The 46,114-nt window shown below is 72.7% G+C and carries 48 protein-coding genes and 1 pseudogene (1 of these 49 running past the window's edge); 32 read left to right on the forward strand and 17 right to left on the reverse strand.

Annotated features, from left to right (window positions below; translation table 11 throughout):
* From AC067A_RS00680 to AC067A_RS00725, 10 genes are all read left to right on the forward strand, one after another.
* Positions 1–205, forward strand: the 3' portion of a protein-coding gene (locus AC067A_RS00680; protein ID WP_478613465.1) for an ABC transporter permease. It extends 728 nt beyond the left edge of the window; only the last 205 of its 933 coding nucleotides appear in the window; its start codon lies off the left edge, out of view; it ends in the stop codon at positions 203–205.
* Positions 198–1,151, forward strand: coding sequence for an ABC transporter permease (locus tag AC067A_RS00685; RefSeq protein ID WP_478612564.1), 954 nt, complete (start codon positions 198–200; stop codon positions 1,149–1,151). Before AC067A_RS00680 ends, AC067A_RS00685 begins: the two co-directional genes overlap by 8 nt.
* A gap of 14 nt (positions 1,152–1,165) precedes the next feature.
* Complete coding sequence (locus tag AC067A_RS00690) at positions 1,166–2,221, forward strand: ABC transporter ATP-binding protein (protein ID WP_033201321.1); 1,056 nt, start codon at positions 1,166–1,168, stop codon at positions 2,219–2,221.
* Positions 2,214–3,302: an ABC transporter ATP-binding protein gene (locus AC067A_RS00695; protein ID WP_478612567.1), complete on the forward strand. Its 1,089-nt coding sequence runs from the start codon at positions 2,214–2,216 to the stop codon at positions 3,300–3,302. Before AC067A_RS00690 ends, AC067A_RS00695 begins: the two co-directional genes overlap by 8 nt.
* 169 nt (positions 3,303–3,471) lie before the next feature.
* Positions 3,472–5,100: a peptide ABC transporter substrate-binding protein gene (locus tag AC067A_RS00700; RefSeq protein ID WP_478612570.1), complete on the forward strand. Its 1,629-nt coding sequence runs from the start codon at positions 3,472–3,474 to the stop codon at positions 5,098–5,100.
* A gap of 105 nt (positions 5,101–5,205) precedes the next feature.
* A complete protein-coding gene (locus tag AC067A_RS00705; protein WP_478612573.1) occupies positions 5,206–6,129 on the forward strand; it encodes an ABC transporter permease in 924 nt (307 codons plus the stop codon).
* Entirely contained in the window at positions 6,122–7,117 is a 996-nt protein-coding gene (locus tag AC067A_RS00710; RefSeq protein ID WP_478612576.1) for an ABC transporter permease, read from the forward strand. The genes AC067A_RS00705 and AC067A_RS00710 overlap by 8 nt, the downstream gene beginning before the upstream one ends.
* 6 nt (positions 7,118–7,123) lie before the next feature.
* Positions 7,124–8,107: an ABC transporter ATP-binding protein gene (locus tag AC067A_RS00715; protein WP_478612579.1), complete on the forward strand. Its 984-nt coding sequence runs from the start codon at positions 7,124–7,126 to the stop codon at positions 8,105–8,107.
* Positions 8,100–9,200 (forward strand): ABC transporter ATP-binding protein, encoded by a 1,101-nt coding sequence (locus tag AC067A_RS00720; RefSeq protein ID WP_478612582.1) that lies wholly within the window; start codon positions 8,100–8,102, stop codon positions 9,198–9,200. The genes AC067A_RS00715 and AC067A_RS00720 overlap by 8 nt, the downstream gene beginning before the upstream one ends.
* A 214-nt stretch (positions 9,201–9,414) precedes the next feature.
* Entirely contained in the window at positions 9,415–10,407 is a 993-nt protein-coding gene (locus AC067A_RS00725) for a hypothetical protein (RefSeq protein ID WP_478612585.1), read from the forward strand.
* 25 nt (positions 10,408–10,432) lie between these two features.
* Here AC067A_RS00725 and AC067A_RS00730 read toward each other — a convergent pair whose 3' ends face one another.
* A complete protein-coding gene (locus tag AC067A_RS00730; protein WP_478612588.1) occupies positions 10,433–12,595 on the reverse strand; it encodes a S9 family peptidase in 2,163 nt (720 codons plus the stop codon).
* 169 nt (positions 12,596–12,764) lie between these two features.
* Here AC067A_RS00730 and AC067A_RS00735 point away from each other — a divergent pair, with 169 nt between their 5' ends.
* The 4 genes from AC067A_RS00735 to AC067A_RS00750 all read left to right on the forward strand — a co-directional run bounded on the left by AC067A_RS00735 (position 12,765) and on the right by AC067A_RS00750 (position 16,698).
* A complete protein-coding gene (locus tag AC067A_RS00735; protein WP_478612591.1) occupies positions 12,765–12,959 on the forward strand; it encodes a hypothetical protein in 195 nt (64 codons plus the stop codon).
* A 73-nt stretch (positions 12,960–13,032) separates the two neighbouring features.
* Complete coding sequence (mshB, locus tag AC067A_RS00740; RefSeq protein WP_478612594.1) at positions 13,033–13,923, forward strand: N-acetyl-1-D-myo-inositol-2-amino-2-deoxy-alpha-D-glucopyranoside deacetylase; 891 nt, start codon at positions 13,033–13,035, stop codon at positions 13,921–13,923.
* Positions 13,924–13,931: 8 nt separating this feature from the next.
* Positions 13,932–14,285 (forward strand): DUF6113 family protein, encoded by a 354-nt coding sequence (locus AC067A_RS00745; protein WP_478613468.1) that lies wholly within the window; start codon positions 13,932–13,934, stop codon positions 14,283–14,285.
* Positions 14,286–14,460: 175 nt separating this feature from the next.
* A complete protein-coding gene (locus AC067A_RS00750; protein WP_478612597.1) occupies positions 14,461–16,698 on the forward strand; it encodes a peptidoglycan binding domain-containing protein in 2,238 nt (745 codons plus the stop codon).
* 114 nt (positions 16,699–16,812) lie between these two features.
* On the opposite strand, the gene AC067A_RS00755 is transcribed toward AC067A_RS00750, so the two are convergent.
* The 3 genes from AC067A_RS00755 to AC067A_RS00765 all read right to left on the reverse strand — a co-directional run bounded on the left by AC067A_RS00755 (position 16,813) and on the right by AC067A_RS00765 (position 19,122).
* A complete protein-coding gene (locus AC067A_RS00755; RefSeq protein ID WP_478612600.1) occupies positions 16,813–17,175 on the reverse strand; it encodes a DUF1304 domain-containing protein in 363 nt (120 codons plus the stop codon).
* 103 nt (positions 17,176–17,278) lie between these two features.
* A complete protein-coding gene (locus tag AC067A_RS00760; RefSeq protein ID WP_478612602.1) occupies positions 17,279–18,136 on the reverse strand; it encodes a transglutaminase family protein in 858 nt (285 codons plus the stop codon).
* Entirely contained in the window at positions 18,121–19,122 is a 1,002-nt protein-coding gene (locus tag AC067A_RS00765) for a GNAT family N-acetyltransferase (protein WP_478612605.1), read from the reverse strand. The genes AC067A_RS00760 and AC067A_RS00765 overlap by 16 nt, the downstream gene beginning before the upstream one ends.
* 112 nt (positions 19,123–19,234) lie before the next feature.
* Here AC067A_RS00765 and fdxA point away from each other — a divergent pair, with 112 nt between their 5' ends.
* Positions 19,235–19,555, forward strand: a complete 321-nt coding sequence (gene fdxA / locus AC067A_RS00770; protein WP_030207635.1) for a ferredoxin — start codon at positions 19,235–19,237, stop codon at positions 19,553–19,555.
* An 86-nt stretch (positions 19,556–19,641) separates the two neighbouring features.
* Entirely contained in the window at positions 19,642–20,736 is a 1,095-nt protein-coding gene (locus AC067A_RS00775; protein ID WP_478612608.1) for a bifunctional succinyldiaminopimelate transaminase/glutamate-prephenate aminotransferase, read from the forward strand.
* A 65-nt stretch (positions 20,737–20,801) separates the two neighbouring features.
* Here AC067A_RS00775 and AC067A_RS00780 read toward each other — a convergent pair whose 3' ends face one another.
* Both AC067A_RS00780 and AC067A_RS00785 read right to left on the reverse strand, forming a co-directional pair.
* Positions 20,802–21,275 (reverse strand): ATP-binding protein, encoded by a 474-nt coding sequence (locus AC067A_RS00780; RefSeq protein WP_478612611.1) that lies wholly within the window; start codon positions 21,273–21,275, stop codon positions 20,802–20,804.
* A gap of 301 nt (positions 21,276–21,576) precedes the next feature.
* Positions 21,577–22,536, reverse strand: coding sequence for a VldE C-terminal domain-containing protein (locus AC067A_RS00785; protein WP_478612614.1), 960 nt, complete (start codon positions 22,534–22,536; stop codon positions 21,577–21,579).
* A gap of 37 nt (positions 22,537–22,573) precedes the next feature.
* Here AC067A_RS00785 and dapE point away from each other — a divergent pair, with 37 nt between their 5' ends.
* Positions 22,574–23,668 carry a succinyl-diaminopimelate desuccinylase gene (gene dapE / locus AC067A_RS00790; protein WP_478612617.1) on the forward strand — a complete coding sequence of 365 codons (1,095 nt, stop codon included), beginning with the start codon at positions 22,574–22,576 and terminating at the stop codon, positions 23,666–23,668.
* A 109-nt stretch (positions 23,669–23,777) separates the two neighbouring features.
* Positions 23,778–24,527 (forward strand): LOG family protein, encoded by a 750-nt coding sequence (locus AC067A_RS00795; protein WP_478612620.1) that lies wholly within the window; start codon positions 23,778–23,780, stop codon positions 24,525–24,527.
* 100 nt (positions 24,528–24,627) lie between these two features.
* On the opposite strand, the gene folP is transcribed toward AC067A_RS00795, so the two are convergent.
* Entirely contained in the window at positions 24,628–25,488 is an 861-nt protein-coding gene (gene folP, locus AC067A_RS00800; protein WP_478612623.1) for a dihydropteroate synthase, read from the reverse strand.
* A gap of 103 nt (positions 25,489–25,591) precedes the next feature.
* On the opposite strand from folP, the gene AC067A_RS00805 reads away from it, so the two are divergent.
* A complete protein-coding gene (locus tag AC067A_RS00805; RefSeq protein WP_478612626.1) occupies positions 25,592–25,918 on the forward strand; it encodes a hypothetical protein in 327 nt (108 codons plus the stop codon).
* Positions 25,915–26,502 carry a DNA-3-methyladenine glycosylase I gene (locus AC067A_RS00810; protein ID WP_478612629.1) on the forward strand — a complete coding sequence of 196 codons (588 nt, stop codon included), beginning with the start codon at positions 25,915–25,917 and terminating at the stop codon, positions 26,500–26,502. The genes AC067A_RS00805 and AC067A_RS00810 overlap by 4 nt, the downstream gene beginning before the upstream one ends.
* 22 nt (positions 26,503–26,524) lie before the next feature.
* Here AC067A_RS00810 and chcB read toward each other — a convergent pair whose 3' ends face one another.
* On the reverse strand, positions 26,525–27,328 hold the full coding sequence (gene chcB, locus AC067A_RS00815; protein WP_478612631.1) for a 2-cyclohexenylcarbonyl CoA isomerase: 804 nt from the start codon (positions 27,326–27,328) through the stop codon (positions 26,525–26,527).
* Between the two features lie 312 nt (positions 27,329–27,640).
* On the opposite strand from chcB, the gene AC067A_RS00820 reads away from it, so the two are divergent.
* Positions 27,641–27,808 (forward strand): DUF3117 domain-containing protein, encoded by a 168-nt coding sequence (locus AC067A_RS00820; RefSeq protein ID WP_017239934.1) that lies wholly within the window; start codon positions 27,641–27,643, stop codon positions 27,806–27,808.
* Between the two features lie 261 nt (positions 27,809–28,069).
* On the opposite strand, the gene AC067A_RS00825 is transcribed toward AC067A_RS00820, so the two are convergent.
* The gene (locus AC067A_RS00825; RefSeq protein ID WP_478612634.1) at positions 28,070–28,735 is read right to left on the reverse strand and encodes an O-methyltransferase; all 666 of its coding nucleotides are present in this window, start codon (positions 28,733–28,735) and stop codon (positions 28,070–28,072) included.
* A 142-nt stretch (positions 28,736–28,877) separates the two neighbouring features.
* Between AC067A_RS00825 and sigE the strand changes: the two genes are divergently transcribed.
* The 5 genes from sigE to AC067A_RS00850 all read left to right on the forward strand — a co-directional run bounded on the left by sigE (position 28,878) and on the right by AC067A_RS00850 (position 33,652).
* Positions 28,878–29,636 carry an RNA polymerase sigma factor SigE gene (gene sigE / locus AC067A_RS00830; protein ID WP_073809068.1) on the forward strand — a complete coding sequence of 253 codons (759 nt, stop codon included), beginning with the start codon at positions 28,878–28,880 and terminating at the stop codon, positions 29,634–29,636.
* Positions 29,633–30,559, forward strand: a complete 927-nt coding sequence (locus tag AC067A_RS00835; RefSeq protein ID WP_478612639.1) for an anti-sigma factor family protein — start codon at positions 29,633–29,635, stop codon at positions 30,557–30,559. Before sigE ends, AC067A_RS00835 begins: the two co-directional genes overlap by 4 nt.
* A gap of 78 nt (positions 30,560–30,637) precedes the next feature.
* Entirely contained in the window at positions 30,638–32,416 is a 1,779-nt protein-coding gene (locus tag AC067A_RS00840; protein ID WP_478612642.1) for a S1C family serine protease, read from the forward strand.
* A gap of 91 nt (positions 32,417–32,507) precedes the next feature.
* Positions 32,508–32,951, forward strand: a complete 444-nt coding sequence (locus tag AC067A_RS00845; protein WP_478612645.1) for a sec-independent translocase — start codon at positions 32,508–32,510, stop codon at positions 32,949–32,951.
* 74 nt (positions 32,952–33,025) lie between these two features.
* A complete protein-coding gene (locus tag AC067A_RS00850) occupies positions 33,026–33,652 on the forward strand; it encodes a hypothetical protein (RefSeq protein WP_478612647.1) in 627 nt (208 codons plus the stop codon).
* A gap of 57 nt (positions 33,653–33,709) precedes the next feature.
* Here AC067A_RS00850 and AC067A_RS00855 read toward each other — a convergent pair whose 3' ends face one another.
* From AC067A_RS00855 to AC067A_RS00865, 3 genes are read right to left on the reverse strand one after another with little or no spacing between them, the layout of a single operon-like run.
* Positions 33,710–34,843 carry an Mrp/NBP35 family ATP-binding protein gene (locus AC067A_RS00855; protein ID WP_453896637.1) on the reverse strand — a complete coding sequence of 378 codons (1,134 nt, stop codon included), beginning with the start codon at positions 34,841–34,843 and terminating at the stop codon, positions 33,710–33,712.
* A gap of 44 nt (positions 34,844–34,887) precedes the next feature.
* On the reverse strand, positions 34,888–35,445 hold the full coding sequence (locus tag AC067A_RS00860; protein ID WP_478612652.1) for a DUF1003 domain-containing protein: 558 nt from the start codon (positions 35,443–35,445) through the stop codon (positions 34,888–34,890).
* Positions 35,435–36,718: a magnesium transporter MgtE N-terminal domain-containing protein gene (locus AC067A_RS00865; RefSeq protein ID WP_478612655.1), complete on the reverse strand. Its 1,284-nt coding sequence runs from the start codon at positions 36,716–36,718 to the stop codon at positions 35,435–35,437. Before AC067A_RS00865 ends, AC067A_RS00860 begins: the two co-directional genes overlap by 11 nt.
* 291 nt (positions 36,719–37,009) lie before the next feature.
* Here AC067A_RS00865 and AC067A_RS00870 point away from each other — a divergent pair, with 291 nt between their 5' ends.
* Complete coding sequence (locus AC067A_RS00870) at positions 37,010–37,768, forward strand: hypothetical protein (protein ID WP_478613471.1); 759 nt, start codon at positions 37,010–37,012, stop codon at positions 37,766–37,768.
* Between the two features lie 16 nt (positions 37,769–37,784).
* Here the strand turns inward: AC067A_RS00870 and AC067A_RS00875 are convergent, their stop codons facing one another.
* A complete protein-coding gene (locus tag AC067A_RS00875) occupies positions 37,785–38,294 on the reverse strand; it encodes a hypothetical protein (protein ID WP_478612657.1) in 510 nt (169 codons plus the stop codon).
* Positions 38,295–38,329: 35 nt separating this feature from the next.
* A complete protein-coding gene (locus AC067A_RS00880; RefSeq protein ID WP_478612660.1) occupies positions 38,330–39,457 on the reverse strand; it encodes a magnesium and cobalt transport protein CorA in 1,128 nt (375 codons plus the stop codon).
* Positions 39,458–39,874: 417 nt separating this feature from the next.
* On the opposite strand from AC067A_RS00880, the gene AC067A_RS00885 reads away from it, so the two are divergent.
* The 4 genes from AC067A_RS00885 to AC067A_RS00900 all read left to right on the forward strand — a co-directional run bounded on the left by AC067A_RS00885 (position 39,875) and on the right by AC067A_RS00900 (position 43,126).
* On the forward strand, positions 39,875–40,459 hold the full coding sequence (locus AC067A_RS00885; protein WP_478612662.1) for a suppressor of fused domain protein: 585 nt from the start codon (positions 39,875–39,877) through the stop codon (positions 40,457–40,459).
* Between the two features lie 143 nt (positions 40,460–40,602).
* Positions 40,603–41,241, forward strand: coding sequence for a DUF6758 family protein (locus AC067A_RS00890; protein WP_478612665.1), 639 nt, complete (start codon positions 40,603–40,605; stop codon positions 41,239–41,241).
* A gap of 181 nt (positions 41,242–41,422) precedes the next feature.
* Entirely contained in the window at positions 41,423–42,283 is an 861-nt protein-coding gene (locus AC067A_RS00895) for a PHP domain-containing protein (RefSeq protein WP_478613473.1), read from the forward strand.
* A 237-nt stretch (positions 42,284–42,520) separates the two neighbouring features.
* Positions 42,521–43,126 (forward strand): MarC family protein, encoded by a 606-nt coding sequence (locus AC067A_RS00900; protein ID WP_386256166.1) that lies wholly within the window; start codon positions 42,521–42,523, stop codon positions 43,124–43,126.
* Positions 43,127–43,226: 100 nt separating this feature from the next.
* On the opposite strand, the gene AC067A_RS00905 is transcribed toward AC067A_RS00900, so the two are convergent.
* A complete protein-coding gene (locus tag AC067A_RS00905; RefSeq protein WP_017239951.1) occupies positions 43,227–43,379 on the reverse strand; it encodes a hypothetical protein in 153 nt (50 codons plus the stop codon).
* 176 nt (positions 43,380–43,555) lie between these two features.
* On the opposite strand from AC067A_RS00905, the gene AC067A_RS00910 reads away from it, so the two are divergent.
* Positions 43,556–44,485, forward strand: coding sequence for an NYN domain-containing protein (locus AC067A_RS00910; RefSeq protein ID WP_478612671.1), 930 nt, complete (start codon positions 43,556–43,558; stop codon positions 44,483–44,485).
* Here AC067A_RS00910 and AC067A_RS00915 read toward each other — a convergent pair.
* Positions 44,469–45,374 (reverse strand): alpha/beta fold hydrolase, encoded by a 906-nt coding sequence (locus tag AC067A_RS00915; RefSeq protein WP_478612674.1) that lies wholly within the window; start codon positions 45,372–45,374, stop codon positions 44,469–44,471. The genes AC067A_RS00910 and AC067A_RS00915 overlap by 17 nt on opposite strands.
* A gap of 388 nt (positions 45,375–45,762) precedes the next feature.
* Positions 45,763–46,114 (reverse strand): annotated as a pseudogene (locus AC067A_RS00920) (DEAD/DEAH box helicase); the annotation flags it as partial.

Below are 46,114 nucleotides of genomic sequence, written 5' to 3' on the forward strand. Positions count from 1 at the left end.
CGGCGCCCTCATGGGCGGCGCGATCGTCACCGAGTCGATCTTCAACATCAAGGGTGTCGGCGGTGTCATCGCCGAGTCGATCTCCCGTCGTGAAGGCGCCACCCTGGTCGGCCTGGTCACCATCCTGGTGATCGTCTACCTCGTCACCAGCCTGCTCATCGACCTGCTGTACGCGGTCCTGGACCCGAGGATCCGGTATGCCTGACGTGACCAAGACCGCCACCGCAGCCCAGGGCGCCGTCGCCACCCCCTCGGTGGACGCGTCCGTGCCGGTGGAGAAGCCGGAGAAGGCCCGCAGCCTCTGGGGCGACGCCTGGGCCGACCTCCGCCGCAACCCGTACTTCATCGTCTCGTCGGTGCTGATCGCGCTGCTGCTGCTGATCTCGGCGTGGCCGACCCTCTTCACCAGCGCGTCCCCGACCGCCGGTGACCTGGTCCACCACTTCCTGAGCAAGCCCGAGCTGACCAAGGTCGGTTCGCCGGACTGGCTCGGCTACGACCAGCAGGGCCGTTCCGTCTACGCCCGACTGATCCACGGCACCAGCGCCTCCGTCACGGTCGGCATAGCGGTCACCGCGATCGTCACCGTCGTCGGCGGCATCATGGGCATGATCTCGGGCTACTTCGGCGGCATGATCGACGCCGTCCTGTCCCGGCTCACCGACGTCTTCTTCGGCATCCCGTTCCTGCTCGGCGCCATGGTCGTCCTGCAGGCCTTCGTCGAGCGGACCGTCTGGGTCGTCGTCTTCGCCCTCGCGTTCCTCGGCTGGACCCAGATCACCCGCGTCATGCGCGGTGCCGTGATCACCGTCAAGCAGGCCGACTACGTCCACGCGGCGAAGGCCCTCGGCGCCGGCACGACCCGGATCCTCTTCCGGCACATCCTGCCGAACGCCATGGCCCCCGTCATCGTCGTCGCGACCATCGCGCTCGGCGGTTACATCTCGGCCGAGGCGACCCTGTCCTACCTGGGTCTCGGCCTCGCCGCCCCCACCGTCTCGTGGGGTGTCGACATCTCCGCCGGTGTCGCCCAGATCCGAGTGGCCCCGCACGTCCTGCTCTGGCCCTCGATCATGCTGAGCATCACCGTTCTGGCGTTCATCATGCTCGGCGAAGCCGTCCGCAACGCCCTCGACCCCAAGCTGCGCTGAGGAGGGCGTAAAAGATGAGCATCATCGACAAGACCGCGGCCGTCCCGGCGCCGCGCGGCGGCGACCACACCGGTCCGCTGCTCGAAGTCCGCGACCTGCACGTCGAGTTCCACACCCGTGACGGTGTGGCCAAGGCGGTCAACGGTGTCAACTACTCGGTGAACGCCGGCGAGACCCTCGCCGTCCTCGGCGAGTCCGGCTCCGGCAAGTCCGTCACCGCCCAGGCCATCATGGGCATCCTCGACATGCCGCCGGGCAAGATCCCGCAGGGCGAGATCCTGTTCCGCGGCGAGGACATGCTCAAGATGTCCGAGGAGGAGCGCCGGAAGATCCGCGGCCGGAAGATCGCGATGATCTTCCAGGACGCGCTGTCCTCCCTCAACCCGGTCCTCACCGTCGGCTACCAGCTCGGCGAGATGTTCCGGGTGCACCACGGCATGTCCAAGAAGGACGCCAAGGTCAAGGCCATCGAGCTGATGGACAAGGTCAAGATCCCCGCCGCCAAGGCGCGGGTCTCCGACTACCCCCACCAGTTCTCCGGTGGTATGCGCCAGCGCATCATGATCGCCATGGCGCTCGCCCTGGAGCCGGACCTGATCATCGCCGACGAGCCCACCACGGCTCTCGACGTGACCGTCCAGGCCCAGGTCATGGACCTCCTCGCGGAGCTCCAGCAGGAATACAACATGGGCCTGATCCTGATCACCCACGACCTCGGCGTCGTCGCCGACGTCGCGGACAAGATCGCCGTGATGTACGCCGGCCGGATCGTCGAGCAGGCGCCGGTGCACGAGCTGTACAAGCGTCCCGCGCACCCGTACACCCGCGGTCTGCTGGACTCGATCCCGCGCCTGGACCAGAAGGGCCAGGAGCTCTACGCGATCAAGGGCCTGCCGCCCAACCTGCTCAAGGTGCCCACCGGCTGCGCCTTCAACCCGCGCTGCCCCAAGGCCGACGACCTCTGCCGCACGGAGATCCCGGCCCTGGTGCCGGTCACCGAGCAGAACGGCGCGGACCTCCCGGGCCGCAAGAGCGCCTGCCACTTCTGGAAGGAGACGATCCATGGCTGACCTCAGCACGAACGACGAGGCCGTGGCCGCCGCTCTCGACGCCCCTGTGGGCCGCGGCGAGCCGATCCTCCAGGTGCGCAACCTGCAGAAGCACTTCCCGCTGACGCAGGGCATCCTGTTCAAGAAGCAGGTCGGTGCGGTCAAGGCCGTGGACGGGGTCTCCTTCGACCTCTACCAGGGCGAGACCCTCGGCATCGTGGGCGAGTCCGGCTGTGGCAAGTCCACGGTCGCCAAGCTCCTGATGAACCTGGAGCGGGCCACCGCCGGCGAGGTCTTCTACAAGGGCCAGGACATCACCAGGCTGTCCGGGCGCGCGCTGAAGGCCGTCCGCCGCAACATCCAGATGGTCTTCCAGGACCCGTACACCTCGCTGAACCCGCGCATGACGGTCGGCGACATCATCGGCGAGCCCTTCGACATCCACCCCGAGGTGGCCCCCAAGGGCGACCGGCGCCGCAAGGTGCAGGAGCTGCTCGACGTCGTCGGTCTGAACCCGGAGTACATCAACCGCTATCCGCACCAGTTCTCCGGCGGTCAGCGCCAGCGCATCGGCATCGCCCGCGGTCTCGCGCTCAACCCCGAGATCATCATCTGCGACGAGCCGGTCTCGGCCCTGGACGTCTCCGTCCAGGCGCAGGTCATCAACCTGATGGGGAAGCTCCAGGACGAGTTCAACCTCTCCTACATCTTCATCGCGCACGACCTGTCGATCGTCCGGCACATCTCGGACCGCGTCGGCGTCATGTACCTCGGCAAGATGGCCGAGATCGGTACGGACGAGCAGATCTACGAGCACCCGACGCACCCGTACACCCAGGCGCTGCTCTCCGCGGTGCCGGTGCCGGACCCGGATGCCCGCGCGCACCGCGAGCGGATCATCCTGACCGGTGACGTCCCCTCGCCGGCGAACCCGCCGTCGGGCTGCAGCTTCCGCACCCGTTGCTGGAAGGCGCAGGAGAAGTGCTCCCAGGAGGCGCCGGTCCTCGCGATCCCGGCGCGCTTCAAGGGGCACGACGGCCCGGCCGCGCACTTCTCCGCGTGCCACTTCGCCGAGGAGAAGAACGTCGTTCCGACGCACTGACGCACCGAGCGCATGACGAAGGGGCGCCCCCGGTCCACACGGACCGGGGGCGCCCCTTCGTCATGCGCCGACGGCGGGGCATCCGTACGGGTGCCCTGAAAATGCACAACCGCCCATGCGAGGTGATATTGGGGCCTAAGTGAGACTCAGGACATATGGGAGGCACTCCATGCGCGGAGCCACGCACGCCAAGTGGGCCGCACTGGCCACCGCCGTCGCCCTCGCGGCGACCGCCTGCGGTGGCGGCGACGACAGCGGCGGCGGCGGAGGTGCCGACGGCATCGTGAGTTCCTCGTGGGGCGACCCGCAGAACCCGTTGGAGCCCGCCAACACCAACGAGGTCCAGGGCGGCAAGGTCCTCTCCATGATCTTCCGCGGTCTCAAGCAGTACGACCCGAAGACCGGCGAGGCCAAGGACATGCTCGCCGAGAAGATCGAGACCAGCGACTCGACCAACTTCACCATCACGGTCAAGGACGGCTGGACCTTCTCCAACGGCGAGAAGGTCACCGCCAAGTCCTTCGTCGACGCCTGGAACTACGGCGCCCACCTGAAGAACAACCAGAAGAACGCCTACTTCTTCGGTCAGATCGAGGGCTACGACCAGGTCCACCCCGAGAAGGGCGAACCGACCGCCGAGACGATGTCCGGCCTCAAGGTCACGGGCCCCCAGACCTTCACGGTCAAGCTCACCCAGAAGTTCTCCACCTGGCCCATCACTCTGGGCTACGCGGCCTTCTCCCCGCTCCCGCAGGCCTTCTACACGGACCACGCCGCCTGGCTGTCGAAGCCCATCGGCAACGGCCCGTACACCGTCGACTCGTACTCCAAGGGCTCCCAGATGGCCCTCAAGCGCTGGGACTCCTACCCCGGCACCGACAAGGCCCAGAACGGCGGCATCACCCTCAAGGTCTACACCGACAACAACACCGCCTACACGGACCTGACGGCCGGCAACCTGGACCTCGTCGACGACGTGCCCGCCTCCCAGCTGAAGAACGTCGAGGCCGACCTCGGCGACCGCTACATCAACGTCCCGGCCGGCATCATCCAGACCCTGTCCTTCCCGTTCTACGACCCGGCCTGGAACAAGCCCGGACAGGAGAAGCTCCGGCAGGGTCTCTCCATGGCGATCGACCGCAACCAGATCACCGAGACGATCTTCCAGAAGACCCGGACCCCCGCCGTCGACTGGACCTCACCGGTCCTCGGCGAGGACGGCGGGTTCAAGGACGTCTGCGGCGACTTCTGCAAGTACGACGCCGCGGAGGCGAAGAAGCTCGTCGCCGAGGGCGGCGGCATCCCCGGCGGCACCATGAAGATCTCGTACAACGCCGACACCGGCTCCCACAAGGAATGGGTCGACGCGGTCTGCAACTCCATCAACCGGGCCCTCGGCAACAACACGGCCTGCGTCGGCAACCCGGTCGGCACCTTCGCCGACTTCCGCAACCAGGTCACCCAGTCGAAGATGGACGGCCCCTTCCGGGCCGGCTGGCAGATGGACTACCCGCTCATCCAGAACTTCCTCCAGCCGCTGTACTACACCAACGCCTCGTCCAACGACGGAAAGTACTCGGACCCCCAGTTCGACAAGCTGGTGAACCAGGCCAACGCCGAGGCGGACACCGCGAAGGCCATCGGGCTCTTCCAGCAGGCCGAGGAAGTCCTCCGGGACGACATGGGCGCCATCCCGCTCTGGTACCAGAACGGCAGCGCCGGCTACTCGGAGCGGGTCAGCAACGTCTCCCTGAACCCGTTCAGCGTCCCGGTCTACGACCAGATCAAGGTCAACTGACGTCGTAGCAGGTCGGAGGCGTACGGCCCGGCCCGCGGACCCCCGCGCCGCCGGGCCGTACGCCTTCCCCAGTCCTCTCCCCGGAGCCAACCCCCGGAGCCCCTCATGGGTCGATATGTGATCCGGCGGCTGCTGCAGATGATCCCGGTCTTCTTCGGCGCCACGCTGTTGATCTTCCTGATGGTGAACGTGATGGGCGATCCCATCGCCGGACTGTGCGGCGACCGCCAGTGCGACCCGGCGACCGCCGCCCAGCTGGAGAAGGAGTTCGGTCTCGACAAGCCCGTCTGGCAGCAATACCTGACCTACATGGGCAACGTCTTCACCGGAGACTTCGGCACCGCCTTCAACGGCCAGCCCGTCACCGAGCTGATGGCCAGCGCCTTCCCGGTCACCATCCGGCTCACCATCGTCGCGATCTTCTTCGAGATCGTCATCGGCATCAGCCTCGGCGTCGTCACCGGCCTCAAGCGCGGCCGCCCCGTCGACACCTCCGTCCTGCTGCTGACCCTGGTCGTCCTCTCCGTCCCGACCTTCGTCACCGGCCTGCTCATCCAGCTGCTCCTCGGCGTCAAGTGGGGCTGGATCAAGCCGGCCGTCTCGCCCGAGGCGCCCTTCAGCGAGCTCATCGTGCCCGGCCTGGTGCTCGCCTCGGTCTCGCTCGCCTACGTCACCCGGCTCACCCGGACCTCGATCGCCGAGAACAAGCGCGCCGACTACGTCCGCACGGCCGTCGCCAAGGGCCTGCCCCGCCGCCGGGTCATCAGCCGTCACCTGCTGCGCAACAGCCTCATCCCCGTCGTGACGTTCATCGGCGCCGACGTCGGCGCCCTCATGGGCGGAGCCATCGTCACCGAACGGATCTTCAACATCCACGGCGTCGGCTACCAGCTCTACCAGGGCATCGTCCGGCAGAACACCCAGACCGTGGTCGGCTTCGTGACCATCCTCGTCCTGGTGTTCCTGCTGGCCAACCTCCTGGTCGACCTCCTGTACGCCGTCCTTGACCCGAGGATTCGCTATGCCTGAGCAGCCCGAGCCGCTTGAGTCGTACGAAGAGGGCCGCGCCATCGCCCCGACCGGCGCCGGCGGCGCGTCCGACCTGGCGACGGCCGAAGGGGAGACCCTGGAGGCGAGGCCCGGCGACCCGCAGGGCACCGGCCCCGACAAGAAGCCCCGCTCGCTGTGGTCGGACGCCTGGCACGACCTGCGCCGCAACCCGATCTTCATCGTGTCGGGCCTGGTCATCCTCTTCCTCGTCGTCATCTCCATCTGGCCCCAGCTGATCGCCTCCGGAGACCCCCTCGACTGCGACCTGTCCAAGGCCCAGGAGGGCTCCCAGCCAGGCCACCCCTTCGGCTTCAACGGCCAGGGCTGCGACGTCTACACCCGCACCGTCTACGGCGCCCGGACGTCCGTGACCGTCGGCGTCCTCTCCACCCTCGGCGTCGCCGTGCTCGGCGGCATCCTCGGAGGGCTCGCCGGCTTCTTCGGCGGCGCCTGGGACGGCTTCCTCTCCCGGATCACCGACGTCTTCTTCGCCATCCCCGTCGTCCTCGGCGGCCTCGTGCTGCTCTCCGTCGTGACCAGCTCCACCGTCTGGCCCGTCATCGGCTTCATGGTGCTCCTCGGCTGGCCGCAGCTCTCCCGCATCGCCCGCGGCTCCGTCATCACCGCCAAACAGAACGACTACGTCCAGGCGGCCCGCGCCCTGGGAGCCTCCAACTCCCGGATGATGCTGCGCCACATCACGCCCAACGCCATCGCGCCGGTGATCGTCGTCGCCACCATCGCCCTCGGCACGTACATCGCGCTCGAGGCGACCCTGTCGTACCTCGGCGTCGGCCTGAAGCCGCCGACCGTCTCCTGGGGCATCGACATCTCCTCGGCGTCGCAGTACATCCGCAACGCGCCCCACATGCTGCTCTGGCCGGCCGGCGCGCTCGCCATCACCGTGCTCGCCTTCATCATGCTCGGCGACGCCGTCCGCGACGCCCTCGACCCGAAGCTGAGGTAGGGACCCATGCTGCTCGAAGTGCGTGACCTGCACGTGGAGTTCCACACCCGGGACGGGGTCGCCAAGGCCGTCAACGGCGTCGACTACTCGGTCGACGCCGGGGAGACCCTCGCCGTCCTCGGCGAGTCCGGCTCCGGCAAGTCGGTCACCGCCCAGGCCGTCATGGGCATCCTCGACATCCCCCCGGGGAAGATCACCCAGGGCGAGATCCTCTTCCAGGGCCAGGACCTGCTGAAGCTCAAGGAGGAGGAGCGGCGCAGGATCCGCGGCGCCAAGATGGCGATGGTCTTCCAGGACGCGCTGTCCTCCCTCAACCCCGTCGTCAGCGTCGGCGACCAGCTCGGCGAGATGTTCCAGGTCCACAAGGGCATGTCCCGCAAGGACTCCCGGACCAAGGCCGTCGAGCTGATGGACCGGGTCCGCATCCCCGCCGCCAAGGAGCGCGTCGGCCAGTACCCCCACCAGTTCTCCGGCGGCATGCGCCAGCGCATCATGATCGCGATGGCGCTCGCGCTCGAACCCGAGCTGATCATCGCCGACGAGCCGACCACCGCCCTCGACGTCACCGTCCAGGCCCAGGTCATGGACCTCCTCGCCGAGCTCCAGCGCGAGCTGAACATGGGCCTCATCCTGATCACCCACGACCTCGGCGTCGTCGCCGACGTCGCCGACAAGATCGCCGTCATGTATGCGGGCCGGATCGTCGAACGCGCCCCCGTCCACGAGATCTACAAGGCCCCCGCCCACCCCTACACCAAGGGCCTCCTCGAATCGATCCCCCGCCTGGACCAGAAGGGCCAGCAGCTCTACGCGATCAAGGGCCTGCCGCCCAACCTGCTGAACATCCCGCCCGGCTGCGCCTTCAACCCCCGCTGCCCCCTGGCCAGGGACCGCTGCCGCACCGACGTGCCCCCGCTCTACGACGTGACCGAGTCCCCGGTGCGGCGCGCCAGCGCCTGCCACTTCTGGAAGGAGTGCCTCCATGGCTGAGGCGATTCTCGAAGTCCGGGGCCTGCACAAGCACTACCCGCTCACCCGGGGCGTCCTGTTCAAGAAGCAGGTCGGCGCCGTCCGGGCGGTCGACGGGGTCGACTTCGACCTCGCCGCCGGAGAGACCCTCGGCATCGTCGGCGAGTCCGGCTGCGGCAAGTCGACCGTCGCGAAGATGCTGGTCAACCTGGAGCGGCCGACGGCGGGCGAGATCCGCTACAAGGGCGAGGACATCAGCAAGCTCTCCCCGCGCGCCCTCAAGGCCGTCCGCCGCAACATCCAGATGGTCTTCCAGGACCCCTACACCTCGCTGAACCCGCGCATGACGGTCGGCGACATCATCGGCGAGCCGTACGAGATCCACCCCGAGGTCGCCCCCAAGGGCGACCGGCGCCGCAAGGTCCAGGACCTCCTGGACGTCGTCGGCCTCAACCCGGAGTACATCAACCGCTATCCGCACCAGTTCTCCGGCGGCCAGCGCCAGCGCATCGGCATCGCCCGCGGCCTCGCGCTCCAGCCCGAGATCATCGTGGCCGACGAACCGGTCTCGGCGCTCGACGTCTCCGTCCAGGCGCAGGTCGTCAACCTCCTGGAGAACCTCCAGACCGAGTTCTCCCTGTCGTACGTGTTCATCGCCCACGACCTCTCGATCGTCCGGCACATCTCCGACCGGGTCGGCGTCATGTACCTCGGCCGGATCGTCGAGATCGGCACCGACGCCGAGATCTACGACCACCCCACGCACCCGTACACGCAGGCGCTGCTGTCCGCCGTGCCGGTGCCGGACCCGGAGGCCCGCGCGCACCGCGAGCGGATCATCCTCACCGGCGACGTCCCCTCGCCGGCCGCCATCCCGTCCGGCTGCCGCTTCCGCACCCGCTGCTGGAAGGCCCAGGAGCGCTGCGCCCTGGAGGTCCCCGAACTCGCCGTCCCGGCCGCCTTCCGGCTCACCGAAAGCCCGGCCAGGCACCCGTCGGCCTGCCACTTCGCCGAGGAGAAGCAGGTGGTCCCGCCGGAGGACACCGGAGCGGGGCCCGGCGAGCGGGGCCCGGGCCGCGAGCCGCCCGGCGGGAAGGGGCCCAAGTTCCTTTAACCCGAGGGCAACTTGCCCGAATCTTCTCCGATATACGGACACGGCAGGCTCGGATGCGTACGGCCGTGCGGGTGCCGTAGGCCGGCCGGGCGCCTCGCGCGTCCCGGCCGGCCGCATCCCGTCCCGGCCCGCGGCCCCGCCGTGGCGCACCCGTCTTCCGCCGTACATGCGGAACCGCTTGTTTCGGTCGGTCGCGACCGTGAGTATCGGGTCCGTGACTGTGACACGACCGGCACGTCTCACGGGCGCCGCGCTCTGCGCCGCGCTCGCCCTCATCACCGCCGTGTGGATCCTCAAGGACCTCGCCGCCCTCGGGTCGCCCACCGACCTCGCGTGGTACTGGGCCGGGGACCACTTCTTCCTGATGCGGGGGCGGGCCGCCACCTCGCTCACCGACCCGGTGCTGCTCGCCGTCTCCGCGGCCGGCGCCGTCGCCGCCCTGCGGTCCCGGCACGCGGCCTCCGCCCTCGCCGCCACCGGCACGGTCACGCTCGCCCTGCGGCTGCCCGGGCTGTGGGCGCCGGACAGCGGGGCCCTGGTCACGGCCCTCGCCGAACTGGCCCTCGCCGCCGGTCTGGTCGTCACCGCCGCGGCGGGCCGGCGCCCGGCGACCGCCGCGTACGAACAACTCCCCACCCGGCCCCCCACGGGCCGTGCCGTCGCCGCCGGCATCCTCCTCGGGGTCGCCGCCGCCGTCCTGACGGTGTGGGAGGTGTACTGGGCGAGCGAACTGCCGGCCGAGGTCACCGTCGACCGGCTCACCGGCGGCCGCTCCGTCGTCAAGCCGGCCCTCGCGCCGCCGCCCGGCTGGCTGGCGGTGATGCTCGTCGGCCTGTACGCCACGGCCGCCGGCTCCGCCTTCGCCCGGGCCCGCCACACCAGGGCGTTCGGCCTGCTCGCCGGCGGATTCCTGACGGCCGGCGGTCTCGCCGAGGTGGCGCGGGCCGTCCGGTACGAACTGGTCACCCACGCCGACGAGCTCCCCACCGCCCAGCAACTGAGCCTCCTCAGCGCCGTCTTCGGACTCCTCGCCGGCATCGCCGTGCTCGTCCTCCTCGCCGCGCGCGGCACCCAGGACCCCGCACCCGCCCCGTACGGGCCGTACGGCCCGCACACGCCGTACGGCCGGCCCGGCCCGTACGGCTCCTACGGGCCGGCCGGGGCGCTGCCCCCGGCCCCGCCCTCCCCGCCGCCGCCGGGGTGGTGACCGGGCCGGCCGCCGGGGGCGCCCGTCACCCCGCCGAGGCGAGCGCCCGCTTCAGGAAGTCCACCTGCAGCAGGAGCAGGTTCTCCGCCACCTGCTCCTGCGGGGTCATGTGCGTGACCCCCGACAGCGGCAGCACCTCGTGCGGCCGGCCCGCCGCCAGCAGGGCGGAGGACAGCCGCAGCGCGTGCGCCACCACCACGTTGTCGTCGGCGAGCCCGTGCACGATCATCATCGGCCGGGCCGGGCCCTCGGCAGCCGTGAGCCCGTCGTCGCTCAGCAGCGACTGCGCCGCGTACACCTCCGGGTCGTCCTGCGGGGTGCCGAGGTACCGCTCCGTGTAGTGGGTGTCGTACAGCCGCCAGTCCGCCACCGGCGCGCCCACGACCGCCGCGTGGAAGACATCGGGCCGCTGGAGCACCGCCCGGGCCGCCAGATAGCCGCCGTACGACCAGCCGCGCACCGCCACCCGCCCCAGGTCGAGCGGGAACCGCCCGGCCAGCGCGAGCAGCGCCTCCACCTGGTCGTCGAGCGTCGGCGTCAGGTCCCGCAGGATCGCCTTCTCCCAGGCGGGGGAGCGGCCCGGCATGCCCCGCCCGTCGGCCACGATCACCGCGAAGCCCTGGTCGGCGAACCACTGGGACGTCAGATACGGGTTGTGCGCCGCGACCACCCGCTGCCCGTGCGGACCGCCGTACGGATCCATCAGGACCGGCAGCGGCCCGTCGCCCTCCTCGTATCCCGAGGGCAGCAGCACCGCGCACGGGATGCGCCGGGCACCGGCCTCGGTGAGCCGCACCCGGGCGGAGATCACCGGCCGTTGCGCGTCCGAGGCCACCACCGCGACCTGCTCGCCGTCCCGCAGCACCCGCGCCACGCTCCCCGGCTCGCCGGGCCGCGCCGACACCAGGACCGCGACCGCCCCGCAGCGCACGGCCGCGTGCACCCCGACGCCCTCCGAGAGCCGCCGGGCCCCCTTCGCCGCCGACACCCGGTACACGTGGATCTCGCCGGTCTCCGGCCGCGCCGCCGCCTCGCCCGCCGACGCCGACACGAGCACGTCGTCCGCGCCGACGTCGAGCACCGCCCGCACGTGCAGGTCCGCGCCCGTCCACGCGTCGTCGCCGACGGCCAGGACGCGCGCCCCGCTCTCGTCCGAGATCCGCACGAGCCCGCCACCGGGCCCCCACGCGGGCACCCCCCGGTGCGGCTCCAGCCACGCAGGGTCCGCCTCCACCCGCACGACGGAGGTCGTCCCCGACTCCACGTCCACCGCCAGGAACGCCTGCTCCCGCTGCTCCCGGGTCTGTACCAGCAGCAGCGGCGCCCCGGCGGCCGACCAGTGCACCCGCGCGAGGTACGGATACCGCTCCCGGTCCCACACCACCTCGGCGCGCGCCCCGTCGAGGCCCACCAGGAGGAGCCGCACCTCCGCGTTCGCCGTCCCCGCCGCCGGGTACCCCACCCGCTGCGGCTCCCGCTCCGGATGCGCCGGGTCCGCGATCCACCAGCGCCGCACCGGCCGGTCGTCCACCCGCGCCACGAGCAGTCGATCCGCGCTCGGGGACCACCAGTAGCCGCGGTCGCGCCCCATCTCCTCGGAGGCGATGAATTCGGCCAATCCGTAGGAGACGTGCCCGTCTTCCGGAGCGGCGAGTTCCCTGTCGCCCGAGCCGTCCGCGCCCACCACCCGCAGCGCGCCCTCCGTGACGTACGCGACGAGCCGCCCGTCCGGTGAGGGGCGGGGGTCGACGACCGGGCCCGGCACCTCCAGGTCCCGAGCCGTCCCCGCCCGCAGTTCCGCCGCGAACAACCGTCCCGACAGGGCGAACGCCGCCAGCTCCACCGCCCCGTCCACCGCGTACGTCACGATGCCGCCGGAGCCCTCCCGGCTCCGCTCCCGGCGCGCCCGCTCCTCCGGCGACAGCTCCTCCTCGGCGCCCGCGAGCAGCACCGCCGGGTCGGCGACGAGCCGCTCCACCGGATCGCCGCCCGGCGGCAGGTCGAGCACCCACAGCCGGTGCGAGCGGTCGGCGCCCGAACCGGAGCGGACGAACACCACCCGTTCCCCGTCCGGGGAGACCGAGAACCCCCGCGGAGCGCCCAGGGTGAACCGCTGGGTCCGGGCGAGCTGGCGCGGGAAGGAGAGCGGGGCCCGGGGGGTGGCCGGCTGCTGTGGAGTCGAGGTCATGAGGCCGAAAGTAGCGCTGTGCGCCCCCCGCGTGCCTCCGTCCGCCGATCGATGCGATGGCACGGATAGTTATGATCCGTAGCGCTAGGTGGGTATGTACCCGACTGGCACATGCGCGCTGCCCTGTCCGCTCGAATATCCGACCGAAGAAGTGTGGAGGTGAACCGCCGTGGCACTCTCGATTTCGGCGGTGGTGCTGCTGGCGATCGTCGTCTTCCTGCTGATCCGGAAATCCGGGCTGAAGGCTGGACATGCGGCGGTCTGCGCGCTCCTGGGCTTCTACCTGGCGAGCTCGTCCATGGCCTCGTCGATCAGCACCTTCACCACGAACGTGGCGGGCATGATCGGCGGCCTCAAGTTCTGACCCGGAGGGGTTCCGCCCCGGCCGGGCCCCGGGGTTCGGAACTCGCGCGGGAGGGGTCTCGTAGGGTGGGGACATGACCGATCTCCCCGCCCGTCGTCTGCTCCTCGTGCACGCGCACCCGGACGACGAGTCGATCAACAACGGCGCCACCATGGCCAGGTACGCGGCCGAGGGCGCCCTTGTCACCCTGGTCACCTGCACGCTCGGCGAGGAGGGCGAGGTCATCCCGCCCGACCTCGCCCATCTGGCCCCCGACCGGGAGGACCGGCTCGGCCCGCACCGCGTGGGCGAACTCGCCGCCGCGATGCGCGAGCTGGGCGTCACCGACCACCGCTTCCTCGGTGGCCCCGGTCGCTTCCGCGACTCCGGAATGATGGGCGTCGAGCAGAACAGGCGCGACACCGCGTTCTGGAACACCGACGTCGACACCGCGGCCCCGTACCTCGTCGAGGTGATCCGCGAGATCCGCCCGCAGGTCCTGGTCACCTACGACCCCGACGGCGGCTACGGACACCCCGACCACATCCAGGCCCACCGGGTCGCCACCCGCGCCGCCGAACTCGCCGCCGATCCCGGCTACCGGCCCGACCTCGGTCCCGCCCACACGATCGCCAAGGTCTACTGGAACCGCGTGCCCCGGCCGGTCGTCGAGGAAGGGTTCGCCCGGCTCCGCGCCGAGGGCTCCGCCTTCCCTGCCGTCGCGGCCGTCGACGACGTCCCCGGCGTCGTCGACGAGGACCGGATCACCGCCGAGATCGAGGCCGCTCCCGAGCACGCGGCCCGCAAGAGCGCCGCCATGGCCGCGCACGCCACCCAAGTCGCCGTCGACGGTCCCTTCTTCGCCCTCTCCAACGACCTCGGCCAGCCGATCCTCACCACCGAGTACTACGAGTTGGCCCAGGGCACCTCCGGCGCCCCCGCCGGCGTCCGCGAGACCGACCTCTTCGCGGGGGTGACCGCGTGAGCGCCGCGATGCCCTCCCCGGCCGTCCGATATGCCTGGTATGCCCTTCTGGTCGTCCTCGGCGCCCTCGTCGCCGCCGCCGGCGCCCTGGTCCAAGCGGCCTGGTTCCCCGGCGGCTTGTTCCTCGCGCTGCTCGCCACCGCCGCCCTCTTCTACGGCGGGCTGCGGGCCACCGGCACCCAGGTCGCCGTCGCCGCGGCCGGCGGCGGCTGGCTCGTCGTGATCGTCCTGCTCAGCCTCGGACGCCCCGAGGGCGACGGGGTGTTCGGCGGAGGCGTCGGCGAGCTGGTCTACCTCTTCGGGGGAATGGCCGTCGCTGTGATGTGCACCACGCTCTCCCGGCTGCCGCGACCGACCCCCTGAACAGGACTACTTGAGTCCGGGGACGTCCCGACTTCGGCCGGAATGACCGTCGTACGTCACCGGGGGATCGGGTGCGAGACGGCGGCGGACAGTATGGTGGTGCGCGCCGCCGAACCGCCCGGGTTACACGAGCATCTGCAAGAGCGGGCGGTGGAGCCAACCGGGAGATCCTGCTTTGAGTCGTGAATCTGGTCGAGAGACTGACAATTCGTCCTCCGGCGCCCAGGGGCGCGGTGGAGCCGCGTACCCCTCGGGTACACCGCCGTACGGATCCCGCCAGTATCCGTCGCTCCACCCCACGCAGGACGCGCCGGAGGAGACCCCTGCCGCGCCCGCGCCGCCGGAGGAGCCCAAGACGGAGACGACCCTGACGACCCGGATCCGGATCAACATCCCGGGTTCGCGTCCGATCCCGCCGGTCGTGGTCCGCCAGACGGTCAACGAGGCACCCGCCGCGGAGCCCGAGCCCGAGCCGGCCCCCGCCGCCGAGCCGGAGCCCGCGCCCGCGGCCGCCCCGGAGCCGCCGCGTGCCGAGGAGGCCCCGAAGGCGAAGGGGACCAGCGACTGGTTCGCCCCGCGCAAGGCGGCGGCCCCCGCGCCCGCCGCCCCGGCCCTGCCCGCCGCCCCGGCGCCCAGCCTCAAGCCCGCCCCGCAGGCCCCCGGCCCGGACACCCAGGGCACCGGCTTCGCCGGCTCGGCGACCTCCGGCGTCCCGACCGTCGGCAGCACCCCGTCGAGCCGCCCGGTCACCCCGGCCCAGGCCACCGGCAACCCCCTCTACGACAGCGGCACCCCCGCCGGCGGCACCCCGAGGTACGACGGGACCCCGGCCGGCGGAACCCCGATGTGCACCGGCACCCCCGCGGGCGGCACGCCGAGGTACGACGGGACCCCGGCCGGCGGCATCCCCGGGTACGACGGGACGCCCGCGGGCGGCACGCCGAGGTACGACGGGACCCCGGCCGGCGGCACGCCGAGGTACGACGGGACCCCGGCCGGCGGCACGCCGAGGTACACCGGCACCCCCGCCGGCGGCACGCCCGCCCACCACGGCCCCGCGGCCCCCGCGGGCCCGACCACCGGGCCCGTCACCGGCACCGCGAACCTCGGCGGCCCCGGCCCCTTCCAGGGCCAGGTCCCCGGCCGGCCGCAGGGACAGTCCCCGGCGCAGGGGGCGGGCTCCCCGTTCCCCGGCGGCGCGGCCCCCCGCATGTCGGACGACACCGCGATCCTCACGCCGCAGGCGCCCGCCCCGGCGGCCGGACGGCCGTCCGGGCCCGGACGGGCCGCGCAGGCCGACGGCGGCGCCGGCCACGTCTCCGGGGACACGCTCACCAGCGGCATCCCCGTGGTCCCGCCGACCGCGGCCCGGCCGAACCCCACCCCGCGCCTCGACGAGCAGGCGAGCCCCGCGCCCGCCCCGGCGCCGCGTCCGGCGCCCGCGCCCGCCCGCGCCCCGGCGAAGAAGGGCCGCTCCAAGCTGGTCCTCGTCGCGGCCGGCGTCTTCGGCCTGGCCGGCGTCGCGTACGGCGCCGGGCTCCTCCTCAACCACTCCGACGTCCCGAAGGGCACCACCGTCCTCGGGGTGGACATCGGCGGCGGCACGAAGGAGGAGGCCGTCAACAAGCTGGAGGCGGCCCTCGGCACGCGCGCCCACGCGCCGCTCCAGCTCGGCATCGGCGGCGACAGGGTCCAGCTGGCCCCCGACAAGGCGGGCCTGGCGCTGGACAGCCAGGAGACCGTCCGCGCGGCGGCCGGCAGCGACTACAACCCGGTCTCCGTCATCGGCTCCCTCTTCGGCGGCGAGCGGATCGCCCGGCCGGTCTTCCCGGTCGACAAGGAGAAGCTGGCGGTCGCCCTCACCGACCTGGCGGGCAGCTCGGCCTCGGCGACCGAGGGCACGATCCTCTTCGCGCCGAACAAGGTGACCGCGGTGCCGGGCAAGCCCGGCAAGGGCCTGGACGTCCAGCGCTCGATGATCTCCGTCCAGGACGCCTTCCGCGCCCAGGTCGAGACCGGCCAGGGCCGGCTCGTCGAACTCCCGGTCACCACCCGGCAGCCGACGATCACCCAGGCCGAGCTGGACCGGGCGATGAAGGAGTTCGCGACGCCCGCCATGTCCGGCCTGATCCGGATCCAGGCGGGCGGCAAGAAGATCGACTTCGGTCCGGCGCGCTCCCTGCCGCAGATCCTCTCCATGAAGGCCGTCGACGGCCACCTGGTCGAGGTCTACGACAAGAAGGCGATCGACCGGCTCCTCGACGGCGCCTTCGACGGCATCATGATCACCAAGGGCGACGGCACCAAGCACGAGGTCTCCGCCGACGACGTCGCCTTCGTGATGCGCGACGCCCTCCGCGGCAAGACCCTCGCCGAGCGGACCAAGACGATCGACCTCAGCGGCGAAGGCTGACCGCACCCGCCCCGGCGTCCGAGCCCCCGTCCCCTCCCGGGACGGGGGCTCGCCGCGTGGGGACGCGGGCGCGTGGCGGCGCGGGGCGCGTCAGGAGTGTCCGCGCCAGGAGGGTCAGTGCGCCACGAGCACGGCGGAGAGGGCGAGCGCGCCGGGCAGGGCCTGGGCGAACAGGATGCGGCGGTTGGCGGTGGCGGCGCCGTAGAGGCCCGCGACGACGACGCAGGACAGGAAGAACACCTGGGCGCCGAAGCCGGTCGGGTCGTCCGCGACGAGGCCCCAGACCAGGCCTGCGGCGAGGAAGCCGTTGTAGAGGCCCTGGTTGGCGGCCATGGGCGCGGTGGCCCGGGCCATCCGGGCGTCGAAGCCGGAGAACCCCCGCCCGGTCTCCTTCTCCCACAGGAACATCTCCATCACCAGGATGTAGGCGTGCAGCAGGGCGACGAGGGCGACGAGGATGTCCGCGGTCAGTGGCATGCCCGCATTCTGCCCCCGCCCGCGCCGGGGCCCGGGCGTGACGCGTGGGCGGCCGCCGGGCCCGTCCGGAAGGCGGAGCCGGGCGGGGCCTTCCGGACGGAACCTAGTTGAGCAGGGCCCTCGCCGCCTGGGCGCGGCGCCGGATGGTGGTCGCCGAGTCGGGGTCCACCGCGTCCATCACCTGCGCGTACGCCTCCATCTCCCGCGCGCCCGTCAGGAACTCCCCGCGCTGGACGAGGAGTTCGGCACGCTCGTAGCGGAGCCTGGCCGGATGGGAGGGGAGCAGCAGGGAGAGCTCCACCGCCCACAGGGCCACGTCGGAGCGCTCGGGGCGGGACGCGGCCCAGGCGCGGATGTTGTTCAGGATGCGCAGCACGATCGCGCCGGGCTCGGCCGGGCGGAGCATCGAACGGTCGAGCGCCTCGCCCGTCGCGCTCGCCACCAGGAGCTCGGCGTCGGCGCCGGTCATGGCGCGCCCGCCCGCGAACGGGTCGGCGAGGTTCAGGTCGGCCGGGTCGCCGAAGCCCACGACGAAGTGGCCGGGCAGGCCGAGGCCGTACACGGGGGCGCCGGCCCGGCGGGCGACCTCCATCCAGACCACGGAGAGCAGGATCGGCAGACCCCGCCGCCGCCGGAGCACCTCGTGCAGGAGCGAGGACTCCAGGCGCTGGTAGTCCGCCGGCACCCCCTCGAAGCCCTCGCGGACGCCGAGGAGCGCCGCGAGCTCGGCCGCCCAGCCGCCGGTGATCCGCGTGGCGTACGGGACGAGCCCGGCGAGGCGGTCGAGTTCGATCTCGGCCTCGTCGAGGTCGCGCCGGGTCACGGCGGGGTCGGCCACCGCCCCGACCAGCAGGCACAGCCGCGCCAGGTCGGGCCGCTCCGCCCGCGCCTCCTCGGCGAACTCCCGCCGCCAGTCGTCGTCCCCGTCCGGTGGTCCCTCCGCCGTCACGCCTCCGCCCATCGGTAGTGGTGGTAGTGGTGGTGGGCCGCGAAGCCCATCCCGTCGTACAGCGCCCGCGCGCCGTCGTTGTCCGTCTCCACCTGGAGCCAGGCCGCCGACGCGCCCTCGTCCAGCGCCTGTCGGGCGAGGGCCGTCATGACGGACGTCGCCAGGCCGCGGCGCCGCTGGTCCGGGTCGACCTCGACGGCCATGAAGCCGGCCCAGCGCCCGTCCACGACGCAGCGGCCGATGGCCGCCGGTACCCCACCCGTGCCCGCCACGGACGCGAACCACACACTCGGCCCGGAGGCGAGGACGGACCGGACCGCCGGGCCCGCCTCCGCGAAGCGCCGGTAGCGGCTCAGCCAGGCGTCGTCGACCGTTCGCGAGAGGCGTACGGCGGAGACGTCGGCGTCGAGGTCGCCGATCGGGGCCAGGGCGGCGACGCGCACCTCGGCGGAGACCTCGCGCCGCCAGCCGTGGCGGTCGAGTTCGGCGCACAGGAGCTCCTGCGTGCCCTCGGCGCCGGTCGCGGTCTGGACGTACGCGGGCAGGCTCCGGGCCGCGTACCAGTCCCGCACGCGGATCAGCGCCTCGGCCACCGGCAGCCCGGGCTCCCCGAGCGGAAGCGCCGAGTTGGCCCGGCGGGTGAACCCGTCGGAGGCCCTGAGCGTCCAGTCGCCGAGCGCCTCGCTCTCCAGCGGCAGCCACGCGCGCGCGGTGGCCCTGGCGAGTTCGGGGAAGGTCGCGGAGGGGCCGCGGCGGCGGGCCGGGGCGGCCGGCACGACCTTCCCCGCGACCAGCGAGGACTCCGCGATCCGGACGCCTTCACCGTCCTTGCGTGTGATCAGGAGCACACCGGAGTCCCATGATGTGAGAACTCCGACCGCATCGGTGTATTTCCCGCCCGCGGCCGACATCCCCGTCACGCACCGAACGGAGACACGTTTTCCCACGTCAGCGCTGGTGATGCGGACCTCAAGGCGCCCTCCGCCGGTGAATTCCACAGCTTCTCCGCCCCTCCTGTTCGGATCGCACCCAAGAACGGAGATACTAGGGGCGGGCATCGACGACGCCGCGCTCCCGCGCAGACCAGCCCTATCGAGGAGGAACGACAGCGTGACCTACGTCATCGCGCAGCCTTGTGTCGACGTGAAGGACAAGGCGTGCATCGAGGAGTGCCCCGTCGACTGCATCTACGAGGGCAAGCGGTCCTTGTACATCCACCCGGACGAATGCGTCGACTGTGGGGCCTGTGAGCCGGTCTGCCCGGTCGAGGCGATCTTCTACGAGGACGACACCCCGGAGGAGTGGAAGGACTACTACAAGGCGAACGTCGAGTTCTTCGACGACCTCGGTTCGCCCGGTGGTGCCTCCAAGCTCGGCGAGATCGAGCGGGACCACCCGTTCATCGCCGCCCTGCCGCCGCAGAACGGCTGATCGACCGCATCCGGTCCCGTACGGCCTCGGCTGCCGTACGGGACCGAGGCGTTTTCCCGTACGCAAGAGGAAGTGAGAGCCAACCCGTGAGCGCAGTCTCTTCGCGCCTGCCCGTCTTCCCCTGGGACAAGCTGGAGCCGTACAAGAAGACGGCCCAGGCGCACCCGGACGGAATCGTGGACCTCTCCGTCGGCACCCCCGTCGACCCGGTCCCCGCGCTGATCCAGGACGCCCTGGTCGCGGCGGCGGACTCGCCGGGCTATCCCACGGTGTGGGGGACGAAGGAACTGCGGGACGCGCTCACCGGCTGGTGCGGGCGGCGCCTCGGCGCGGTGGGCTTCGCCCACGAGAACGTCCTGCCGGTGGTGGGCTCCAAGGAGCTGGTGGCCTGGCTGCCGACGCAGCTGGGGCTCGGCGCCGGGGACAAGGTGGCGTACCCGCGGCTCGCCTACCCGACGTACGAGGTCGGCGCGCGGCTCTGCGGCGCGGAGCCGGTGGTCTACGACGACCCGACCGAGCTCGACCCGGCCGGGCTGAAGCTGCTCTGGCTCAACTCCCCGTCCAACCCGACCGGCAAGGTCCTGGGCAAGGACGAGCTGACCCGGATCGTGGCCTGGGCGCGCGAGCACGGCGTGCTCGTCTTCTCCGACGAGTGCTACCTGGAGCTGGGCTGGGAGGCCGACCCGGTCTCGGTCCTGCACCCGGACGTCTGCGGCGGTTCCTACGACGGCATCGTCGCCGTCCACTCGCTGTCCAAGCGCTCCAACCTGGCCGGCTACCGGGCCGCGTTCGTCGCGGGCGACGCGGCCGTCCTCGGCGAGCTGCTCCGGATCCGCAAGCACGGCGGCATGATGACCGCGGCCCCGGTCCAGGCGGCCACGGTCGCCGCGCTCGGCGACGACGCGCACGTGGCCGAGCAGCGCGAGCGGTACGCGGCCCGGCGGGCGGCGCTGCGGGCGGCCCTGGAGGCGCACGGCTTCCGGATCGAGCACAGCGAGGCGAGCCTGTACCTGTGGGCGACCCGGGACGAGCCGTGCTGGGACACCGTGGCGTACCTGGCGGAGAAGGGCGTCCTGGTGGCGCCCGGCGACTTCTACGGCGAGGCCGGGGAGCGCTTCGTGCGGGTGGCGTTCACGGCGACGGACGAGCGGGTCGAGGCGGCCGTCAAGCGCCTGGGCTGAGTACGGAACGCCGGAGGGCCCGGGGAGCGAAAGCTCCCCGGGCCCTCCGTGCGTCGTGGCGCCGGTCAGCCGATGGGCAGGCCGCCCAGCGGCGCGGCGCCGAGCGCCTGGCCGGTCGGCAGGTTCCCGAGGCCGCCGCCGAGGGCGCCCCCGGTCGGCGCCTCGGCGCCCTCGGCGGCGGCGCCGGCCGTCTTGCCGACGACCTCGCCCGCGCTGCCGGCCGTGTCGCCGGCCACCTTCTGGGCGGCCGGGGTGGCCGTCTTGCCGGCGGCGCCGACGGCCTTGCCCGTGGCGGGGACGGCCGTGCCGACGGCCTGGCCGCCGGCGGCGCCGACGACGCCGGTGGTGGTCTGGGAGGCGCTGTCGACGGCGTTGCCCGCGCCCGCGGCGTCCAGGGCGGTGACGCCGCCGAGGGCGCCGGTCGGGACGATGCCGTGGTCCAGGGCGCTCGCGGAGCCGGCCGCACCGACCACGGGGGCTGCTCCGGCCGCGATCAGGAGGGCGGCGCGGGCGATCCGGCGGGTCAGGGGGAGGGACATGGTGCTCCTTCGACGAGGTGCGACGTGTGCGTTCGGACGCAGTGACAACCGGCCCTGGGGCGGGAGAGGTTGCGGAGGTCGAAGGTAAAGAGTTGGCAATGCGTCGTATTGTCGGGTGGGGAGGAAAACGGACGAACGCGTCATTGTGCGGGAGCCTGCCGAACCGTCACTTCCCTTGTGTCACAAGGGACTTGTGGGGGTGGAGTGACGCCGGGAAACTCGGGCCCGGCCGCGTGTCGAATTCCTCGCGCGCCGGACGGCGCCGTGCCACCGCCGAGTGAACGACCGTACGCGTGACCGGCTACTGCGCGAGGCGGACGCGGACGTACTCGACGCCGGATTCCCCGCCGGTCTTCGCGTCGTCCGCGGCCGGCGCGCCCGAGGACTTCGACCAGCCGCCGTCGGCCTCGCCCGCCCGCCACACCCGGTCCCGGTACCCGACCTCCGCGACGCGCAGCTCGTCCGCCCGCGCCACCGCCCACTGCGCCAGCTCCCAGCCGCGCCGCCCGTCCGCGCCGGACCCCGGCGCCGAGCCGCCCGCCGCCCGCACCGGCAGCGTGAGCACCACGGGCTCCGACGCCGACCGGCCCGCGCTCGGACCGCCCGTCACCGCCTCCGGGGCCGCCTTCTCGCCGAAGGCGCGCACCAGCTCCGCGCGGAACCGCTCGGGATCGCCCGGCGGCCCCTCCACCTCGCTCGTCGTACAGATCAGCGCGGCCGCCGACCGGCCCGTCAGCGCGGCCGAGAGGAGCGTGGCGTCCGGCTCGTGCTTCGCGTACGCCTGCGGGTAGCCGCTCCGCTGCACCTTCTGCGCCGCCACCGTCAGCGGCAGCCGCGAGTACCCCGGGACCTTCTCCAGGCCCGCGTAGAACTTCCCCGCCGAGTAGACCGGGTCCATGATCTGCGCCGGCGTCCCCCAGCCCTGCGAGGGCCGCTGCTGGAAGAGGCCCAGCGAGTCCCGGTCGCCGTGCTCGATGTTCCGCAGGCCCGACTCCTGGAGCGCCGTCGCCAGCGCGATCGTCACCGCCCGCTCCGGCAGCCCCCTGGTCGTGCCCACGGCGGAGATCGTCGCCGCGTTGGACGCCTGCTCCGGAGTGAACTCGTACCGGTTCTCACCGCTGCCCACCGTGCAGCGTGGCGCGCCCTTGCTCCCCGTCACCTGGTGGACGGCCACGTAGGAGGCCAGGCCGAGGAGCACGGCGAAGGCGGCCGCGGAACGGGCGAGGCGGCCGCGACGGCGGGGGCGGGTGGGCTCGGACACGGGCCCACCGTACTGGAGGGCGCGTTAGGGTCGGCACATGGCAGACATCACCCCGCTCGACGGCCCCCTCGACCTGTACCAGGACGGGGCCGCGCTCACCGCCGCCCTCGTCGACTTCCCGTCCGTCAGCGGGACCGAGCAGCCGCTCGCGGACGCGATCGAGCAGGCCCTGCGCCTCCTGCCGCACCTCACCGTCGACCGGTACGGCAACAACGTCGTCGCCCGGACCCGCCTCGGCCGCGCCGAGCGCGTCGTCCTCGCCGGCCACATCGACACCGTGCCGATCGCCGACAACGTGCCCTCGCGGCTCGACGAGGACGGCATCCTGTGGGGCTGCGGCACCTCCGACATGAAGTCCGGCGTCGCCGTCCAGCTGCGGATCGCCGCGACCGTCACCGAGCCCAACCGCGACCTCACGTTCGTCTTCTACGACAACGAGGAGGTCGCCGCCGACCTCAACGGCCTCGGCAAGATCGCCGCCGCGCACCCCGACTGGCTGGAGGGCGACTTCGCCGTCCTCCTGGAGCCCTCCGACGCCCAGGTCGAGGGCGGCTGCCAGGGCACGCTGCGCGTCATCCTGCACACGGCGGGCGAGCGGGCCCACTCCGCGCGCTCCTGGACGGGCTCCAACGCCATCCACACCGCCGCCCCGATCCTCGCCCGCCTCGCCGCCTACGAGCCGCGCAAGCCCGTCATCGACGGCCTGGAGTACCACGAGGGCCTCAACGCCGTGGCGATCACCGGCGGCGTCGCCACCAACGTCATCCCCGACGCCTGCGCCGTCACCGTCAACTACCGGTACGCGCCCGACCGCTCCCCGGCCGAGGCCCTCGCCTACGTCCGGGAGTTCTTCGACGGCTGCGACATCTCCGAGTTCGTCGTCGACGACGAGAGCCCCGGCGCCCTGCCCGGCCTGTCCCACCCGGCCGCCGAGGCCTTCATGAAGGCCGTCGGCGGCAGCGCCCAGCCCAAGTTCGGCTGGACCGACGTCTCCCGGTTCAGCGCCCTCGGCGTCCCCGCCGTCAACTACGGACCGGGCGATCCGATCTACGCGCACAAGCGGGACGAGCACGTCCCCGTCGACCGGATCCACCACTGCGAGGCACGGCTCCGCGACTGGCTCACTGCCTGACTTCCGTAATTTCGCGTTTCGTCACCTCTGTCGTCCTACTCTGGCCGGACCAGAAGATCAGTTGGCGGTCGATCGACAGCTGATCGCCGATCGGCGGAGGGAGCAGGCCATGGGCATTCCCGAGGGAATGGCGAAGCCCGAGGAGCAGCGTCTCGGTCCGGTGCTGCGGCGCAGGGACCAGGTCCAGCCGGGGACGACGGACCAGCGGCTGCTCGACACCGAGGGTGACTCGGAGTGGGTGCACACCGACCCCTGGCGCGTCATGCGCATCCAGTCCGAGTTCGTCGAGGGCTTCGGCGCCCTCGCCGAACTGCCGAGCGCCATCAGCGTCTTCGGCTCCGCCCGCACGAAGCAGGACTCGCCGGAGTACGAGGCGGGCGTACGGATCGGCCGCGCGCTCGTCGAGGCCGGCTTCGCGGTCATCACGGGCGGCGGCCCGGGTGCCATGGAGGCGGCAAACAAGGGCGCGCGGGAGGCCAAGGGCGTGTCCGTCGGCCTCGGCATCGAGCTCCCCTTCGAGCAGGGGCTCAACCAGCACGTCGACATCGGCGTGAACTTCCGCTACTTCTTCGTCCGCAAGACGATGTTCGTGAAGTACGCGCAGGGCTTCGTCGTCCTGCCCGGCGGCCTCGGCACCCTCGACGAGCTCTTCGAGGCGCTCACCCTGGTGCAGACCCGCAAGGTCACCCGCTTCCCGATCGTGCTCTTCGGCACGCAGTACTGGAAGGGCCTCGTCGACTGGCTGCGCGACTCCGTCGTCGCCGGCGGCAAGGCGTCCGAGCGCGACCTCCTCCTCTTCCACGTCACGGACGACGTGGACGAGGCGGTCGCCCTGGTGACGAAGGAGACCGGCAAGTAGGTGCGCCGCCCGGGACCGGCCGGCTCGTGCGCACCCGCCTCCGGGGACGGAGCGGGTGGCGCGACCGGCCGCCCTCCCGGCGGCACCCCCGGCCGCCCCGTCAGGCCAGCCCGCGCCGGGCCACGGCCGGCGGCCGGTGCCCGGCGATGGACGCCACCATGTCCAGGACCTGCCGGGTCTCGGCGACCTCGTGCACCCGGTACACCCGCGCCCCGAGCCAGGCCGACACCGCCGTCGTCGCCAGCGTCCCGAGCACCCGCTCCTTCACGGGCCGGTCCAGCGTCTCGCCCACGAAGTCCTTGTTCGACAGGGACACCAGCACGGGCCACCCCGTGTCCGTCATCTCGCCGAGCCGGCGGGTCGCCTCCAGGCTGTGCCGGGTGTTCTTCCCGAAGTCGTGGCCCGGGTCGATCATGATCGCGTCCCGGCGGACGCCCAGCGCCGCCGCCCGCTCCGCGAGCCCGACCGTGACGCGCAGGATGTCGGCCATCACGTCGTCGTACCCCACCCGGTGCGGCCGCGTCCGGGGCTCCGCGCCACCGGCGTGCGTGCAGACGAGGCCGGCGCCGTACTTGGCGGCCACCTCCGCGAGACCCGGGTCGACCCCGCCCCACGCGTCGTTGAGGACGTCCGCGCCCGCCTCGCAGACGGCCGCGCCGACGTCGGCCCGCCAGGTGTCCACGCTGATCACCACGTCGGGGTGGCGCCTGCGGACCTCGGCCACGAAGCCGACCGTGCGGCGCGCCTCCTCCTCGGCCGTCACCTCCTCGCCGGGGCCCGCCTTGACCCCGCCGATGTCGATGATCGCCGCGCCCTCGGCGACCGCCTGCTCGACCCGGGCGAGCGCCGGCTCGTCCCGGAAGGTCGCGCCCTGGTCGTAGAAGGAGTCCGGGGTCCGGTTCACGATCGCCATGATCACCGGCTCGTGCGGCCCGAATTCACGCCGTCCCAAGCGCAGCATCCCTTTTGTCCTCCCTCGCGTCCGTTCGCCTGTGACCCTAACCGCCGGTGGCGCATGGCACGATCGGCACGGGACGATTTCCACTCCGGGGAGAGGCGCGCAGGTGTTCTGGTTTCTGCTCATCACGATGGTCGTGGTCGTGGCCGCGGTGACCCTGGCCGTGGTCGGCGGCGGCGACAGCGAGGTGCTGCCCGAGGTGGCGCCCGAGCAGCTCGTCGACCCCCTGCCGGCGGCCCGGCCGGTGGACCGCGCCGACGTCGAGGCGCTCCGCCTCCCCGTCGCCGCTCGCGGCTACCGGATGGCGGACGTGGACGACGTCCTGGTCCGGCTGGGAGCCGAGATCGCCGAGCGGGACGCGCGGATCGCCGAGCTGGAGGAGGCCCTCGCCGGCGCCGCCGCGGGCCCGGACCGCGAAGGCGACCAGCAGTGACCGGCGGGGCGGTCCCCGGCCCGGACGGGCGGCTCCGCTGCCCCTGGGGCCTGTCGGCCGAGGACTACGTGACGTACCACGACGAGGAGTGGGGCCGCCCGGTCCACGGCGACGACGCGCTGTTCGAGCGGCTCTGCCTGGAGGCCTTCCAGTCGGGCCTGTCCTGGATCACGATCCTGCGCCGCCGCGAGGGCTTCCGGCGGGCCTTCGCCGACTTCGAGATCGCCTCGGTGGCCGGCTTCGGCGAGGCGGACCGCGAGCGGCTCCTCGCCGACGAGGGCATCATCCGCAACCGCGCCAAGATCGACGCCACCCTCGCCAACGCGAAGCTGCTCGCCGGCTGGGACCCGGGCGAACTCGACACCCTGATCTGGTCGTACGCCCCCGACCCGGCGACCCGGCCCGCCCCGCGCACGGTCTCGGACGTCCCGGCGGTCACGGACGAGTCCACGGCCCTCTCCAAGGCCCTCAAGAAGCGCGGCCTGCGCTTCATCGGTCCCACCACCGCCTACGCGCTGATGCAGGCCTGCGGCCTGGTCGACGACCACGTGGCCGACTGCGTGGCCCGGGGCGGCGGCCGGTAGCCGCCCGCCCCGGACGGGGGCCTCAGCGGCCCAGGTAGCGGGGCTTCTCCTTGGCGATGAAGGCGCGGACCGCGATCGTGTGGTCCTCGGAGGCGCCGGCCAGCGTCTGGAGCTCGTCCTCCTTCTCCAGGGCCTCGGCGAGCGAGTGGTCGGCGCCGTACGCCAGGGACTCCTTCAGCGCCGCGTACGCCACGGTCGGGCCCTCCGCGAGGGTCCGGGCCACCTTCACGGCCTCGGCGGCCAGGTCGGCGGCCGGGACCAGGCGGTTCACGATGCCGAGCTCGTACGCCTCCCGGGCGCTGATCGACCGCGGGAAGAGCAGCAGGTCGGAGGCGCGGCTCTGGCCGATCAGCCGGGGCAGCGTCCAGGACATGCCGGAGTCGGCGGTGAGCGCGACCCCCGCGAAGGAGGTGTTGAAGGCGGCCGTCTCGGCGACGACCCGGTAGTCGGCCGCGAGCGCGAAGCCGAAGCCGGCCCCCGCCGCGACGCCGTTCACGGCGGCCACGACGGGCTTCCGCATGCCGGTGAGCGCCTTGACGATCGGGTTGTAGTGGTCGCGGACCGTGTTCATCGTCTGGCTCGTGCCGGACTCCTTGTCCGCGAGCAGCAGACCCACGTGTTCCTTCAGGTCCTGGCCCACGCAGAACGCCCGGTCGCCCGCCGCGGTGAGCAGCACCGCCCGAACGGCGGGGTCCGCCGAGGCCGTCTCCGCGGCGTCCCGGAGGGCGACTTTCGCCGCCACGTTCATCGCGTTCATGGCCTCGGGCCGGTTGAGAGTGATGGTGGCGAGACCCTCGCTCACCTCGTACAGCACCGTGTCGGCCATGGGGTTCCCTTCGCCTCATTGCGTGGTTGACCAGCCCAGCATGGCGGAGATCACCCGCCCCGCACATGTGAGCTGCGTCAAAGAACAGGGGAGCCGGGGCGGAGGGCGAGCGGCGAAGTATCGCAGGCCGGTCGCCGAATTATGGGGTTTTGCGGAAGCGCGTTGCGCAAGCGATGCAGATCGATGTTGGTCATCGGGTCCTGTGATGCGGGATAATGACCTGGAAGCAATGTGTTCGAAGCCGGTGACTCGTGCTCCACACCAAGGAGCTGCCCGGCTGACGATGAGCTGGTTTCAGGAAGGGGAACAAGCATGGCGGCCATGAAGCCGCGGACGGGTGACGGCCCGCTCGAGGTGACCAAGGAGGGGCGGGGCATCGTCATGCGCGTACCGCTCGAAGGCGGCGGTCGGCTTGTCGTCGAGCTGACCCCGGGCGAGGCCGAGGCGCTGGGCGACGCCCTGAAGAAGGTCGTCGGCTGACCCGACCCTCCACGATTTCCTTCCGCTGCCCCGGTACGGTCCGCCGTGCCGGGGCAGCGGTGCGTCCGGCACCCTCCCGGCGACCGGCGACCGGCGACCGGCGACTCCACGACCCCGGTGGCCCCGCGACCCGCTGATCCGGTGGCCTCGCGACCTGTGCCCCGGCGACCCGCTGACTCCACGACCCGCGCGACCCCGCCGACCACCCGGGAATCCGAGAGTCCGGGAATCCGAAAATCCGGGAATCCGGGCGCGCGACCGTCAGCCGCGCCGGACCCCGCAGAGCAGGCCGTCGCCGACCGGCAGCATCGAGGCCACCAGGTCCTGGCTCTCGCGCACGGCCCGCAGCAGTTCGCGCAGCCGCTGGACCTCCGGCGGCTGGGCCCCGGAGTCGACCGTGCGGCCGTCCGCGAAGACCCCTTCGAAGCAGACGAGCCCCCCAGGTCGCAGCAGGCGCAACGATTCAGCGAGGTAGTCCAGGTACTCCAGCCGGTCGCCGTCGCAGAACACCAGGTCGTACCCGCCGTCCGCCAGTCGCGGCAGGACGTCCAGGGCGCGGCCGGGGATGAAGCGGGCCCGGTTGCCGGCGAAGCCCGCGGCCCGGAACGCCGTCTTCGCGAGCTGCTGCCGCTCCGGCTGGAGGTCCACCGTCGTCAGCACCCCGTCCGGCCGCATCCCGTGCAGCAGGTAGATGCCCGACACGCCCGTACCGGTGCCGATCTCCGCCACCGCCTTGGCGTCCGCCGTCGCGGCGAGCAGACGCAGCGCGCCACCGGTGCCGGGGGACACCGAGGGCAGCCCTGCCTCCCGGGCCCGCTCCCGGGCCCAGCGCAGAGCCTCGTCCTCGGCGACGAAGGCGTCGGCGAACGACCAGCTCGTCTGCCGGTTGGCGGTAATGGCCCTCTCCTGTCCCCGTAGTTGACGCAACGGTGACTGTATCCGCTGCCCACGGGAACCTGCTGATGGGACCGGGCGTTCACCAGGGGAAGGACGCGGCAGGAGGCGGCCGGGAGACCCGGTTCCAAATTCGCGTAAAGATTCTTATCCGGAGCTAACGGGCGGGGTGGCTATGGTAGGGGCTCCACTGGACACCACCAGAGCCGACAGGGGAGGTGCGGCTGCGCCTGGGGATCGGGGAGGAGTGCTTCGGCGTCTTCTCAGGTCGGCGGGTGAGCCGAAATCCGTGACCGACACCGCTGACCGTTTCCGCACCACCGACTCCGCTCCCACCACCGCGACCTTCGCATCGGATGCGGAATCGCAGGCGTGGACCCCTCCCACCTGGGAGGAGATCGTCAGCACGCACAGTGGCCGGGTCTACCGCCTGGCCTACCGCCTCACGGGCAACCAGCACGACGCCGAGGACCTGACGCAGGAGGTCTTCGTCCGCGTCTTCCGCTCGCTGTCGACGTACACGCCGGGCACCTTCGAGGGCTGGCTCCACCGCATCACCACCAACCTCTTCCTCGACATGGTCCGCCGCAAGCAGCGCATCCGCTTCGACGCGCTCGCCGACGACGCGGCCGAGCGGCTGCCCAGCCGTGAGCCCTCGCCGCAGCAGGTCTTCAACGACACGCACTTCGACGCCGACGTGCAGCAGGCCCTCGACACCCTCGCGCCCGAGTTCCGTGCCGCGGTCGTCCTCTGCGACATCGAAGGACTGTCGTACGAGGAGATCGCCGCGACCCTCGGCGTGAAGCTCGGCACCGTCCGCAGCCGGATCCACCGCGGGCGCTCCCACCTCCGCAAGGCGCTCAAGCACCGCTCGCCCGAGGCCCGGGCGGAGCGTGCGCTCGCATCCGTCGGATGGGAGGCAGGGACAGCGTGAGCGGCACACGTCCCTCGTCGCCGACCCCCGCGGAACACCACCTCGGGGACCGGCTGGCCGCCCTCGTCGACGGCGAACTCGGCCACGACGCCCGCGAGCGGGTCCTGGCGCACCTCGCGACCTGCCCCCGCTGCAAGGCGGAGGCGGACGCGCAGCGCACCCTCAAGAGCGTCTTCGCCTCCGCGGCGCCCCCACCTCCCTCGGAGGGCTTCCTCGCCCGGCTCCAGGGCCTCCCCGGCGACCCGCCGGGCGGCTCCGGAGGTCCCGGCGGCTCCGGAGGTCCCGGCGTGCCCCGGGGGCGGCTCGAAGAGCTGCTCGCCGGCGGAGTGAGGTCCGACGGCTTCGCCACCGCGGTCGTCACCCCGCACTCCGGCCCGGCCACCGGCTTCCGGATCCACGCCGTCGGGGAACGCTCGGGCGCGTCAGGGCGCGGCCGTCGCTTCGCCTTCGCCGCGGCCAGCGCGGTCTCGTTCGCGGCCATCGCCCTCGGCGGCACCCTGCCCATGGACTCCTCCGTGAGCGCGAGCGCGCGCGGCGGTCAGGGCACGGGCAGCGCGGTCACCCCGCTGCGCGCCACCGGCACCGCGGGCGGCGGCACGACCGGCCAGAGCACCTCGCGCGGCACGCGCAACGGCGAGCGCTACGGCGCCCAGTCCGTGGTCGCCGGGGCGCTGACCCCGTCGGCCCCGACGGCCGGCCCGCACGGTCCCGTCGCCGCCGCCCAGCAGGGCACGGCGCCGGGCGTCACGCGGTCCGAGGCCGCGCCGACGGTCGCCGTCGGGCTCCGGAACCCCACCACGCAGTCGCTTCTGGCCCTCTCGCCGTTCGTCCGGCCGACGGCTCCGGCCCTGCGGCTGGCCTTCGCGCCGGACCCCGGCCAGGCGTCGACCTCGACGGCCGTGCCGCTCGTCGCCCGACGCTGACCCGAGACCTGGTTGAATCCAGGGGCAGGGGCGCCCGACCCAGGGGCGCGTGGACGGGTCAGCGGTTGCGGGGAGAGCATGAACAACGGGAAGCCGAACTGGTGGAGCCGGCCGTCGAGCACACCGGAGGCGGCGCGGATACCCACGCCGCCGCCGGCCGAGGACGGCGACGGTGACTTCCCCCTGCCCGCACCCCAGCCGTCCGCGGCCCCGGACCAGGCCGCCCCGGCCGGGTCCCGGCCGGCGGACGACCTGACGGAGACGGCACCGGCATCCGCGTTCGAGGTGTCGAAGCCGCGGCCCCTGACGGCCGAGCCGCGGACGGCGCAGCCCCCGGCCTCCGTGCCGGAGCCCGCCCCGGTCGTCGAACCGACGACGTCCGCGCCCGCGGCGGAGGCCGACGCGGCGCGGCCCGCGCCCGCCGCGGACCCGGCGCCGGTCGCGGTCTCCGTGCCGCAGGCGCGGCCCGCGGCGCCCCAGCCGCTGCACGCCCCCGACGAGTACCGCACGCCGCCCTACGGCGAGCCCGGCCCGTGGGCACCCGCGCCGCCCGTACAGCGCCCGCCCGCCCCCGTACCGGCGCAGCAGGGTGTCGTGCCCCCGGCGCCGTCGCACCCCCAGCCGCAGCCGCAGCCGCAGCCGCAGGGGCCCGTGCCCCCGCAGGGCGGGTCGCCGTGGACCCAGTACGACCCGTGGGGGGCGGGCGGACCCGGGTTCGCGTTCGAGCCGGCGCCCGCGAAGAAGTCCCGCAAGGGCCTCGCGGTCGCGGGCGCGCTCGTCTTCGCCCTGATCACCGGCGTCATCGGCGGCGGGATCGGCGCGTACGTGGAGCGCAACGGCGGCCTCACCACCGTCGAGCTGCCGCAGGCCGAGGCCGGGGACACCGACCGCGCCCCGGACAGCGTCGCCGGGATCGCCGCCAGCGCCCTGCCGGGCGTCGTCACCCTGCACGTCAGGGGCAGCGGTTCCTCCGGCACCGGCACCGGCTTCGTCCTGGACACCAAGGGCCACATCCTCACCAACAACCACGTCGTCGACGGGGCCACGTCCTCCGAGGACATCTCGGTCACCTTCTCCAGCGGCGAGACCGCCCGCGCCAGGCTCGTCGGCAAGGACACCGGCTACGACCTGGCCGTCGTCCAGGTCACCGGCGTCTCCGGCCTCAGGCCGCTGCCGCTCGGGAACTCCGACAACGTCCGGGTCGGCGACCCCGTCGTCGCCATCGGCGCCCCCTTCGACCTCTCCAACACGGTCACCTCCGGGATCATCAGCGCCAAGGAGCGCCCGATCACCGCCGGCGGCGAGAAGGGCGACGGCAGCGACATCAGCTACGTCGACGCGCTCCAGACCGACGCCCCGATCAACCCCGGCAACTCCGGCGGCCCGCTCCTCGACTCCAAGGCCCGGGTCATCGGCATCAACAGCGCGATCCGCGCCGCCGGCGGTTCCGGCGAGGGCGAGGACGGCGCGAGCCAGCCCGGCTCCATCGGCCTCGGCTTCGCCATACCGATCAACCAGGGCAAGCGCGTCGCCGAGGAACTCATCAACACCGGCAAGGCGACCCACCCCGTCATCGGTGTGAGCCTCGACATGCAGTTCAACGGCGACGGTGCCCGTGTCGGCGAGAAGGGCAAGGACGGCTCCGCCTCCGTCACCGCCGGCGGCCCGGCCGCCAAGGCCGGGCTCCGTCCCGGGGACGTCATCACCAAGGTCGACGGCCAGCGGGTGCACAACGGCGAGGAGCTCATCGTGAAGATCCGCGCCCACCGCCCCGGCGACAAGCTGGAGCTCACCCTGACCCGGGACGGCAAAGAGCTGACAAAGACGTTGACCCTCGGGTCCTCGCAGGGCACCTGAGCGCCATGTGATGGACGCCGCGAGGTACCCGTCCGGCAGTCCGGGCGGGTACCGTGGACCGGGCCCTGGACCGGCGTGAAGGAGCTACTAGGTGTTCAGCGACATAGGCGCACTCGAGCTGGTGGCCCTCGTGGTGCTCGCCGTGCTCGTCTTCGGGCCGGACAAGCTCCCCAAGGTGATCCAGGACGTCTCGCGCTTCATCCGGAAGGTCCGTGAGTTCTCCGACAGCGCGAAGGAGGACATCCGCAGCGAGCTGGGCCCGGAGTTCAAGGACTTCGAGTTCGAGGACCTCAACCCCAAGACGTTCCTCCGCAAGCAGATGGAGCAGAACGAGGACCTCCGGGAGCTCAAGGAACTGCGCGGCAGCTTCGACCTCAAGAAGGAGATGAACGAGGTCGCCGACGCCGTCCACGGCCGCGCGGGCGCGCCCGCCGCGGTCAACGGTTCCGCGGTCAACGGCACTCCGGACCTGCTGAAGAAGCAGGACAAGCCGGACACCGGCGAGCGCCCTCCGTACGACTCCGACGCGACCTGACGACGGGCTGTCACCGCCCGGACGCGTCCCGGTGGCTATCCTCCCTCTGTTGACGGAACGAGGAGGCGGCCGAGATGGAGACCACGAGTCGGGCGGAGGACGTGCCCACGGCCCGGCGGACCCCCGAGGGCTACCTGCGCGCACCCTTCGCCTGGTACGGCCTCGACGAGGCGTTCACCGGGCCCCGCTGGCTGATGCAGGTCGGCACGGCGGCGGACGGCAGCGTGCAGCACGGTTCGACCGGACACGGTGACACGCCGTCCATAAAGTCCGACGCGAGCGGCGTGGAGAAGGAGCGCTTCGCCGTGGTGGTGACGGTCGCGGCGAACCCGGTACGACGCACCGGCGACGGCACGGGCGTCCTCGACGCCACCACCGTCTCCTCCGCGGCCTGGCTGGCCGGTTCCGGACTGCTCGTCCACACCTGGCCGGCCTCGCTCGACCACGCGACGCGCGACAACTGGCTCGACCAGCAGACCGAGACCGCCTTCGAACTCGCCGACGACCTCACCGGGCCCCCCTGGTCGACGCTGTCGCTGCCGGTGGACGGCGTGCCGGTGCCGTTCCACTACCGGGAGTCCGAGTTCGGCTGGGTCCTCGCCGGGTCGGCCCCGGGCGTCCACATCGGCGCGTACGGGCGGGGGATGAGCGCGTACGGGCTCGGCTTCTCGCAGATCAAGGACCTGGACGCGTACGCGTGAGCACATGACGCAGGGGCGGCCCCGGACATCCGGGGCCGCCCCTGCGTCGTACCGCTTCTAGAACTTGTTGCGGGGCGTGATGCCCAGGCTCATGCCCGAGAGGCCGCGCTGGCGGCCGCCCAGCTTGCCGGCGATGGCACGCAGAGCGGCGCCCGCCGGGGAGTCGGGGTCGGAGAGGACGACGGGCTTGCCGTCGTCGCCGCCCTCGCGGAGCCGTACGTCGATCGGGATCGAGCCGAGGACCGGGACGGTCGCGCCCGTGGTCTGCGTCAGGCCGTCCGCGACCTTCTGGCCGCCGCCCGTGCCGAACACGTCGACCATCTCGTCGCAGTGCGGACACGGCAGGCCCGCCATGTTCTCGACGACGCCGACGATCTTCTGGTGGGTCTGGACGGCGATCGAGCCGGCCCGCTCGGCGACCTCGGCCGCGGCCTGCTGCGGGGTGGTGACGACGAGGATCTCCGCGTTCGGCACGAGCTGCGCGACGGAGATCGCGATGTCGCCGGTGCCCGGCGGCAGGTCGAGGAGCAGGACGTCCAGGTCGCCCCAGTACACGTCCGCGAGGAACTGCTGGAGCGCGCGGTGCAGCATCGGGCCGCGCCACACCACCGGGGCGTTGCCCGGGGTGAACATGCCGATGGAGATGACCTTCACGCCGTTCGCCGACGGCGGCATGATCATGTTCTCGACCTGGGTCGGACGGCCGTCCGCACCCAGCATCCGCGGCACGCTGTGGCCGTAGATGTCGGCGTCGACGACACCGACCTTGAGACCGTCGGCGGCCATCGCCGCGGCCAGGTTCACGGTGACGGACGACTTGCCGACGCCGCCCTTGCCGGAGGCCACCGCGTACACCCGGGTCAGCGAGCCGGGCTTCGCGAACGGCACCTCGCGCTCGGCGCCCGTGCCGCGCAGCGCCGCCGCCAGCTCCTTGCGCTGCTCGTCGCTCATCACGTCCAGCGAGACGTCGACGCCGGTGACGCCCTCGACCCGGGAGACGGCCTCGGTCACGCGCTGCGTGATGGTGTCGCGCATCGGGCAGCCGGAGACCGTCAGGTACACCGTGACGGCGACCCTGCCGTCCGGTTCGATCTCCACCGACTTGACCATGCCGAGCTCAGTGATCGGCTTGTTGATCTCAGGGTCGTTCACCGTCGCCAGTGCTGCGAGCACCGCGTCTTCCGTAGCCATACCGACGATGGTACGGCGCCGACCACCGGGCCATGAAAGGCCTGTCAACGGTCGGGTACGTCACTTCCCCTGCCGTCGGCGGACGGGAATAGATCCCGGCGCTCCTCCAGCTCCTTGATCAGGTCCTGGAGCTCCGACCTGATCCAGTCGCGGGTCGCGACCTCGCCCAGGCCCATCCGCAGCGCCGCGATCTCCCGGGTCAGGTACTCGGTGTCCGCGATCGACCGCTCGTTCTGCTTCCGGTCCTGCTCCAGATTGACCCGGTCCCGGTCGTCCTGCCGGTTCTGGGCCAGCAGGATCAGCGGCGCGGCGTACGAGGCCTGCAGGGACAGCGCGAGCGTCAGGAAGATGAAGGGGTACTCGTCGAACCGCAGGGACACCGGCGCGAAGATGTTCCACCCGATCCAGACGATCACCGTCAGCGTCATCCAGACCAGGAACCGTCCGGTCCCCAGGAACCGGGCGATCCGCTCCGACAGCCGCCCGAACGCCTCCGGGTCGTACTCCGGCAGCAGCCTGGCCCGCCGCTCGCGCGGCAGGTCGAGCCGGATGCGGGACGCCGGCCGTTCGCGCTCCCGGTCCTGTGTGCGCTCAGCGGCCATGCCGGACCCCCTCCTCGTGGAACTCGGTCTCCCGCCAGTCCTCCGGCAGCAGGTGGTCGAGCACGTCGTCGACGGTGACGGCGCCCAGCAGCGAGCCGCTCTCGTCCACCACCGGCGCCGCCACCATGTTGTACGCGGCGAGGTAGCTGGTCACGGCGGGCAGCGGGGTCTCCGGTCCGAGCGGCGGCAGATCGCTGTCCACGATCGAGCTCACCAGGGTGAAGGGCGGGTCGCGCAGCAGCCGCTGGAAGTGCACCGTGCCCAGGTACTTGCCGGTGGGCGTCTCGTCCGGAGGCCGGCACACGTACACCTGTGCGGCGAGCGCCGGCGACAGGTCCTGCTGGCGCACCCGGGCCAGCGCGTCCGCCACGGTGGCGTCCGGGCGCAGCACGATCGGCTCGGTCGTCATCAGACCGCCCGCCGTGCGCTCCTCGTACGCCAGGAGCCGGCGCACGTCGGCGGCGTCGTCCGGCTGCATCAGGGTCAGCAGTCGCTCCTGGTCCTCCTCCGGCAGCTCCGACAGCAGGTCGGCCGCGTCGTCCGGGTCCATCGCCTCCAGCACGTCGGCCGCGCGCTCTTCCTTCAGCTTGCCGATGATCTCGATCTGGTCGTCCTCCGGAAGCTCTTCGAGGACGTCGGCGAGCCGGTCGTCGTCGAGGGCCGCCGCCACCTCGGCACGCCGCTTGGGGGAGAGGTGGTGCAGCGCGTTCGCCAGGTCGGCGGGGCGCAGCCTCTCGAAGGTGGCGACCAGGTTCTCGGCGCCCTGTCCGTGCTCCTCGAGGGAGAAGCCGGTGACGGCCGACCACTCGACCGTCAGGGTCTCGCCCTTGCGGCGCAGCGCCCCGCCCTTGCCGCGCCGCACGAAGACCTTGTCGATCTCCCAGTCGCGCCGGGCGGGCAGCTGCTGGATGGCGACGTCGAGGACGGTGACCTCCTCGCCCTCCCGCCCGTCGCTCTCCACGAGCCGGACCCGCCGGTCGAGGAGTTCGCCGAGGACCAGCCGCTCGGTGGGACGCTGCTCGAAGCGGCGCATGTTGACCACGCCGGTGGTGATGACCTGGCCGGACTGGACGCCCGTGATCCGGGTCATCGGCACGAAGACCCGGCGGCGGCTGAGGACCTCCACGACCATGCCGAGCAGCCGGGGCGGACGGCGTCCCACCCGGAGCATGGCGACCAGGTCGCTGACCCGGCCGACCTGGTCGCCGACGGGGTCGAAGACGGGGACCCCCGCGAGATGGGAGACGAAGATCCGGGGGGCGCCTGCCGCCATGCCACGCGCCTCCTCGGTGCCGCACGATTCGAGTCGTCGCAGAGCTTTGCCGGTGGTTGCAGAGCTTTGCCGGGTTCAGGCTAGCCCGTGCCGTTCCGGACCGCCCCGGCAGTGCCTCCGTACGGCTGCCTGCGGGGTCCGCCACCCGGCCCGGGTACGCTGCGGTCTGCCGTTCCCCCCTCGGCCCCCGCACCGGACCCGGCCGTTCCGCCCGGCCGGGAACGCGGCCGTCCACCGGCACCCCTCACGGGCCACGGCCCGTCGTCCCCCATGAAACGAGAGGCAGCGCAGATGACCGTCCGCACCCCGTCATCGCGTATCCGCAGGGCTGTCACGCCCCTGGCGCTCTGCGCCGGACTGACGGTGGGACTCACGGCCTGCGCCGCCGATCCGGACGAGGGGACGAACGGCGTCGGGAGGCTCTCGGCCCCCGAGATCGAGCAGAAGGCGCAGACGGCGGCGGACGCGGCGAAGGCGGTACGCCTCTCCGGCACCCTGGTCAGCAAGGGCGGCACCTTCAAGCTGAACATGCGCCTCAAGCAGAACGGCGCCACCGGCTCGGTGACGACGAAGAACAGCACCTTCGAGCTGCTGCGCGTCGGCGACGCGCTCTACCTGAAGGCCGACGCGGGCTTCTGGTCCCACGACGACAAGGCCGACGAGGCGCCCACGGAGGCGGACACCGAGGCCGCCGACAAGCTCGACGACATGTACGTGAAGGTGCCGCAGGGCGACCCCTCGTACAAGCAGCTGCGCGGCTTCACCGACATGGGCCTGCTCCTCGACGGGCTGATCGGCCTGCACGGCGAGGCCGTCAAGGGCGACCGCGACCAGATCGGCGGGGTCCGCACGGTCAAGGTCAAGGGCGGCGCGGACGGCGAGGGCGGCACCCTCGACGTGGCTCTGGAGGGCTCCCCGTACCCCCTCCAGTTCGCGCGGGGCGGCGGCGCGGGCGTCGTCGTGCTCTCCGAGTGGGACCGCGACTTCCCCCTCGCCGAGCCCTCCACGGAGGAGACCCTCGACTACGGCAAGCAGCTGCCCCGGACCTGAGGCCCGCCGGAGGCCGTCAGGCCTTGCGGCGCCGCTTGAGCAGCAGCTTCGGCAGCGCCGCCGGAATGGGGCGGCGGGTGACGGCGTCCGACGGCAGCGGGACGGCGGCCAGCGAGCCGTCCGGGAGGTCCGTGGTGGAGGCGCGCGGGTCGAGCCGCAGCACCCGGCACTCGCGCGCCCAGCGGTCCGGCATCGCCTCGCCGTCGGGGGCGTTGAGCCGCTTGCCCTTCAGCTCGGCCACGGCCGCGTCCCACTCCTCGGTGCCGGGGGAGAGCTCGCGCACGGCGGCGGTCCAGGCGACGAGCCGGCCGCCCTTGTCCTTGCTGCGGACGGTCACCTCGGCCGTACCGCCGTCGGCCAGGCCGGGCAGCGGCTGCTCACCGGGGCCGTCGCCGACGACGTGTGCGGCGCCGTCGTGCCAGACGTGCCAGAGCGCGCGGGCGGGCCCCGTGCCGCGCACCCAGACGAGGCCGGACTTCTTGGTGGCCTCCTCGACGAGGGCGCCGGGGAGCAGCGTGTCGGTCATGGCCGAAGCCTATCCGGGAGCACCGGCCCGGCCCCCTACAGCCAGCCGTTGCGCTTCAGGGTGCGGTGGATGGTGAAGCAGACCGCGATGATGCCGGTGAGCACCATCGGGTAGCCGTACTTCCAGTGCAGCTCCGGCATGTGGTCGAAGTTCATGCCGTACACGCCGCAGACCGCCGTGGGGACGGCGACGATCGCCGCCCACGAGGTGATCTTGCGCATGTCCTCGTTCTGGGCGACGGTCGCCTGCGCCAGGTTGGCCTGGAGGATCGAGTTGAGGAGTTCGTCGAAGCCGACGACCTGCTCCTGGACGCGGGCGAGGTGGTCGGCGACGTCCCGGAAGTACTTCTGGATGTCGGGGTCGACCAGGCGCATCGGCCGCTCGCTGAGCAGCTGCATCGGGCGCAGCAGCGGGGTGACGGCCCGCTTGAACTCCAGTACCTCGCGCTTGAGCTGGTAGATCCGGCCGGTGTCGGTGCCGCGCGTCGAGCCCTTCGCGGCCGGCGAGAAGACGTCGATCTCCAGCTGGTCGATGTCCAGCTCGACGGCGTCGGCGACCGCGATGTAGCCGTCGACGACGTGGTCGGCGATGGCGTGCAGCACGGCCGAGGGGCCCTTGGCGAGCAGTTCCGGCTCGCCCTGGAGGCGGTGGCGGAGGTTGCGCAGCGAGCCCTGGCCGCCGTGCCGGACGGTGATGACGAAGTCGGGGCCGGTGAAGCACATGACCTCGCCGGTCTCCACGACCTCGCTGGTCGCGGTGAGTTCGGCGTGCTCGACGTAGTGGATGGTCTTGAAGACGGTGAACAGGGTGTCGTCGTACCGCTCCAGCTTGGGCCGCTGGTGGGCGTGGACGGCGTCCTCGACGGCGAGCGGGTGCAGCCCGAACTCGGCGGCGATACCGGCGAATTCGGCCTCGGTCGGCTCGTGGAGGCCGATCCAGGCGAAGCCGCCGCTCTCCCGCACCTGGTGCATCGCGCCGCGCGGCGTGAGGCACTCGCGGTCGTCGACGCGGCGGCCGTCGCGGTAGACGGCGCAGTCGACGACGGCGCTGGAGGCCGAGTGGTCGCGGGTGGGGTCGTACGCGGTGTACGTGGTGGGGGTCTTGCGCAGGGTGTGCCGCAGGCTCGGACGGACGGCGGCGGTCAGGTCACGGATCATCGACATGGGCGTGCTCCTTCACGGATCGGCCGTCGGCGCGGATCGTGGCGCAGCCCGGAATGGGGACGGAGACGTACGTCGTCCACAAAGCGGGCGGCACCGGGGGTCGCGGTGACGGCGGTCGCTACAGACAGGGAAAGGCGAAGTGCTCTTCCGTCGAGCGAGATGCCGGAGGGGCGGGTCCGTGCCGGACCCGGACGTCACCGGAGGGAGCGCACCGAGCTGGGGTGCGAGGCGGCGGAAGAGCTGCTGGTACTGCCCGACCGACTTCGGTCCATCGCAGTCCCACCTCCTCCGGCCGGTCCCCTGTCGGGGATGACGTGTGACGAGCAGTCGGGAATCCCGACCAGTGGCCAACACTATCAGCCGACAGAGGGTCAATCCCTTACTTTGCCCGTTCCATACGCGATCTATGCTCCCCACATGGGAGAAGTTCTTGCACTGGTCGAGGCCCGACTGCGGACGGCACTCGGAGAACCGGACGCGCGGGCCGCGGTGACGTTTCTCGGCACGGAACGGATCGAGGTGCTCCGTTTCATCGACGGCGATCTCGTGCGGTACGCGACCCTCGGCATGTCCGCGCAGCCGATGGCCGACCCGACCTCCGCGCTCGCCGACCCGGTGAAGGGACCGCGCGCGGAACTCGTCCTCACCGTCCGGGCCGGGCTCGCCGACACCGACAAGGTGCTGCGCCCGCTCGCCGTGCTCGCCGCCACGCCCCAGGTCGAGGGCCTCGTCGTGGCCCCCGGCGCCTCGCTCGACGTCGGCGACCCGCTCTGGCCGGGCGCCTCCTTCAGCTCCGTCCTCGTCGCCGAGTCCGGCGGCCTCGTCGAGGACCTGGAGCTCGACGAGCCGATGGACCCCGTCCGGTTCCTGCCGCTGCTGCCGATGACCCCCAACGAGGCCGCCTGGAAGCGGGTCCACGGGGCGCAGGCCCTGGAGGAGCGCTGGCTGGCCAAGGGGACGGACCTGCGCGATCCCCTCCGCGGGTCCGTGAGCCTGGACTGAGGGCCGCGGGGCGCGCCCTCCGCCCGTTCGAACCCGCCCGGACCGGCGCGCGCGCCCACCGGTGGCGCAGGGCCCCGGCCGGACGGGTGATCGTCTGCGGACGTCCTTGACGTGGGGCGGAAGAGCTAGGACCGTGGAGCCCTATGAGGGGCGAACCCAGTTGTCCGAAGTGCGGTGGCCGGGTCAGGGCGCCCGGTCTCTTCGCCGACTCCTGGCAGTGTGACGTACACGGCTCGGTGTACCCGCTCCAGCCCGTGATCCCCCCCAGCGTCGAGGCGCTCGGTGTCGTGGTGAACCGGTCCCAGGTGCCGGTGTGGATGCCGTGGCCCCTGCCCGTCGGCTGGCTCTTCACCGGGGTCGCGTACGCGGGAGACGACCGCAGCGGCGGTCGCGCGACGGCCGTCGCCTGCTCGGGCCCCGGACCGCTCGGCGGGATCGGCGAGCTGGTCCTGGTCGCCGAGGAACTGGGCGTCGGCCTCGGCGCGCGGTACGCCGGCATCGACGGCCCGGACCCCGGCCCCGGCATGTCCATCGACAAGCCGCCCCAGACGAAGGTGCTCGCCGCCGGCCGCCCCACCCCGCTCTGGCACGTCAACGGCGCCCCGCATGACCGCGCGGTCTTCGCCGGCGAGGCCTGCGGCATGTGGCTGTGGGCGATCGTCTGGCCCGAGCAGTCCGGGCTCCTCATGTACGACGAGCTCGTCCTGACCGACCTCCGCGACGCCGGGGCCGAGGTCGAACTGCTCCCGTGCGGCGCACTCACGCCGAGGCTCCTCGGTTAGGACCCCTTGCCGATCAGGCCGGATCGGGCGTGATCGGCAAGACGCCCCCAGGGGGTGTCGTCCCGGCGCTCGCCAGGCCCTGCCCGGCGGAGGCCGCCTGACGTTCCGTACGGCTGTGTTCGATTCGCCCGTTATGCTGGAGCGTCCCCTCGTCCGTGCCGAGCCCCCGGAGTACCGCGTCGTGCGCATCGACCTGCACACCCACTCCACGGCTTCCGACGGCACGGACTCCCCGGCGGAGCTCGTACGGAACGCGGCCGCGGCCGGGCTCGACGTCGTCGCGCTGACGGACCACGACACCACCCGGGGCCACGCCGAGGCGATCGAGGCGCTGCCCGAGGGACTGACCCTGGTCACCGGCGCCGAGCTGTCCTGCCGGATCGACGGCATCGGCCTGCACATGCTGGCGTACCTCTTCGACCCGACGGAGCCGGCGCTCCTCGCCGAGCGCGAGCTCGTCCGGGACGACCGGGTGCCGCGCGCCCGCGCCATGGTGGGCAGGCTCCAGGAGCTCGGCGTCCCCGTCACCTGGGAGCAGGTGGCCCGGATCGCCGGCGACGGCTCCGTGGGCCGCCCGCACGTCGCCGAGGCGCTGGTCGAGCTGGGAGTCGTGCCGGACGTGTCCGGGGCGTTCACGCCCGAGTGGCTCGCCGACGGCGGCCGGGCGTACGTCGGGAAGCACGAACTGGACCCGGTCGACGCGATCCGCCTGGTGAAGGCGGCCGGCGGCGTCACCGTCTTCGCCCACCCGCTCGCCGTCAAGCGCGGCCAGGTGCTGTCCGAGGCCTCGATAGCCCGGCTCGCCGAGGCCGGACTCGACGGCGTCGAGGTCGACCACATGGACCACGACGAGGCGACGCGCGCGCGGCTGCGCGGGCTCGCGAAGGAGCTCGGGCTGCTGACCACGGGCTCCAGCGACTACCACGGCAGTCGCAAGACCTGCCGCCTCGGCGAGTACACCACCGACCCCGAGATCTACGGCGAGATCACCCGCCGTGCCGCGGGGGCCTTCCCGGTCCCCGGCGCGGGCGGATCCCGCTGAGAGGGCCGTACGTCCTCCGGCCGTTCCGGCCGCTCCTCCGCCGCTCCCTCGTGACGGCGGCCGGCCGTCGTGCCCGCCGCCTCCCGGGCGGGTGCGCGCGCCCCGACTCCGTCCGACGCCGCCCGTACGGCCCCGTGCCGTGCTCCGGTGGCGCTTCTCCTGCCCTGCTTCCGGAATCCCACGTTCCGATCCGCGGGGACACCCCACTGTTCGACCTCTCCCGCAAGGCACCCCACCGTGTTCGACGTCGCCGTCTTCGGCTCGCTGTTCCTCACCCTCTTCGTGATCATGGACCCCCCGGGGATCACCCCGATCTTCCTCGCCCTCACCTCCGGCCGACCGGCCAAGGTGCAGCGCCGGATGGCCTGGCAGGCCGTCACGGTCGCCTTCGGCGTCATCACCGTCTTCGGCCTGCTGGGGCAGCAGATCCTGGACTACCTGCACGTCTCCGTCCCCGCCCTGATGATCGCGGGCGGCCTCCTGCTGCTGCTCATCGCGCTCGACCTGCTCACCGGCAAGACCGACGAGCCGAAGCAGACCAAGGACGTGAACGTCGCCCTGGTGCCGCTCGGCATGCCGCTGCTCGCCGGCCCCGGTGCGATCGTCTCGGTCATCCTGGCCGTGCAGCACGCCGACAGCGTCGCCTCCCAGGTCTCCGTCTGGACCGCGATCGCCGCCATGCACGTCGTGCTGTGGCTGACCATGCGCTACTCGCTGGTGATCATCCGGGTCATCAAGGACGGCGGCGTCGTCCTGGTGACGCGGCTCGCGGGCATGATGCTGTCCGCCATCGCGGTGCAGCAGATCATCAACGGCGTCACCCAGGTGATCCAGAACGCCTGAACCCCTCGGGGACCCGCCCCGGACGCCACTGCGCCCCCGTACGGATTCCGCTGTCGCGGAGTCCGTGCGGGGGCGCGGTGCGTGGGGTGGACCCGACCTGTTACGAGGCCGAGGTCTCGGCGGGGCGGATCCAGATGCGCTGGCCGATCGCGGCGGCCTGCTGCACGATCCGGTTGACGGAGGAGGCGTCCACGACGGTCCGGTCGACGGGCGTGCCGTCGATGTCGTCGAGTCGCAGGATTTCGAAGCGCATGGGCTTCTCCCTTCGTCTGAGTTGATCCTCCAGGTGGAGAACTGCGTTACACAGGGGTCCAACGTGGTGTACTCCGGAAACATTCCTTACGCTAAGGAAAATTTTCGGCTGGCTAACTACTGGCGGGTAGAGAGGGTGTGGCGGCCGCGCCCCGACCGGCGGACAATGAGCCCCGTATGAACGACGCAGAGACCACTCAGGACACCGAGACCGACACCCGCCTGCGCGACCTCGACGCACGCCTGGGGCGCACCAACGAGCTGCTTCAGCGGATGCTGGCCGAGGTGGCCAAGACCCCCTCCACACACGCCATCTTCGTCGACGCGGGTTACGTCCATGCTGCGGCCGGGTTGCTGGTGGCGGGAACCGAGGACCGACGCTCCTTCGACCTCGACGCGGAGGGCCTCATCGAGGCCTTCATCGACAAGGCCCGCACGATCTTCGCGGACAGCCGGCTGCTCCGCGTCTACTGGTACGACGGAGCCAGACGCCGCATCCACACACCCGAGCAGCAGGCCATCGCCGAACTGCCCGACGTCAAGGTCCGCCTCGGCAACCTCAACGCCAACAACCAGCAGAAGGGCGTCGACTCCCTCATCCGCACCGACCTGGAGTCCCTCGCCCGCCACCGCGCCATCAGCGACGCCGCCCTCGTCGGCGGCGACGAGGACCTCGTCTCGGCCGTCGAGGCCGCCCAGGGCTACGGCGCCCGCGTCCACCTGTGGGGCATCGAGGCCGCCGAGGGGCGCAACCAGGCCGAGGCACTCCTCTGGGAGGTCGACAGCCAGCGCACCTTCGAGCTGGACTTCTGCCGCCCCTACGTCACCCGCCGCCCCGTCACCACGTACGAGAACGAGGGCGAGCCGCCGCCCTCCCGCGAGGAGGTCCGGTTCGTCGGCGCCCAGATCGCCGCGACCTGGCTCGGCGAGCGCGGCCGCGACCGGCTCGCCGAACTCCTGCCCAGCGCGCCCTACCTGCCGGGACCCGTCGACCAGGACCTGCTCGTCGAGGCGGAGCGCCTGCTCAGCCGCTCCCTGCGCGGACACGCCTCGCTCCGGCGCGCCCTGCGGGACGGCTTCTGGCAGCACCTCAAGGCGCAGTACTGACCTCGGTGGCGGCGCCGTCGCCGGCGGGAGCGTCCGCCCGCTCCCAGAAGGCGGTGAGGCGGTCGGTCAGCTCCACCGGGTGCGACACGTTGGGGGAGTGGCCCGCGCCCGCCACCACCGTGTGGTGCGCGCCGATGCGGACCGCCGTCGCCGACAGGTCCGCCGGGGACCAGACGGCCTCGTCCGCCCCGTACGCGATGTGCAGCGGCATCCGCAGCCCGGCCAGCTCCTCCGTACCGTCCCGACCGTGCACCAGCAGCCGCCCCGCTCCCGCGAGTTGGGCGATCCTGGTCCCCGTCCAGCGGCGCCGCAGGAACTCCGTGATCTCCGGCGCGTCCGCCGCCCCCGGCTCCTCGCCCCGGCTGTCCAGCCGGCACATCGCCTGCCACACGCGCTCCTTCGGGAGCAGCGCGAGCGCACCGCGCAGCACCCGCACCCGGACCCGCTGCGGCCTGGCGACCGGCCCGGGACCCGAGGACAGCAGCGTCAGCGAGCGGAACGCGTCCGGCGCCAGCGCCGCCGCGGCCCGCGCCACCAGCCCGCCGAAGGAATGGCCGACCAGATGGACGGGCCCGTCGCCGAGCGCCGCCGCCTGCGCCACCGCGTCCAGCGCGAGCGCCCTGCGCCGGTACGCCCTCCGGCCCCGCGGCCCCGGCGTCTCGTGCTGCCCCCGCCCGTCCACGGCCACGGCCCGGTACCCGGCCCCGCCCAGCGGCTCCAGCAGCGCAAGGAAGTCCTCCTTGCTGCCCGTGTACCCCGGCAGCAGCAGCACCGTCCCCCGCCGCTCGCCCGCCGGCACCGCGTCCAGCACGGCGAACTCGCCCCGCGCGGTCACCAACCGGCGTGCGCGGGTACGGGGCGGCAGGACGAGTGAACGCGGCTTGCTCATATCTGGACTGTAACGGCGCGGGAGCCGGGGGGCCGACCGGGTGCGTGCGGGGCCGCGGTAGCGCCCCGGCCACCGGGAACACGGCGCGGGGGCCGGTCCGGGAGGGGGGCCGGCCACGGGTTTCGAGGGCCGGTCCGGCCGTCGGGGGGACGGCGCGCGCGGGTCCGGCGCGCGGGTCCGGCCGTCGGCTTCGAGGGCCGGTACGACTCCCGGGGAGACTGCCCGGGGGCTGGTCCGGAAGGGGCGCGGGCTGCCTTGCCCGGGATCCGGGCGCGGGTTCCGGTCCCGGCTTCGGGCGTACGGGGGCGGGGGCGGAGCCCGGAAAAGGCCGTGCGGCCCGGCCCCTGGGGAGGGGCGGGCCGCACGGGTGGAGCGGGGTCGGACGGGATCAGCCCTCGGGCTGGGCCGCCGCCTTCTTGGTGGTGCGACGGCGAGGAGCCTTGGGGGCCTCCTCGGCCACCGGCGCCTCGGCCGCCGCGGCCTTCGTCGTACGACGACGGGTCGGCGTCTTCGGCTCGGAAGCGTCGGGCGCCTCGGCGACGACCGCCTTCTTCGTCGTGCGGCGACGGGGAGCCTTGGGGGCCTCCTCGGTCACCGGCGCCTCGGCGACGGCCTCCGCGACGGCCGCCTTCTTGGCCATGCGGCGGCGCGGGGCGGCCTTGGGGGCCTCCTCGGCGACGGGCTCGGCGGCCGGGGCCTCGGCGGTAGCCGCCTCGGTGGTGGCCGGGGAGCCGGTGGCC

This window comes from Streptomyces sp. NPDC043176 (assembly GCF_056436715.1).

What these genes read in the sequence shown, in the direction of transcription:
- AC067A_RS00685 (WP_478612564.1), top strand. Translation starts at nt 198, where the DNA reads ATGCCTGACGTGACCAAGACCGCCACCGCAGCCCAGGGCGCCGTCGCC.
- AC067A_RS00690 (WP_033201321.1), top strand. Translation starts at nt 1,166, where the DNA reads ATGAGCATCATCGACAAGACCGCGGCCGTCCCGGCGCCGCGCGGCGGC.
- AC067A_RS00695 (WP_478612567.1), top strand. Translation starts at nt 2,214, where the DNA reads ATGGCTGACCTCAGCACGAACGACGAGGCCGTGGCCGCCGCTCTCGAC.
- AC067A_RS00700 (WP_478612570.1), top strand. Translation starts at nt 3,472, where the DNA reads ATGCGCGGAGCCACGCACGCCAAGTGGGCCGCACTGGCCACCGCCGTC.
- AC067A_RS00705 (WP_478612573.1), top strand. Translation starts at nt 5,206, where the DNA reads ATGGGTCGATATGTGATCCGGCGGCTGCTGCAGATGATCCCGGTCTTC.
- AC067A_RS00710 (WP_478612576.1), top strand. Translation starts at nt 6,122, where the DNA reads ATGCCTGAGCAGCCCGAGCCGCTTGAGTCGTACGAAGAGGGCCGCGCC.
- AC067A_RS00715 (WP_478612579.1), top strand. Translation starts at nt 7,124, where the DNA reads ATGCTGCTCGAAGTGCGTGACCTGCACGTGGAGTTCCACACCCGGGAC.
- AC067A_RS00720 (WP_478612582.1), top strand. Translation starts at nt 8,100, where the DNA reads ATGGCTGAGGCGATTCTCGAAGTCCGGGGCCTGCACAAGCACTACCCG.
- AC067A_RS00730 (WP_478612588.1), bottom strand. Translation starts at nt 12,595, where the DNA reads ATGACCTCGACTCCACAGCAGCCGGCCACCCCCCGGGCCCCGCTCTCC.
- mshB (WP_478612594.1), top strand. Translation starts at nt 13,033, where the DNA reads ATGACCGATCTCCCCGCCCGTCGTCTGCTCCTCGTGCACGCGCACCCG.
- AC067A_RS00745 (WP_478613468.1), top strand. Translation starts at nt 13,932, where the DNA reads ATGCCCTCCCCGGCCGTCCGATATGCCTGGTATGCCCTTCTGGTCGTC.
- AC067A_RS00755 (WP_478612600.1), bottom strand. Translation starts at nt 17,175, where the DNA reads ATGCCACTGACCGCGGACATCCTCGTCGCCCTCGTCGCCCTGCTGCAC.
- AC067A_RS00760 (WP_478612602.1), bottom strand. Translation starts at nt 18,136, where the DNA reads ATGGGCGGAGGCGTGACGGCGGAGGGACCACCGGACGGGGACGACGAC.
- AC067A_RS00780 (WP_478612611.1), bottom strand. Translation starts at nt 21,275, where the DNA reads ATGTCCCTCCCCCTGACCCGCCGGATCGCCCGCGCCGCCCTCCTGATC.
- dapE (WP_478612617.1), top strand. Translation starts at nt 22,574, where the DNA reads ATGGCAGACATCACCCCGCTCGACGGCCCCCTCGACCTGTACCAGGAC.
- AC067A_RS00795 (WP_478612620.1), top strand. Translation starts at nt 23,778, where the DNA reads ATGGGCATTCCCGAGGGAATGGCGAAGCCCGAGGAGCAGCGTCTCGGT.
- folP (WP_478612623.1), bottom strand. Translation starts at nt 25,488, where the DNA reads ATGCTGCGCTTGGGACGGCGTGAATTCGGGCCGCACGAGCCGGTGATC.
- chcB (WP_478612631.1), bottom strand. Translation starts at nt 27,328, where the DNA reads ATGGCCGACACGGTGCTGTACGAGGTGAGCGAGGGTCTCGCCACCATC.
- AC067A_RS00820 (WP_017239934.1), top strand. Translation starts at nt 27,641, where the DNA reads ATGGCGGCCATGAAGCCGCGGACGGGTGACGGCCCGCTCGAGGTGACC.
- sigE (WP_073809068.1), top strand. Translation starts at nt 28,878, where the DNA reads ATGGTAGGGGCTCCACTGGACACCACCAGAGCCGACAGGGGAGGTGCG.
- AC067A_RS00840 (WP_478612642.1), top strand. Translation starts at nt 30,638, where the DNA reads ATGAACAACGGGAAGCCGAACTGGTGGAGCCGGCCGTCGAGCACACCG.
- AC067A_RS00850 (WP_478612647.1), top strand. Translation starts at nt 33,026, where the DNA reads ATGGAGACCACGAGTCGGGCGGAGGACGTGCCCACGGCCCGGCGGACC.
- AC067A_RS00855 (WP_453896637.1), bottom strand. Translation starts at nt 34,843, where the DNA reads ATGGCTACGGAAGACGCGGTGCTCGCAGCACTGGCGACGGTGAACGAC.
- AC067A_RS00860 (WP_478612652.1), bottom strand. Translation starts at nt 35,445, where the DNA reads ATGGCCGCTGAGCGCACACAGGACCGGGAGCGCGAACGGCCGGCGTCC.
- AC067A_RS00865 (WP_478612655.1), bottom strand. Translation starts at nt 36,718, where the DNA reads ATGGCGGCAGGCGCCCCCCGGATCTTCGTCTCCCATCTCGCGGGGGTC.
- AC067A_RS00870 (WP_478613471.1), top strand. Translation starts at nt 37,010, where the DNA reads ATGACCGTCCGCACCCCGTCATCGCGTATCCGCAGGGCTGTCACGCCC.
- AC067A_RS00875 (WP_478612657.1), bottom strand. Translation starts at nt 38,294, where the DNA reads ATGACCGACACGCTGCTCCCCGGCGCCCTCGTCGAGGAGGCCACCAAG.
- AC067A_RS00880 (WP_478612660.1), bottom strand. Translation starts at nt 39,457, where the DNA reads ATGTCGATGATCCGTGACCTGACCGCCGCCGTCCGTCCGAGCCTGCGG.
- AC067A_RS00885 (WP_478612662.1), top strand. Translation starts at nt 39,875, where the DNA reads ATGGGAGAAGTTCTTGCACTGGTCGAGGCCCGACTGCGGACGGCACTC.
- AC067A_RS00890 (WP_478612665.1), top strand. Translation starts at nt 40,603, where the DNA reads ATGAGGGGCGAACCCAGTTGTCCGAAGTGCGGTGGCCGGGTCAGGGCG.
- AC067A_RS00905 (WP_017239951.1), bottom strand. Translation starts at nt 43,379, where the DNA reads ATGCGCTTCGAAATCCTGCGACTCGACGACATCGACGGCACGCCCGTC.
- AC067A_RS00910 (WP_478612671.1), top strand. Translation starts at nt 43,556, where the DNA reads ATGAACGACGCAGAGACCACTCAGGACACCGAGACCGACACCCGCCTG.
- AC067A_RS00915 (WP_478612674.1), bottom strand. Translation starts at nt 45,374, where the DNA reads ATGAGCAAGCCGCGTTCACTCGTCCTGCCGCCCCGTACCCGCGCACGC.